Source organism: Agathobaculum massiliense (assembly GCF_900291975.1).
Lineage (GTDB): Bacteria > Bacillota > Clostridia > Oscillospirales > Butyricicoccaceae > Agathobaculum > Agathobaculum ammoniilyticum.
Window position 1 is genome coordinate 2,798,821 of the sequence record NZ_OMPN01000001.1, and the last position, 57,671, is coordinate 2,856,491.

The following is a 57,671-nucleotide window of genomic DNA, read 5'->3' on the forward strand; positions in this document are numbered from 1 at the left end:
TTCAGGCAGGCCCCCGTCCAGAAGGGCCTGCCATTTTTGCTGCATATCGTCGGATAGGCTCGCACACAAGGTGTGTATGGCCTGATCTGAGGCTTGAAGTCGCAGAATCGACTCTTGACGCATGGTGAGCAGAAGTCCGAAAGAGGTGCGGTCTCCGCGGTCCAGCGATTCGCCGAGCTGTACGGTGAGATCAAGCGTTTCGCTTAAAGCGGTATACCTGCGGCGGAGCTGGGTCAGGAGCTGTTGGGCCTGTGCGTTCATACGCCGCCTTCTTTCTGAGCGGCGCGGAACGTATCGCGCAGGTCGGTCAGCCGCGGCTTTACCTCTGCCAGGATTCTGGTGTTGCGCCCGATCTTTACGCGGGTCAACTCATATGTGAAAAAATCATACAGGCGATGCAGGTCGTGGCTGATGGGATACTGTGGGTCAAGCGTATCGTCCAGATATTCGAGGATTTCGATACAGCGCGTGATGGATGCCTCGAAAAGCGTATAATCCTGCTTGCCTATGGCAAGCTCGGCGCGCGTAAGGCGCTTGACCAATTCGTCATAGAGCAGCAACAGCAGCTCGCCGCGTGTCATCGTATTGACAGACTGCGCCTTATACTGTTCGTAGCCATGCATATCCATAGGCTTTTCATCCTTCCGGTCAATAGCCGCTCCCACCTAAGCTGGCAAGGTAGGAGCTCTGGGAATTCATCTGGCTGATCAGAACCTCCAGCCTGCTGAACTTCGCGGTGTAGGTATCGATCTGATCATTCAATTTATCGGTAAGTGTGTCAATCATATCGGTGATATCCTCGAGCTGGTTCTGGATCGTATTGTTCAGCAGGGAGAGGGGGGAATACTGAGAGCCTGCCTTTTCGATCAGGATGCCCTTGGTCGCGCCGGTGGTACCGGCATATTTGTCAAGCTGAACTTTCAGGCGGGAAATAGCGCCGCCCGAGGAGGTGTCATCCACCCAAGTGGTTGTACCGTCTGCGTTGGTAACCTGCTTTTGCTCCATCGGGTCGGAAAACGCGCTTGCCACGGCATCCGGATCGGTTTCAAGGATGGAACGCAGTTTGGTTTCGTCGAGTGTGATTTTGCCCTTATCTGAATAGTTTGTGGAAACATTGATACCGATTTTGGACAAATCAGAGCCGGAAAAGAGAAAGCGCAGACTGCTGGAGAGCGAACCAAGGTCGCTGTCATTGAACAGCAGGCCCTGCTTGGCCTTTGTCTCAAAGGCTTCAATCTCCTTATCGCTCATATCCGCCTTCTGATCTTCTGTAAGCGGCTCGTAGCTCTTATTGTAATCGGGCTGGGTGGAATACTGCTCATTGATCTCCGAGAGGACCTTGTTGTAATCCTCGACAAAGCTCTTGATTGCGTCGACAATCTTATCGCTGTCCACCTTTGCGCTGAACGAAACACCGGAATCATTTTCCGCAGCCGCGTCAAAGGTGCCGCTGGCGGTAACGGTAAAGCCGTCTATGTTGAAAGCATTAGTGCCGCTGGTCAGCTCCCGTTCCACACCGTTAATAAGCGCGGTCATTTTTGCATCCTGTCCCTGAATACGGGTGGAGGAAGCGCTGTCGACATACTGCCCCTGTTTGTCCAAACGCTGGATTTTTGCGGTGCTGCCATCATCACTGTATTCGACGGTGCCAAATAAACGGGCGGCAAGATTATCCGCCCCATCCGAGGTGGTTTTGCTAATGGAAACGCGGCCGCCGGTACCACCGTGCGTGGAGGAAAATACAAACTGGTTAGAGGTTTTGGAATAACTGAGCTTGACGCCGGCCTCGGGCTTGCTGTTGATTGCGCTGGTCAACGTACTGATGCTGTCGTTTGCGCTGAATTCCCCGATCTTTACACCGTTGATTTCAAAGGAATACAGGGCGTTTCCACTTTCATCGGTCTTGATTTTCCCATCAGGGCCGGTAATAGCAGTCATACCCTTAATGATGGTGATTTTCTTTCCGTCCTGCTCTATCGAATCGGTACCATACAGGTCGCCCAGAGTTTTGCTCGTATTGACACGGTTGGATGCGCCTCGGTCGATACCGAAAATGCCGCCCTTGCCAACCACATGGAGCGTGCCGGAGTCGATAGAAAGCGTATCGCTGTCACCCTTAACAGAGAAAGAGGGCTGGAACGTGCCATCTGAGGCGGTGTTGGAAACCGTAACCCTACCGTAGCCGAACGCCTGATCCAGCTGCGTTTGCAGATAGTTTTGCATAGCGGAATTGGGGTCAGAGGACTCGAAGATTGCCTTGTATTCTGCAGAATCCTTTTCCGGCATCGTGATTGTTGCCGTGGTGCCATTGAAAGTAAATTTCATGGAAGAACCGGCTAAAACCTCACCGGCGGGTTTGCTGGTGGCCAGATCCGTCGCTTCCACTGCAGAGGAGGATTCGATTTTATCGGTTGCCGTCAGCTTGCTTCCGCTGGACAGATGCAACGCTGTCAGCACTTCCTGAGAGGAACTGCCCAGCAGCTCGAGGGTGTTGGTTTCGCTGGAGTTGGTAAACTGGAACGAAATTTTTCCATCGACGACCTCGGCCTTGACCTTGCTGTCCATTTTTATACTGGTGCCATCGCTAAGCGAGACAGAGGCGTTTGAAAGCTGCCGGTTAATTTCATCAGCGACATCTTCAACGCTTTTGTATTCACGATCGCTGTCAAATGTAATGGAAAAGGATTTGTTGCCATATTTAAAGGATAACTGCTTTCCGGCCAGATTACTTACGTTCACATCACCTTTCAAGTCCACGCCCTTGGAGGCGTCAATGCTTTGGGTGTTGTCAATACCACTCAAGCCGGAAAAGGTGATGGTTTCTGATTTTGCAAGCTGGCTGACACGCTGGATCACAATATCGCTTGTTGTATTGCCGGAAGCTGAAATTAAGTCCTTATATTTACCGGCTGTAGTGATAATACTCGGCTTGAAGAAATTCGCACTCATCAGATTGGTTGAGGAGGTGTACGAGGTATATTTGGTGGAAAGCTGCACCAATTGATCGCTGATACTGCGGTACGCTTCCTGCTTCCACAGCAGCTTTTGCTGTTTCTGTTGCTGCGCTGTGATTTTGTTTTTTGTGCCCATGACCATGTTTTCGATCATGGCTTCAGTATCCATGCCGCTGGCAAGTCCGCTCAGCACATTGCGGCTGCCATAAAGGCTGGAGGCGCTGCTGCCGCCTACACTGCTTACTGCCATAAAAACACTCCTTTCCCCATGATACGGGGTGATAATACAGTGAACAGGATCATGCAGAAAAAAATAAAAATCCCTATATTTTTATCTCGACGTATAGTATACTAAAATTAAGGGCGGAAAGCTTTTTTTTAAAGACAAAGGAGTGATTTTATTGGCGGAGATAATTGCGGTCACCAATCAGAAGGGCGGCGTTGGCAAAACAACGACCGCCGCAGCGCTGATTGCTACACTGGCGGAAAAGGGGAAGAAAGTTCTTGGCGTCGATCTGGACCCGCAGGGCAATCTCGGCTTCAGCCTCGGTATAGATATTGATAATGTACATACCCTGTATGAGGTGTTTAAAAAACAGATACCGGTCGAGCAGGCGTTATGTGCTACGGAGTATGGGGACATGCTCGCGGCAAATATCCTGTTGTCCGGTGTGGAATTGGAGTGCAACAAGCCAGGGCGGGAGTACCTGCTCAAGACCGAGCTGTCCGCGCTGTCGGCGGATTACGACTATATCATTATTGATACGCCGCCTGCACTGAACCTGTTGACAGTGAATGCTTATGTGACAGCGGACAAGCTGATCATCCCGATGGCACCTGAGATTCTCAGCCTGCTTGGCGTAACCCAGATCAAGGAAACAATCGAAACGGTGAGGCAATACTATAACCCGCGTCTGAAGGTCATCGGTATTCTGCTCAATAAATTCAATGCACGGCTCAACCTGAACAGGGATGTGCTGGATCTGTCACGGCAGATCGCAGAGCAGCTTGATACCAAGGTGTTTGAAACAAAAATAAGGCAGGGTGTGCTTGTAGCGGAATCACCCGCACATGGGAAAAGTGTTGTGACCTATGCGCCGCACTCCAAGCCTGCAATGGATTTTGTTGCGCTTGTTGAAGAAATACTGCAGGAAGGCTCGGTGGAGCAGTAACGTGGGAAAGGGGAAAAAACATGGCGGAAAAGCGCAGCAGTAAAACGGCGCGCGTGCTGAACCTGATCACGCAGCAGGGGGGTGAAACGCCGGAGCAAAACACAGAGGAGGTACGGCAGCCGGCTGACGTAACGCAGGAAGAGAAAAAAGCGGTGAAGCGCAAGGCCGCAAGGAAAGCTACGGTCCCTCGCAAGCCGGCTGTACAGAAGAAAATAGAGGACCAGGATGAGCCGGATCAGCAAGCGTCAGCTGTGCCGGAGCGCATGGCACAATCCGCACCGCTGCCGGTTGTCCCTATCGTGCAGACCACAAAGGATCGGGAAAAGGCATTGTCGGACGAGATACGCACAGGTCTGTTACAGGCGCTGGAAGCAGAGGTGAACGCAATACCGGCGCAAACAGCGGAGGAGGAGGCGCCTCCGGATGAAAAAGCAGTCGACAATATGCCGTCAACGGAACCGGAACCAGCGGAGCAGAAAAAGATATGCTTTCCATCACAAGGCGCAAAGGAAGAACAGGCCTTTGTAACACCGCATGGGGAAAAGGATGTCCAATACATTAACGTTCTGCAGGAGCTGGTGGAGGAGGAAGCAGCATACTATGTAGAACATATGCTGCAATGCCGCTGTGCTCGCTGTGTTGCAGATATGAAAGCGCTGGCATTGACAAACCTGCCCTCCAAATATGTTGTGTTGGACAGCAAAAGGCGGAATGCGATGATGAGTCTGTATGCGGCGCGGTATGATAAGCTCCTGTCCGTCCAGATGATGCGCGCATGTGTGCTTGTGAATGAGAACCCCCATCATTAGAAAGCAGGGAAAGGTGCTACAAAAAGGGGCCGCAGCATAGCTGCGGCCCCTTTTTACTGTCGGCGGATAGCGGTTAATGGCTGATTGTGCCCTCTGGCGTCTCGAGCAGACGACCGAGCGCGTCCAAATCCAGCGGCCGGTAGAAATAAAAACCCTGGATGAAATCACAACCGGTCTGTCGGATCAAGTTGAATTCGTCCTCGGTCTCCACACCTTCGACACAGACTTGTTTGCCAAAACGGTGGCAGGAATAGATAATGCTTGCGATAAAGTCCAGCTTCTGCTTGGAGGAGGTGATCCCGTGGATCAGCGTTTGATCCAATTTGATCAGGTCGGCCGGATGCTGTAGAAGCAGGGAAAGGTTGGAATAAGCTGTGCCAAAGTCGTCCAGAACAAAGGAAATGCCTATTTCCTTGCACTGCCGGATAAAGGCTTCCAGTCGCTCCGGCGCACTGTCATGATGGGTTTCCGTAAGCTCTATCAGTAGGTTGTGGGCTGGGATATGGAACTGTTGAAGCGTCTGCCGGATATGAGGGAACAAGCCGTCATCCAGAAGCTGAAGGTAGCTGATGTTGATGGAAAAGCGAAAGTCCGGCCGAAGGGAAAGAATATGCTGTGCCGCACGCGCGGTCTGGGTGATGACCCATTTGCCGACAGGAACAATCACACCCTGCTGTTCCAGTGTGGCGATGCACTGGGAAAGCGAAACATTTTGCCCATGCATGCTCCAGCGGAGCAGGACCTCGCCGCCGAATATCTGTTGCGTAGCGGCTTCAACCTGCGGCTGGACAACGATATGGAAGCCTTCAAAGCCGTGGTTGACACTGTAATTGAGGGTAAAACCGAGACTGCTTTGTTCTCTCCGATTTTGTATCATATGGGGAGAAAATTTCAGATAATCCAGCGAGGGGAAGCCAGCCGAAACATTTGCGACCACGATGGCGTTGTCAATCAGCTCCTGCGCGGTGGCCCCGTCCTCAGGGTAATGCAGCACGCCTGCCGCGCAGGGATACATCATATGGATTCCGTATTTGGCACAGGCATCCAGCATGATATTGCGTATCCGCTGGACCGGAAGCGCAGGCTTCAGGTTTTTATGGGAGAAAGCGAGGAAATGGTTGTCACTCAGGCGAAAAAAACGGAAGAACGTACCCATCTGTATTTCCAACTGGCAGCCAATCTCACGCAGGACAGCGTCTCCCGTTTCGCGGCCGAAAGCAAGGTTGATATCGGCAAGCGGCTGGAACGCAAAGCTGAGCAGGAGCAGGGGGGAGCGGGAAACGCTGCAGATAGCAGACAGCTCCTCTTCTGCCGAGGACAAATTGAGAAGCCCAGTGGTCGAATCAACGGCGTCTTCGTTTTTCAGGCAGACCATGCTACCGGAAAAGAAGAGCGGGCGGGCCATTTCCGCGTCCCACTTCATAATGCCGCGGCAATGGATCCACAGCAACTGCCCCGCCTTGTTGTAAATACGGTAGCGGATCGTATGGATCTTGCGTTTCTTTTCAATCATATCCTGCAAATCGGCTATATGAAGCGCCTGATCCGGCTTATAAATCCGCTGCTCCAACAGGTCGACAAAATTATACACAAGATTGTCTGTAAAATTGAATTCGTCTTTCAGGTTATCGGAAATAAAATAGACATTTTTCTGCATATCACCACAATAGAGGTAAAAGGTGGTATCTGCCATGGCGACGGACTGGAAAAAGACCTCGGGATCAAAAAAATAGTTGCTCAGGAAGTTTTGGAACGCGGTTTCCCTGGAGGAGAAGCAGGCAGGCGGCATAGCACTGCCGCGCAGCGTGGAATGGCGCGTCTGGCCGGTTGCGAGGTCGATGCGGCTGTAGTATTTCCGCTTATCCTGATACATCAGATCGTCCGCTTTCTGTATCAGGGTGCGGATATCCTGGCTGGTATCCGCTGTCCACAGGCTGCCGATAGACAGCTCGCAATTGCTTTCAGCCAAGAACACCCGCAACTGGGCGACGCTTTGTTCAAAGTCCGGCTGCGGCGTATTATCGCATAAGACCAGGAATTCATCACCGCCCATACGGTAGACCGGCTGGGTGGGGAACGCTTTCTGCAGAATATGAAAAATACGTACAATCAGTTCGTCGCCGCTGTTATGACCGAGCAGATCGTTAATGCTTTTCAGTCCGATCAGGTCGCAGTAGACGAGGCCGATTGAATGCAGTGGACATTCCCTGCGGATATGGTCTTTTAGTGCGCGGCGATTCAGGGCACCGGTCATCTGGTCGTACATGCTGGAGTTCTTGAAATAATGCAGCAGATCTCGCCGCTGCATGGTCGTGGTGATGAAAGGGGACAGCACCTTGCAGATATCGGAAAGATAGCGGAGTTGTTGCGGCGGTGCGTTGTCCAGACGCAGGTAGCCGCTGATGCGGCCCTCCAGCAACAGTGGAACAAGGAGAAGGGACTGATCACCCCCAGCGGAAGCTTGGTCACAGAAAACGGGAAGATGCCTTTGCAGCTCTTGACCACTGGAAAGAACCAGAGGCTCGGTGCTGTCACGACCGGGATACTGTTGTGAGAGGTACTGCTCCAAATCAAAAGGGAGTATCTTAGTACCCGCAGAGGAGGGAGGCCAGCAGTAAGTGCTCTGAAATCGGTGTTCGGCCGGTACGCGTTCGTAAATGGAAAGCTGCAGACCGGCCTGCTGCTGTCCAATATACTGCAGCATCAGGTTCAGGGATTCATCCGGCTCATCCGAGGCCGCGAAAGCAAAAATCAGGCACTCATTTACGAACGCTTCGTAATGAACGAACGAATTGAAGCGATAGGTCTCCAGCTCGCTTCTGTCCATATTGATGGCCAGCGTGACATGATAACGGCAGCCGCTGTATTCGATCAGGCTGTCCTTGATGCGGAACGTATGTGCGGTGACGGGATTACGGTATACCCATTCGGCGGCCCCGCTTTCCAAAAGCGCCCTGCATGTACAGAACGTACAGGGCTCGTGTGCATGCTGCATGACCTCGTAGCAGGGATGCCCCTTATAGTCCGCTTCTGAAGGAAAGCCATACAGCTCCCGTGCATGACGGTTGAGGTAGACCAGCTCGTGCGTATCGATATCGCTGACATAGACAAGGTCGCTGAAATGCTCGAAGTATTCCCAGGGAGCCTGCATAGCTACCCCCTCCTTTATACACGGAAAAACTAATATATATAACATATCGGCAGAGCTTGGCATTGTGTTAAGAGACCGCGAGCGGGGTAAAACAAAAAGGAAGCCGAAAGGCTTCCTTTTTGCTGTGTATTATGGGTCTGTTTCCGAGGTGGTTCCATCAGAAAGAACGAATTCCACCTTGTTGGCGCCGTCTTCTTCAATGGGGTTCCCGTCAGAATCCCTTTTATATTGCAGGGTAAAGGTGATGGAACCGTCGGTTCGCATGTAGCCGGACTTATTGGAGAAGTAGCCGCCATTCCCTTTTCCGTCTGTCGGCGTGATCGTGAAGGAGTCGCCTACAACAAAGTTATTGAACTTGACGCCCAATGAACGGGTGGGGTTCAGGTTCGACAGCTTCACATATTCTACGGAATCAGGGAAAAGGTCACTGTTTTTACCGACTGTGGGAATGTAGGCCTCCGGTGTACTCATACTGTCATCGAATACATAAAGCTCGGTGTCGAAGTTGATGGTAACTGTTCCGTTATACCAATGCTTATTGTTGCTGTAGGTGGAGGTCGTGTTCATTGATTTTACCAGTGGGCCGCTGCGGTTCACCTTCTGTATATTTTTTACCACGCGGAACACGGGCAGGCCGCCCAGCTCATTCTTTGCAGCGACGATGAACAGATATTTTGTCGGTTCGTTTTGCAGCTGATCTTTGTCGATCACGGTTTCGGTGCCGCTGAAATTCCGCTCCGCGCCGTTTTGGTCAGGTGCGGGGGAGGCGTCGCTGCCGCCCTGCATGATTTCCCACAAGGCTTCCTTGAAAGCGGTGGAGTCTTTATAGCCGCCAATTGACGTATCAGAGGACCACTTGTCGAACGCATCGCTCTCCATCATTTCCAGAGCAGTTTTGCCATTGATTTGGGTTGAAAACAGGGGCGGATAGCCGCTCTGTGTTGCCTGCGGATAGAGAAGCCAATGCACTTCCGCTTCGACGCTGGTTTGTCCGGCAGCGGGCTTGATGGAAAAGGTTGCCTGACCATCACCGGTGGAATTGGCGGTCAGCACAGGCGGAACCACATCGCTGGTGTTGAATTTGTAGCACCAAACAGGGGAGGGATCCTTATACGAGCCTTTCAGAACAAAATAGATATAGTACTCCTGATTGGGCTGGAGGTCCTCAACGGTAAAGCTGCCCTGGCCTGTACCGCCGTAACGAACCTTGCCGGTTTGATACCCATTGGCCGGGGTGTAATTGGATGGGCTCATGATATTCTGGGTGGTGGGGGTTCTGATACCCTGCTCCTTCCGCTTACCAGGCTCCGGTAATGCAGCCTCGGCGTCGCCGTCGTCCTTAAATTGGCCGATATCTATAATAAGACCAGGATCATCCAGATCAGGCTCCAGACGGTTGACAGGGGCGACAACGTAATATACGTCCGCCTCGCGGTCGAGCATGTAATCGACGCGTGTCAGGGAATCACCGGGAGCCACACGGGGATACCCCTGCATGAACTGGGGCGCGTTCTGGTTGACGCGGCGCACATCAATTGTGAAATCGGATGGGTTGCCGATCGAGGCCAGCTTCTTCTGTTGGATCACATAGCTGTCCCAGAAGGACTGCTCGACGATTCCACCGGAAGTCAGGTTTTGTAGTTCGTTGGGACTGCCTGCAACGCAGTACATATACAGGTTAACGGTCGCATCCCACTTGTTACGATCCCTGTCCAGATTGATGGACGTAAATTCGACTGCGTATTCATATCCCTGGACCAATTGATTGAGCTGCGGATAGTCAGTAGGCTCAAGACCCTCGGCGCGGTTCAGGCTGGCCGCTGTCCACTTTTCATCGGGTGTTTTATTGATGGTGAATTCTACCGGCGTGCCGACCGTATCCGTTACGATTTCCCAAGCGGGCTTTTCAGCTGAAAGGTCACGGCGGTACAGCTTGAACGAAATCGTGGTATCCGAGGCGATCAGCAGGTCGTATTTTGTTCCATCGGGTACATTTTCTGTGGAATTGGCATAGGGGACCATGGAGAACGAAGCTTCAATGCCGGCGGGATTAAAACCGTCGACATCCGCGGCGGTATACTGCAATTTATTAAAGTCCACCTGCGCATCCAGGACACGGAATTCCTGGGACTTGGTGTTGGCCGGCAGGACATTGTTAGAGGAATCCGTGATGTTGTTCAGTACAAACTGGTAGGTCGCGCCGCTCTGCAGCTTCAGTGCAGCGTTGGCAAAGGTGACCTCGGTCTGCCCTTCCTCGTTCAGCTTGACCGTTATATTCTGACGTCCGTCTGGACCGAGCTCAAGCTCCTGCTTGCGCTGGTCGGTGGGATTATCCATGTTGTTGAATGTAAACATTCCCCGGATAATATCTACCCACTTGATCGGGGTCTGGTCTTTATCGCCGGCAAGCGTAAAGTCGTTTTTGCCGGAGGCAAACATTTCGGACAGGGACATTTGTGTCTCGCGGCTGTAAATGTCCTCGCTGAATACAAGGGTGACGTCGGTATTGGCCAGCGGGATGCCCTCGTCATTGGCCTGAGAGAAGCGCAGCTCAACCAGCTCCGGCGCGCTGCTGTCCAGCGTTTTCGCGTTCAGGATAGTCGCGATTTCAGACAGATTGCCCGCCGTATCCTCAGCGACAAAGTAGATATCGTAGGCGGTTTCCGCGTCAAGGCCGCTCATGTTGAAGGAAGCGACCGCGTCCTGCTTCGCGTTGAACGAGCCGCTTTTGAGCGCATACATGCCACCCTTAATCTGTAGCTTTTTGTCGAGCGCCTGCGCCTCCTCGTCCAGATCGGGGTTAGACTGCGGATAATTTTCCGTACCGTGCTTTACGATTGCCCAGTACACCTTACCGTCTTCATTGATCATGGATTCGCCGGTCAGCGCCTTGGCGTCGATTTTACTGATTCGGGGATAGTTGGTGCGGAATACAGGGGGCGTGCGGTCGGCGGTTTTTACCGATATTTTTTTGACCGCCGAATCGTTAACGGTATCGGTCAGGAAGAAGTATGCGTCATACTCGGTTACCTCGGCAAGCGCGTCCCTGGCGTACTTATCCTTGTTGCCCATCAGGATGTTGTCTTCCTCGCTGCGGATCAGCTTGCCCTTTCCAGAGGAGATGGCGCCGCTGAGCGAGCCATCCTTAAAATCATTTGCGGTGGGGGCGGGCATCCCCTTTTTGTAGATGGCCCAGTAAAGAGTGCAGGTTTTTGTTGCCGCTACGTCAAAGGTAACATAGGTGTCCTCAATCGTACTGGTTCTGGGATAGCCGGAGGCAAAATTGGGCTTGCTGTTGTCTGGCGTGGTAAAATACACACTCTTGACCGTGCTGCGGTCGTCGCGTGCGTCCACCAGTACAGCAGAAAGGACATAGGAGGCCCCAGGCTGCAGGCCGGTGATTTTCTGTGAAAGCGCATCGTTTGCATCCTTGACGGACAGGTTACCGCTTTTTACAATTTTCCCCCCATAGGAAGGCGGCTTGATCAGGTCGTTGGCATCAAAAGCACCGTCGCCGCTCAGGCGGACAGCCCAGTACAGCGTGCCGGGCTTGTTCGTCATAAAGGAGGCCTCGGCCTGGTTGGGGGCAACATCTGACAGACGGGGATAGCCGCTCAGGATGCGCGGCTTGTCTGACATTTGATCCGCCAGTGTGCTGTCCATGGTGATGCCGTCGATATTGGCGGTGATGCCGGGACGGATGATGATGACATCGGGCAGCATTTCCACCGTACAGCCCGGTGCATTGACGTACAGGGTGCCGATGTCGCCCTTGCCGGTTACAGTAGTTCCGGTATCCAGGTTCAGCTGCTCCACAACAGCGCCCTGTGCGATCGTTACTTTGGAGTCGACCGCGTTTTCATCCACGGTCAGCTTTTCCACAGTGCCGCTGCCAACATTGATGGTCGATTTGGGCGACATGGTCACGACCTCATGCATATTTCCGGCCAGATCGAGCTGCGTACCCTCCTCGCCGTCCACCTCGACATAATCAAAGCCGTGGCGGCCGGTCGATTTTCCCTCCAGATAAGTATTGGTTCGGATGTAGACCCTGTCGATATCTGTGTTGCCAACCGTTCGGATTGTGACATACTGGTTAGTCGGGCTGTCGACGATCATTTCAGGGGCGGTGCAGTTTTTCAGGATGATGCTCGCGTCGCCCTTATTGCTTTCACCTGCGCCGCTGGCGATGATCTGCCCGTAAACTGTGACATTGTTGAGCGTGACATAGCCAAGGCCTACGCCAGGGGTGATATAAAGATCGCCGGTGACGGTCATGTTTTCCAGTGTTACACCGGAGGTGGAAACCATCAGATTGCCGGAAACGCTGTTGGAATAAGTACCGGCGGACTGGATCGGCGTGCCGATGACGCGGACCAGCATGGTGGCAACCTCGCCGCGTGTGATGCGGTCGAGCGGCCGGAACGTTCCTTCAGGGTCGCCGGTCAGAATACCCTTTTCAGCTGCGGCCTTAATATAGCCGCGGCTCCAGCTGCTGGCCTTGCGGCTGTCGGTAAACGACAGATCCTCGCCGGACTGCGGCTGCAGCATCAGGTTGCGGCAGAGCATGGTCGCGGCCTCCTCGCGGGTCAGCGTGTCGTCCGGCGAGGCTGTGGAATTGGAAGTGCCTTTAAAATAACCGGCGGTATAGGCAATGCTGATATCGTCATAAAACCAGTCGCCTGTTCGTACGTCGCGGAACGGCTGCGCGCCGGTTTTATGATAGCCGAACGTGCGGTTCAGCATGCTGGCAAATTCAGCGCGCGTAATAGCGCGGCCAGGTTCCAGATTGCCGTTCTGGTCGCCGCGCATAATATTCCAGGATACCAGCCTGCTCAGGTAGGCATCCTCCCACGCGGCCTGTGCGGACGGTACGGTTAACGGCAGCATGCCGAACAGGAGGGCTGTGCATAAGGACAGCGCGCACACCCGTTTGGCGCTGTGGATCACATGTGATAGGAAATGACTCATTTGCGTTAACACCTCTGCGTTTGATAGGAAAGTCTAATGGACGGTTTTGATTTTGTGGTGCAGGTCGTATTCAAAAATACCCTCCTGCAATAGAGCCTCTTCTTGGGGGAGAAGGTCGGAAAAAGCGCAGGCATATAATTGCTGCTCCTCGGAAATGACACGGATCACCTGTGCGCTCAGCAACAGGGGCGGGGAAGAAAACGGAATTGCGATTTCAAAACGGAAGCCGGGCGCGAGCGGTCGGCTGGCGTACAGGGATATCCCGCCGCAGCTTACGTCGTGCGTGATGACGGGCAGACGGGCTGAATCACCCGAAAGCGGGTACAAGTAGGTGCGGAGCATGATCGGGATGCGAAGGTGCCTGCGCAAATGCGGACCAATGTGCTCCTCAGCCACAAAATAAAGACAGGTGTTTTGTATCCCAGCGACTCTGCCGCGCCATGCCATGAAGTTTTCGGAATTGATGCTGAGAATGTTGATGGCGGGAAGTGCGGACAAATCACAGATTGGCTTGGAGGTCAGCTCGAAAACCTTTTGCTGTCCTTTCTGTTCCATAAGGATAGCACTGGCCAGTGTTTTCTGATCATCGCTGAGGATGACGAAGCGTTTTTCCGGCTGTGGATGATGCATTATACGTCTCCCCCTTTGGACGGTCCGGTATTTGTTGCGGGTACACGGGGCTTTTCCGGCGCCTCCGGATCAAAATGCAGGAAGTAAACATAAATATCAACGATAAACTGGTAAAGCGATTCAGGGATGGCCTGACCGAGGGCAAGTTGGGAAAGCATGGTGGCAAGGGAGGAGTCCTCATAAACAGGCACGCCGTTTTCAGAGGCTATCTCGACCATGCGTTCCGCAAGGTAGCCCATGCCGGAAGCAACCACGACCGGAGCGGGCGCCCCATTTTCATACTGCAGGGCGACAGCCTTGCGGCTTTGATCATATTGTGACATTAACGCTGTTCATCCTTTCGAGTATCTTGGGGAACGCCTGGGTCAGTGTAACACGCTGCGCAGAGGGGGAGGCGCGGATCGCCCCCGGATTTAGCCCAGCGCTTTCTGCCATTTTAGCCAGTTTGGCCTCAAAAACACCGGTAAAAGGCGTCAGGTGCGGTGGACAGAAGAGCTCTGCACCGACCGAATCGTCCTGATAAGTAAGAAGGAGATCGAAGCCGCCGAGATCCTGTATGTCAAACTTGAGCAGCAGACGCATGGGGGCGGTCGGGGAACCTGCCGCACCTGACTGCTTTTCGGCATCTGCGTCAACCCATAGCTCGGAGAACATCGCACGTCCGTCCATGGCGGCAGGAAGAATGGCATGGGCGAGCGGCATAAAAACACTTTGGTTGACAAGCACCGAACGCATCAGTTCCTGCATGGCCTGTTGCTGCGTCGTGCTGCCCTCTCCCCGCATGGCGCGGGAAGCAAGGGAGGTAAGCTGATCCAAAAGCGTGGCGGTTGCTTCATCCGGCGGAACGGTATGCGCGCGCAGCATTTGCAGGATATCCTCCTGGCTCATTTCGCCGAACGCCTTTTTGACCGGTGTGTAGCTGAAAAGCTGGTAGAAAGACTGCAGTACATTTTGCGGGGAACCGTTTTCATACTGCGCGATGGTGGGGAGCAGCATGCTCAAAAGGCTGCGGGCGATGCCACGATCGTGCATTTGGGAAACATAGTCCGACATATAGGGGAGAACCGTGTTCTGGAGCAGGGAGAGTGCACCGGCGCGGTCGCCATGAGCCAGCAAGGCGTCAAGCTGCGCCAGTTGTCCGTCCAGTGTGCTGCTGAAGCGTTTCGGCATGAACCAGGACATTTGGCGTATGGTGCGCGTCAGGCTGCGCTCGATATGCTCCGTGGAAGCGAAAGCGCTGAACTTCCGCAGAAACTGGGCAATATCCTCCTTCATAGCAGAGGAGGGATTGGACTGGAGCGCCTTGCGTAAAACATCGAAAAGCGGTCCGCGGAAGCGCTGCCCAGAGGAAAACTGACCTTTCAGCAGGGCGAGAAGCTGCTCCGGATTGAGCTGTAAGGCCTGTATAATGCGTACCAGCGCTGCACTGACCTCGGCCGTTTCGGCTCCAGACGCACTCAGACCGCTGGCCAGAAGCTGGTAGATACTATCGGAAACCGAGCCGAAAGCGCGAAGATCCTGCAAAAACGCCTGGAAATAGGAATCATAGCGCCGCGTCAGCCCAGAACCGGCCGTATCCTGCCGATCGGTACGCTGGTCGGCGCGGCTGATGCGCGATGGATCAGGTATGTTTTTGACCTGTGTATCGTTCGGTGTGATAGGAGAACGATAGCTGGTATTGTTCTCCTGCCCAGGGACAGGGTTGGTCACACTGGTGATGTTTGGCATAGAGCTACACTCCGTTCATCCGTAGAAAAATTTATCCAATCTATTAATTGCGTGCCATATCCGGTCGATTTATGAATATAACTACTGTTATTGTAATTCGGAAAGGATGGCATGGGATTTATGGCGAACAGTGGCGACAGCGTTCTGGAAATGTATTTGTATGAAACAAATACATTGCTTGAGCAGCTCGATAATATTATGCTTGCCGCAGAGCAGGCGGATACGCTATCACAGGATGATGTAAACGAGATCTTCCGCATTATGCATACGCTGAAAGGCTCGGCGGCAATGATGGAGTATGAGCCTTTGATGACCATTGCACACCGGATTGAGGATCTGTTTTACCTGATTCGGGAAAATACGATGGATATTGTTCCGGAACAGGATCGGCCGAAGCTGTTCGACCTGCTGTTCCGATCGATCGACTATTTTCGTGATGAGATCGGTAAAATCGAAAAGGGGGAACCCCTTTCTACAAATATCGACCGCTTTGTTGAAACAATTAACATGTTTATCGACAAAATTAAAAATGATGGACAGGTTGCTGGGAGCAGTGGGGAAGCACCCTCGGCGGACCAAGCTGCGGCGCAGGGATGCCGCACGGCTACAGTGGAAAACGCGCCGGCCGGCTATCCGTTTGCGCTGCGGGTCTTTCTGGATGAGGGCTGTGGGATGGAGAACCTGCGTGCGTTCATGATCGTAAGTGATGTTCGGGACAGCGGAACGCAGTTCCTTTACCAACCGGAGGATCTGGAAAGCAATACGGCTCGTTCGCCGGAGATTGCGGAAAACGGCTTTACAATGTATTTCGCAGCGGAGAATGAGCGTAAGGCGGCCATCCCGCTTATCTCTGACTTGGGCTTTGTGAAAACCTATCAGGAAATCGACGCAGCTCCCGCGCCCGAGGCGCAGAGGGACGAGAAGCAGGAACCTGCGCCGGAAGCCACCGGACAGACAGAGCCACAAAAAGCCGCGCCTGCGGCGGGGGCCGAAGCAACGTCCGGCAAGGGCAGTGGACACCAGATCAAGCAAAGCCTGATCAGTGTCAATCTGTCCAAGCTGGATCAGCTGATGGCCGTGGTGGGAGAAATCGTAATTACGGAGACAATGGTGACCGCGTCGCCGGACCTGCGCGGGATCGAGGATGCCAAACTGGATAACTTCTATAAATCCGCCCGCCAGCTGCGCAAGCTGACAGATGAGCTGCAGGATATCTCGATGTCGCTGCGCATGGTTCCAGTATCGGGGACGTTCCAGAAAATGCGCCGGATTGTCAGAGACATGGGGCAGAAGCTGGGCCGTAAGGCGCAGCTCAGCATCATCGGGGAGGATACGGAGATCGACAAGACGATCGTAGATGCGATCAGCGACCCTATTATGCATATCGTGCGCAATTCCATGGATCACGGCATCGAGCCGGACGAGCAGATGCGGATTGACGCAGGCAAGAATCCTGTGGGGGAAATTACACTGTCCGCTCAAAATACGGGAAGCGAAGTCATCATTAAAATCGAGGATGACGGGATGGGTGTAGATTGTGATGCTGTGCTGCGTAAAGCGCTCCGGCAGGGGCTTGCCAGCCCTGATGTGGAATACAGCCAGCGCGAGATCATGAACTTCCTGATGATGCCGGGCTTTTCGACCAATCAGGAGGTAACGGAATTCTCCGGCCGCGGCGTTGGTATGGATGTCGTCAAAAAGAATGTAGAAACGGTCGGCGGTGTGGTAACGATGACCAGTGAAAAGGGGAAAGGGAGCTGTACGACTCTCAAAATCCCGCTCACTACCGCGATTATGGACGGTATGGAGGTGCGGGTTGGCGAATCCATCTTTACCATCCCGATCCAGAATATAAGGCAGTCCTTTAAGGTGACGGAGAAGGATATTATTCATGATGCGATGCAAGGTGAGATCATCAACAAAATGGAGGAGTTCTATCCCGTGGTACGCTTGTACAATGTTTACGGAATAGAGCCGCAGTCGACCTCCATCAATGACGGAATCCTTGTATGGGTGGAGAGCAGTGAGAGTTCGTGCTGCCTGTTCGTGGATGAGCTGCTGGGCAAGCAGCAGGTCGTCATCAAGCCGCTTCCGTCGTACCTGAACAATTTTAAAATAAAGGATGCGGGGATCGCTGGCTGCACCATTTTAGGCGACGGCAATATCAGCCTGATTTTGGATGTAACCAATCTAATGGATTTTATCAGCGGCAGCGCAGGATATTGACAGGGATAGCATAAAAGGAGAGAATGCAATGTCTGATGAAAATATGATGTTTGCAACCGAGGAGATGCAGCGGGAGGCATCTGGGTCTGCAGAGGACAGCACGGCAGAAATCGCGACCCGTAAATTCCTGACGTTCCGAACGGATAACCTGCTGTTTGGTGTGGAGGCAGAAAATGTGGTGGAGATTATCACAAACCATGTGATCACACAGGTACCTATGGTGCCAGCCTATGTGCGCGGCATTATCAACCTGCGTGGACAGACAATTCCGCTGATGGATATGCGGCTCCGCCTGTCTGTTGAACCGAGAGACAATGACTGCATCATCGTACTGAACCTGAATGAAATGCCGATCGGCATACTGGTTGATACGGTCTGCCAAATCATTGATATCCCAGTGGATACCATTCTGCCGGTACCGGCGCATAATGCACAGAAATATGTTTCGGGTATGACGACCATGCCGGATGGGACGGGTACCATGCTGGTGCTGGACTGCGAGCTTCTGCTGGCCGAATAAGCAGAGCACTTCTATGACCGTGGATTATGTTAAAACTATTGCTAAGAGGTAGTCGATATTATGCTGCAGCTGTCAGATGCAGATTTTCAGCGGCTGGTAACGTTTATGCGCGACCGCTATGGGATCAATCTTTCACAGAAGCGGCTGCTGATTAACAGCCGCCTGTCCGCGGCCCTGCAGGCAAAAGGGTACACGGATTTTACAAAGTTTGTCGATGAGCTGCTGTCAGGAAAGGATGCGGCGCAGGTTGAGTTTATCCTGAACAAGCTCACGACCAATTATACTTATTTTATGCGCGAAAAGGAACACTTTGCGTTTTTTAACGAGGTGATATTGCCGGATCTCATCAAAAGGAATGAACGGAAAAAGGTGCTGTCCATATGGAGTGCGGGATGTTCGACGGGAGAGGAGCCGTATACCATTTCCATGTGCATCAAGGATTTTCTGGGACCGCAGGCGGGGCTGTGGGATACACGTGTGCTGGCGACGGATATTTCACCGCGTGTTTTGAGCGAGGCGGCGGACCCGTCTTATGAGATGCCGACCGACATCCCGCCGGAATGGAGCCGGCGCTATTTTCGGAAACGGACGGACGGGAGCGGTTTGTACACAGTTACGCCGGAGATCCGGCATAATGTTATCTTCCGTGTGTTCAATCTGATGGAGCCAATTCACTTCCGAATCAAGTTTGACGTTATTTTCTGTCGGAATGTCATGATTTATTTCGATCAGGAAACAAAGGACGCGCTTGTGCAACGCTTCTATCATGCGACCAATCAGGGGGGCTACCTGTTGATTGGCCATTCAGAGAATATCAGCAAAAACAGCCCGTACCGAATGCTCCGCCCAGCGACATTCCGCAGGGAGTGACGGCGGTGAAAGGAGGAACGCTGCAATGCAGAGCATAAAAAAGATACGGGTAATGGTTGTCGACGACTCTATTCTGGCCCGGCGCGTTATACGGGATGGCCTGTCTGCTTATAGCAACATGGAGATAGTCGGGGAGGCGGGGAATGCGGTGGAGGCGCGGGCGAAGCTGCCGCTGCTCCGGCCGGATGTGATGACGCTGGATGTGGAGATGCCGGGTATGAATGGGATTGACTTTGTAAAAAGCCTGCTGCCACAGTATCCGGTCCCAATCATTCTGGTGTCCTCCCTGAACCTGCGCGTATTTGATGCGATGGCGGTCGGAGCGGTTGATTTCGTTCGGAAGCCGGAAACGGTCGGGGCGAACCAGCGTTTTATAGAGGCGCTTGCCAATAAAATTGTTGTGGCTTCCTGTGCGCGGATACGCCGCAGCCGACCGGCTGCGGTGCCGACTGCGGGCCGGTTGCCGCTTACGGCACAGGGCGTAAAAGAGACGGTTATTGCAATTGGAGCATCCACGGGTGGGACCGAAGCAACGCTTGAGGTGCTCAAGCGTCTGCCGGCCGATACGCCGGGGATTGTAGTGGTGCAGCATATGCCGCCGGGCTTTACAAAAATGTATGCCGAACGCTTGGACAAAATATGTGCGATGAAGGTAAAGGAGGCGGAAAACGGGGACGGTATCGAACGCGGCCGAGTATTGATTGCGCCCGGGGATAAACAGATGCGTGTCGTCAGGACAGGGAGCCGCTACACGGTGGCCTGCCAGCTTGGGGAAAAGGTAAGCGGACACTGTCCATCCGTGGATGTGTTGTTCCACTCGGTGGCACAGAGCGTGCGTTGCCGCATGGTAGGTATCATCCTGACCGGCATGGGGCGAGACGGTGCGGATGGACTGCTGGACATGAGGCGGCATGGCGCTTATACGATTGGACAGGACAGGGAATCCAGCGTTGTTTATGGGATGCCTATGGTAGCACATGATATTGGCGCAGTGGTCCAGCAAGCCGCCTGTGAAAATATTGCGAGTATACTGCTTCGCCATCTGAACAATACATAGGAATATACAGGGAAAGAAAAATAAGCGACAGGTTTTTGCAGCCTGCCGCTTATTTTTTTGTGGTAATGACCGATATTTGACTTAGTAAGTAATTCATCGGCTTGCGTGTGCTGAAAAGGAGCTGATCATAATGATGATTCCCAAAACGGGAGGCTTGTCCCCGTTGGCAATACACCGACCGCAACCAGAAGAGACTGAAAGCCAGCCCGTGGGTACTGCGCAATTCGACAGGGTAGAGCTGACCACGTCGCAATATACAGAGGAGCAGCGCTTTGCGCATGAACTCGCGGGACGCATTGCGCAGGAAGTGCGGACGTACCGATGTGAAACTCTTCCGGAGCTGCAGGAGCAGGTTCAGACGGGCGCCTATCAATATGATATTAATGAGCTGGCAGCGCGTATCATGCTGTTTGGAGGATGACAGGGATGGAAGAATTGCTGGGACTGCTGGACCGTCTGACGGTGATTTTAGGCGAGCTGACTGCTGTGCAGAAGGACGTTGCGGCCTCTGTCCATGAGGACGATCTGATACGTCTGGGCGAGTGCATGAAAAAAGAACAGGCGTTGTCGCTCAGCCTGCGCAATATTGACCAGAAGCGGCTCAGGCTACAGCAGCAAATGGGGCTGGAAAAAATAACGCTGTCTGCTTTGCCGGAACAGATAGATTCCATGGAGCTGCGTGAAAAGGTAAAAGATGCGGCAGAGCGGTTGTCCGCACAGTACCGGATCATGCAGAGTGCGGCCGAGGTGGCCCGCTCGGCGCTGGAATGCAGCCTGCATCAGGTGGAAAATATGATTGCAGGGCTTGGGCTTGACCCCGAGCATGTGAAGGATCATACGATAACAACGGGCGGACCGCATACAGATTTTCGAGCATAAAGGAAGAAACGGAGGAAACAGAGAGCAATGGCCACTTTTGGTGAGTTTACTGTGGCGCGTTTGGGTATGATTGCAAGTCAAATGGCGCTGAATGTAACAGGTCAAAACATTTCCAATATCAATACGCCGGGCTATACCCGTCAAAGGCTCGATCAATACAGCTTTATCACAAGCGGATCAGGGCTGTATCATTCTGCAAATTCGGCTTCGGTTGGCTCTGGCGTTATGCTGTCCGGCATCTCCCAGCTGCGCGATCCGTTTTTGGATATTCGGTTCCGGAAGGAGATGTCGAGCGTCGGTTCGGCCAGTGCGATACTCGATGGGCTGGATCAACTGGAGAGCGTTATCAATGATGTAAACAAGAGCGGTATCACAACACAGATTCAGGATCTTCTGGGGAAGCTGAATGACCTGAATGACCATGTGGGTGAGAAAGAATTTGATTCGCTGGTACGCAGTTCGGCAGAAGCGCTTTGTCAGCTGCTTAACACGAGCGCCAAGGATCTGGAAACCGTATTTGAAAATGTATATAACCAATACACGCAAAATGTACAGGAAGCTGACAATATTCTTAAGAAAATACAGGAGCTGAACGAGGAGATACGCCGTTCGGATATTAACGGGGATTCGGCGCTTGAACTGCGCGACCAGCGTAATATGCTGATCGATCAGCTTTCCGAGTACATGAAAATTGATGTAACCTACAGCGAGGAAAACCTTGGAGCAGGCTTTTCTGTCGAAAAACTCACCATCAAAATGGTGGATAATAAGACGAATAAGCCTGGGGCGACGCTGATTGACGGCATCTATCGTGCGGATTTGTCGATTGCTCAAAAAGTGGATGCAGCGGGCAAGCCGGTTGTGGATGCGGATGGCAAACCGGTGCCGGACGATCTGTTGCGGCTTGCGATCAGCGAACTGCATGACTCCGCCTATCAGACGCAGTTGTCCAACACGAATTCCCAGTTCCAGCTTCAAGGGCTGGATTTTGGGAAGAACGCACAGGGTGGACAGCAAACGATCGATATTACCTATAAGGACAAGGATGGGAACAAACATACCGTTTCTGTCGATTTCACGGTGGAAAAGCCGGCGGATGACACGCCGGAAGCAATTGCGAAAGCGCGTGAAAAGACCTTGGCTAATCTGGCGGATGCTTTGAATAAGGATGCCACGCTACAAGGACTGTTCACAGCCAAGGCGACCTCGAACGGGCTTGTCATGACATCGACGGACAAAGGGGCTGATGCTGCCACCGTGACGCAGATGGAGCTGGCAGCCAATAATACCGGCATCACCCTGGGAGATACAAAGTCGATCGCCGCTGTACCAGCTAATACGACGATTGTGGACGAGGGGCACGGATATGGCGCGCTGGAATCCACCCGCCAGATGCTGACTGGCGCGGGTGAGTTCCGCACGGACGGGGGAGACAAGTCCATCCGCGGGATACCGTATTATCAGAAATCCCTGGATGCCTTGGCAAACAAGTTTGCTACCGAAATGAACCGGATCAACACGACCCGTCCAGACGGTACATCTTTCTCAGAGGTTGGCTCAAATGGAGAGGCTGTACAAAAGCAGGCGGGGAATCTGTTCACGGCAGAGGGGGATGATCCGAAAAATCCTGATACCGTGATCACGGCAGGGAATATCTCCATTTCATCGGCGTGGAAAAGCGGGGAGGTGCAGATTATCTCCTCCGTTTCGGGTAATCCGGTGCAGGGTACGATGAACGATAATATCAATCGACTGATCAACGTATTTGAGACAAGCTATACGTTTCGGCCGAGCGATATCATCCGCACGAATGATGCGACTTTCACAACAGGGGAACCAAAGCAGGATAACGCACTTACGCCGGGAACGGAACTGACTGCACATATTACTTATATTGACGGTATGAATCAGGAACACACGGTAAAGGTCAAGTTCCAGTCCGGCGCAACGGCGGAGGATACGCAAAACAACCTGTACGCTGCGCTGCAAAAGGATCAAACGATAAATGGCATATTTGATATGAAGGACAACGGGACGACGATCACATTCGATGATAAGGCCGTTGTACCGGAGGGTTCCCTGTGTAACCTGGTGACCGGTATTGCCTTTACAGATGCGCAGGGGAGCAAAACCGACGCATTTTCCATGGGGGATGGCGCAGTTGCCGGGGCGGCATCAGGGGACTCAATTTACAAGGGCAATCTGGAAGGCTGTTACGCCAATATGGAAGGCGTGCTGGGTGCGCATAAAAGTACGACATATACTATTTATGAAACGTATGCCGCAGCTGCGGATGGAATCAATACCAGCAGGGATAGCGTTTCCGGTGTCGATCTGAATGAGGAGGGCATGAATCTGCTGCAATATCAGAAGTCGTTTGCGGCTGCCTGCCGTCTGATGACAGCGTTGGATGAAGCGATGGACAAAGTGATCAACGGCATGGGCATTGTCGGCCGCTGACAGAGAGGAGTTATAGTGATGTTTCGGGTTACAACAAACGGTACGCTTCGTACCTATCGGGGAAACTTGGCAAAAGCAAGCTGGAATCAGTACTATGCGATGAACACTGTTTTGACGGGACGGCGGTTCAACTCCTTTTCGGAAGATCCGGCGCTGGCGGCGCAGTCGTTTCGTGTGCATGCGGCCTCTGCGCGTAATGAATTTCAGAGAAAGACCAGCGAATCTGCGATTCACAAATTTGAGTCGGCGCAGGCGAGCCTGCAGGAGATCGCAGATCAGTACAATACAGCGCTTGACCAGGCCGAACAAGGCGTGGACGGCTCCAAATCAAGCGCCCGTGAGGAGATTGGAAAAACCCTGCTGAATACTGCGGAAGGCATGGTCAAAACGCTGAACGCCAAATATGGGGATAAGTTTGTGTTTGCCGGCGCAAACGGCGAGGAGGCTCCGTTTGAACTCAAGGATGGGAAGCTGTATTTCCGCGGGATAGACATGGCGACACAGGATCCGGATGAGCTGGCGAAGCTGGAGGAGTGGAGCAAGGAGTCGACCTATGTGGATATAGGCTTGGGCCTGCAACTGGATGAGAATGAACAGGTCATTCCCTCCACCGCATTCAACACGGCGATTTCCGGCGCAGGGCTGCTGGGCTTCGGTACCTATGAGGATGGTTCACCTAAGGATATTATTTCGCTGACAGCGCAGTTGGGGCAGCTTCTGGTGGACTCGGCTGCGGATGGAAGCGATAAGATGAATGAAGCAGATCAGGAAAAGGCAAACGCGCTGTTTGATAAGATGCAGGAGTCTTACTCCGCGTTTAACTCCAACCGGGCTGAGCTGGACACGAAGGCTCAGTTTTTAAAGTCTAATGACACCCGCCTGACCTCTACCGGGGATACGCTCACAGAGCAATATGAGTCGCTTGACAGGGTGGATTTGGCGGATGCGTTGAGTACGTTTGTGTATGCCCAGTACAGCTACAATGCTGCGCTGCGGGTTGGCAACAATGTGCTGTCGCAATCGTTTATTGACTATATGTCTTAAGCATAAGGGTAAGAGTAAGAGCAAAAGAGGTGTACAGCGCTATGGAACGGTTGATAGAGATTAAAAATGTTCCGATTGAGTTGGAAATGAAAGTAAACCATGCGCGGCTGGAATACAAAAGGTCGCAGGTGGATCTGGAGGTTTCCCGCAGCAAGGGAGGTCTGCAGATACGCAGCAAGCCCATCCGGCTGAACTTGGATACGTTTGAAGCGCGTAATTCCATTACACCAACCGCAATGCGCAGTATTGAACAGGCTGCACAAAAAGGGCGTGAGCAGGTTTATGAAACGACCGGCACCTATGCCAAGCACGGAAAGCTTCTGCTTCAGGCAAAAATTGGCCAGCAATTGATCACACAGTTCGCGATGGAATCCCAGCAGGTCAATACGGATGTTGCCATGACATTTCTGCCCAGCACAGGTCCGGATATTTCCTGGGATGCAGGGGAGCTGAACATCCGCTATGAGATGGATAAGCTGAATTTTGACTGGCGCATTGGAAATGGGGATGTGGAGTTTATACCGGGTGATATTGAGTTTACCGTAACGCAGCGTCCGGATGTCATTATCAAATATATTGGCGGGCCGGTCTATGTGCCTCCCTCTGCAGAGCCGGGATACGAGCCGTTGGATGAAACGGTTTAACTAAGGAGACTGGAATGAAAATTGAAACCAAATATTTTGGAACAATACAGGTAGACGAGCAAACACTGCTGTTTTTCCCCAATGGTATCTTTGGTTTTGAACAGGAAAAAAAGTTTGTCCTCCTCCCTTTTGCCAAGGAGGAGGATTTCCTGTTGTGCCTGCAAAGCGTGGAAACGCCGTCGCTTGCCTTTACCGCACTGAACCCTTTTATGCTGCTGCCAACCTATCAGCCCAAACTGGCAAAGTCTGAGCTGCTTCAAATGCAGGTAGAGAAGAGCGAGGATTTGTGCTATTATACGCTTTGCAGGGTTAACAAGCCGGTGTGGAAGAGCACGGTAAACTTGAGATGCCCCATTGTCCTGAACGACCGGACGAGACAGGCCTGTCAGGTGATACTGGATGAATATGATATGCGGTGTCCTCTGGACTCTATAGGACGACAGGGGGGAGCGCAATGCTGATACTGCAGCGGAAACAAGGACAGTCCTTTATGATCGGCCAGGATATTACAATTACTGTTCAGGAGATCGGGGCAGGACGTGTCCGCCTGTCGATCGATGCGCCGCGCAATGTATCGGTTCTGCGGGAGGAATTGGTAGCAGCGCGCAGGGAGAACGCAGCCGCCGCAAGGGAGGAAGTTTCTCCCTTGCAACTATTGCAACTGCTGAAACAGGATAATTCATCTAAGCAGGAGAGGTGAATAAGGGCGGATGGAAAATGGTTACAGGGTGACGGAAAACGAAATAAAATCCTTTCTGGTGGACCTGCAGAAAAGGGGAAGGACACGCTCCACGATTGCGCAATACAGATCCCAGCTTTTGCAGCTGAAAAAATTTTTGGGGGAAGAAGGCCTGCTGAACAATGCCAGGCTGGCAAAGTGGAAAGGGTTTATGCAGGAAAACGGTCTGGCCAATGAAAGCATTAATGCACGGATATCCGCTGCCAACAGCCTGTTGGCATTTGCGGGCCATAGGGAATGGCAGCTGGTACAGTCCCGTCTGCCAAAGGAGAAAGAGGAGGCTGCCCCTGAACTGACAAGACAGGAATATCTGCGCCTGCTTCAGGCGGCAAAGCTGCTGAAACGGAAGCGTAGTTATTATCTGATAAAAGTATTTGGGTGTACAGGTATTAAGACGGGGGATATCCCCTATATTACGGTCGAAAGGCTGCGGCAGGCTGGAAATGAAACAATTGTGCTGGAGAATGGTTCTTCCTTTACGATGCCCGTTGCACTGGTTGGAGAGCTTCTGCAATATGCTGAAGAAACAGGGGTTTGCAATGGCCCTGTTTTCTGTACCCGAAATGGGAAGGCGATAGACCGGCGGATCGTTTGGAGCAGCATGAAAAGTCTGTGCAGTGTTGCGCAGGTGGATGAACGCAAAGTCACGGTTTCCAGTCTGGAGAAAATGTATAGGACGACCTGCATAGGGATAGACGCGATGGTTGCCGTATTACGGGAACAGGCGTATGCAAAGCTTTTGGCTGATGAAGAAAAAATTGTGGGATTGGAGTAGCTTGGCCAGCCGGATAAAATTGGATATGTTGAACAGGCGGGGGCCTCGGATGCAATGGCTTGAAAAACATTGCACCCGAGGCCCCCTGTGATGGCTGGCTGACAGGCAGTAAGAAACTCAGCTTAATATGTATACTTTGGCTGGACGGACGCCAAACTGGTCCGCTTCCTCATCAGTCATGAAGAAGAGATCGATACGATTTTCCTTGATCAGCCCGCCGGTATCCTCGGCGATGCCGGGGCCATACGACCAGGACTGGTCGCCTCCGTCTGAAACGACATATACACGGCTGCCTAATGGGATTACCCGTGGGTCGACTGCAATGGTTCCATACCGCGTGGTCGTGCCGCTGGCAGTGATCAGGCCGCCGTCCTCGATTCGATGATAGGCGGTTGCAGTTACGTCAATGACTGAAGAATACTGAAACGTTGAACCATCTGCGGCTGTTATGGTTTTTGAAGCAGTATCATCTTGGATACCGGCGGGGACGGACCAGACCTGCGACCGTCCCGCAGTAGACAACTGGCTGCCGGAAGCGCTGTCTGCTGCGGTGCTGCCGGCGTCTGCTGTGTCATACCCGTCTTGCTGTACCGGCTCAGCCGGTTCTACGGTAGATCGCTTTTTTGTCCCCTGTTCAATGATGCAGTTAACAGGCGCAAGGACTTCTTCTTCAAAAACCATTTCCTTTTCGAACGGGACGCCGTCATGAAGCGTGATACGGTAAGTGATTTCGGTTTCGCCATTCCTGCCGTATTGCAGTATGTGCTGTGTTCCGTCTACCATATCGGAATTTTGGCGGGTTTCTACTTGGAAAGGGGTTGTTATTGTTTCGACCTCCGAGCGATAGCTTACTTCAGTAATGGAGATTTCCGTATTTTCCACCAACCATCGGTCAAGTCCTGGCACTACAATATCATTCTCGCCCACAGCAATGCCGACCTGCTCCAACAGCTCGCCTACGGTGCAGGCCGTAAAGGGGACGGTCATAGTTTGATCTTTGGTTTTGATCTGGGCACTCAATTCCTGATCCAGCGTGAGGTAAGTGGTATTACCCTCTCTGCGCTGGGCGATCACCTTCAGGTTTTGAAAGTTTGAAATTTTTTGTGCCTCGGCGATCGTGCCGGGATGCAGCCGGACGGTTTCATAACGGTTGCCGTCAGTCAAAATATATGTATGGGAGGAAAGCTTGACCGCCAGGACAATCAAGCTGAGAATGACACAAAGCAGGAGCAACACCAGAGCAGTGAGGATATTGGAATAATGCTTCCCAATATCCTGCAAGGTTTCGCGTGTTTGAGGGGGATGCGCTGACAAAAAAGTTTTCTTTTTTTTCATATATCGTATTCCGCTTTCCAGTTTGATCAAAGTGAGGTAATGTACCTGTAATATTTATCGGACGGTTTAAGGCAAAATAAATATTTTAATGCAATATATATTTGGGGTAGAGAGCCAAGGCAGTAAGGGCGTCCGGTGGCAGAAAGCTTGAGGTCGATAGGGGGATTGTGTGAAAAAGTAAAATCTGCTACAATAAGCTTGCTTTACCAGTGGAAAGTGTGGAGTGCGCGGCGGATGGTCCGGTTGAGGACTGCGGTGGGAAGCAAAAAAGAAGGGGAGGCGGGAGCATGCGGGACATTGAGGTTGTATGGACCTTTATGCTGGATTATATGCGTGGATGGGGGATACGAGAGCATAGCCATGACTTTTACCAGATGTACTATGTAGTTTCAGGGGAAGCGGATATGCTGTTGGACAGGCAGAAAGTCCATTTATATCCCCATCTCTGCGTTGTAATTGAACCGGAGCAGCTGCATGAACTGCCTGTGATCTCAAGCGGGAGGCTGCGGATCATAGATACAAAATTTTATCTCCATAATTCCAATACCATGGATGAGGTGCATTGCCTGCCACGCTGTTTTGAAATTGAGGACAATGAATTTGAAACCGCACTTTTAGGAGCGCGAAACGAGTGGCAGTCCAATGCACGGTACAGTAGAGAAATGGCAAATGCTCTTTTTGAGCAGGCATTCTATATCTATATCCGTAAAAACGGCTCTTTTGTTGAAAGGAATTCCTTTTCACGTGCGATTGACCACATCATAGCCAACCTGACTGGCGTGGAAAAACAAATTGCCGACTATGTTTCCGTGCATTTTGCAGAGGATTTCACACTGGATCAGTTGGCAGAATCCCTGAAATACAATAAAAACTACCTCTGCAAGCTGTTTAAGCAGGCAACGAATTTTACGATTATCCATTATGTGAATTATTTAAGGGTTTGTAGGGCTTATGAGCTGATCTGCTATTCCAGTTATAGCTTGAATGATATTAGCGTATTGTCAGGCTTTTCCAGTGTGCATTATTTCACATCTGTATTTAAAAAAGTAACGGGTAAAACGCCGGGGGAAATGCGCGATTTGGAAAAAGATGCCATGTACACAGCGATACAGCAGCATGGAAAGTTCAGCTATCGTTATTATAAAGAGCCGGAATAGGGAAAGAGAGTACACATGGTTTGCATGGTGTACTCTTTTTGTTTGCAAGAAAAGCGGATAGGTTTGATAAAAATATACAAAATGGGCGTTTGAATATTTGGCAACAAAAGTTAAGATAGTGAAAAGGAAGTTCAATATTATGCAAAGACAAATTGCCTGTAAACTGTTATATTATTGGCATAAGAGATAACTGTTTCTCAAAAATAAAGAAAAATATAGCAAAAAAGCATAATGAAAGCAATTTGACAGTATCGTGCGATTATCTTTAAAAATGAATATTTTATAAAGGCTAAAGGGAGGGTCTGAAAAGTGGATGATCATATTCGTTTGTGCGATGATAAAAAAATTGTAGCTTTTATTGCAGACTTATATGAAAAAGCCGGCGTAGACAGGGAAACAGCGGAATTGCATGGCGTTGGACTGGTAGAGGCCAGCTTGCGCGGCGTGGATTCACACGGAATTATGCGCACAGCGGCTTATTTTGAACGCTATCGCAAAAAAGCAATTAATGTGAAGCCGGATATTAAGGTGGTAGCCGGAGAAAAGGCATTTGTGGTTATGGATGCCGATAATGCTTCGGGCTTTGTTGCTTCCCGATATGCTATGGAGCATGCAATTATGCTGGCTCGAGAGTACCATATAGCGGCAGTATGCGTGAAAAATAGCAATCATTTTGGCGCCGCAGCTCTGTATGCACAAATGGCGGTGGATGCCGGTATGGTCGGTATGGCGTCAACTAATGTTCGGCCTAATATCACGGCGCCGGGAGCAAAAGGGCGCGTTGTTGGTAATAACCCTTTCGCCATTGGGATCCCCACTTATGACGATTACCCGTTTATGCTGGATATGGCACTTTCTGTTGTTGCGGGTGGGAAACTGAAAATGGCGATACGCAAAGGAGAAAAAATTCCGTTGGGCTGGGCGACGGATGTGGAAGGAAACCCGACAGATGATCCGAAGAAAGGTTTTGATGGTTACTTCCTTCCGGTAGGAGGGTTCAAAGGATTGGGAATCGCTTATGTGATTGATATGCTCTGTGGTGTAATGACTGGCGGTGCATTTTCGGATCATATCAAGAGCATGTACGCAGAGCCAGATGATCCAAGCGGGACCTGTCACATGTTTATTGCGGTAGATTGTGATGCAATTATTGGAAAGGAGGAGTTAAGAGCGCGTATTGCAGAATACCGGCAGTATATACGGTCTATCCCTGTGGTGGGGGATGCGCCGCCGTTGAGTTTTCCGGGAGAGATTGAAGAAAACTGCAAACGAGAACGGCAAAAAAACGGTATCCCGCTGCCGTACAGTATTTACAGAGAGCTGGAGGCATATGCGGAGCGCTATCAAATACCGTTTTCTATTGAAAAATGAAGAAAGGATTTTAGGTCTATGCTGCGTTTAGATGAAACATTTCATAATCCTGTTAAAAAGCTGCTGAAAGAGAAGAAAAAGATCCTTGGCGCATGGTTGCAAATGGCAAGCCCTTATGCGGCAGAAATATTTGCTAAGGCTGGGGTAGATGTTTTAATGATTGATATGGAGCATGCGCCGAATGACCCATTGAGTATGCTGGAACAACTCAGGGCAATGGGGCGCTTCAGCTCAATTCCATTTGCCCGCGCGCCTTGGAACGACTTGGTAACGATTAAGCGCATGCTGGATGTCGGGTTGTATGGCCTGCTCATCCCCTATGTCAACACAAGAGATGAGGCGGAACGAGCGGTTCAGGCATGTAAATATCCTCCGGAAGGGATGCGTGGCATAGCGCCTTCGCCGCGTGCCGGTGGCTTTGGGATGAATTCACAGAACTATCTGGCGCATGCCAACGATGAAATAGTGGTTATGACCGCTGTAGAAACAGGAACGGCAGTCAAGAATCTGGATGAAATCCTGCAGGTGGAAGGACTGGATGGAATATTTATTGGCCCGATGGATTTAGCCACTTCAATGGGGTATTTTTGCAATCCGTCTGCGCCAGAAGTACAGGAAGCAATACATACGATTGAAGAAAAGGTGTTTGCGAGTGGAAAGTTTTTAGCCACTGTTGCAGGAAATTTTGAGGCGGCAAAAAAACTATATGACCGTGGCTACAGTATGGTGGTTGCCTTTGCGGACGGCGGCACTTTGGGACGAGTAGCGCGCGAGCAAGTCGAGCTATTCCGGACTGCTTATCCGGAACGATAATATGGAAAGAGACAAACTAAAAAAGGAGGCAAAAAAATGAAACGGTTATTATCAGCTTTGTTGGTCGGTGCGCTTTGTACGGGTGTATTAAGTGGCTGCGGCTCAAATGAGAAGCCGAGTGCGGGGGATAGCAGCGACTGGCCTTCACGGCCAATCACGGTTATAGTACCATATGGAGCAGGAGGGGATACGGATTTTAATGCGCGTGCCTACCTCGAAGGGCTGGGCAGTGAGTTAGGGACATCGGTTGTAGTCAGTAACGTTACTGGGTCCGGCGGCTCAATTGCAAGTCGTCAGGTAAAGGATTCCGATCCGGATGGATATACGGCGCTTTTTTTCCATACAGCAATGAATGTTAACCAGGCGATTGGCACAGCGGACTTCGGACTGGATGATTTCAAGTTGTCGGCAGTGGTCGGCAAGGGGCCTGGCGAGATTATTGTAGCGCGGAAAGATGCGGGCTACAATAACCTGGAAGAGCTGAAAGAGTACACGCAACAGCATCCGGGTGAGGTAAAGATGGGTATAGAAACCGGTACAATGGTGCATATCAACGGAAAGCAGATGCAGGATGCCGGTATTGATGTATCCTTTGTGGATGCGGGCGGCGCTTCCGATCGTGTTGCAGCGTTGGCGGGTGGACATATCGATTTAATTATCAACGCATATGGCACGGTTAAAGATTATCTGGAAACCGGTGAGTTTGTTGCCTTGGGACAGGTGAACGCAGAGCGCAGCGAGGGCTTTCCGGAAATTCCGACCGCTATAGAGCAAGGATTTGACATTCAACTTGAAAAATATTATTTCTTCGCTTTCCCTAAGGATACTCCGGATGAGATTGTACAGAAATTTGCGGATGCCTGCAAGGTTGTGAGTGAGCAGGAGGACTACGCGACCAGCATTATGGAGGCTTACCGCCAGACGCCGTTTTACGCAGATGCCGAGGAGGGGCGGGCATTGCTCGATTCCACCAAGGAGATTATTGATAAATACGCAGCAGAGTTGCTTTCTTAAAGTGGATGCGGGATAGGGAACGGCAAGTCCGTTTCCTATCCTTGCAGAAATAAGATAAAAATAAGCTGGACGTCTAACTGGTAAGGAGGCGGATTTGTTGAGGAAATATAAGGATGCAATTGTTGGTGGACTTGTCATTCTTGCGGCGGTTGGCTTGTTTGCGGCGAGCCTTACGATACAATCACTTTCGCTTAACCTAATAAAAGCGGATTTCTTCCCGAAGATGGATGCGATTCTGCTCGGCATACTGGGAATAGCGCTGCTTTGGGATGGATTGAGGAAAGCGGGACAGGCGTCGGAGGAATCAAAAGGCGAGGAGAAAAGCGGGATGTCGCAGGGTACTCGCTGCATGATTATAACGCTGGCGTTGATTGCAGTATATATTTTCTGTCTGGAGCCGATCGGATTCCTGCTATCGACCTTTGTTTACCTGGTCATACAGATGCTGGTGTTAGCGGATGAGTCACACCGGAAAAAGAAAGATATTCTGCTGTTCGTGATATTGTCGCTTGTTGTATCAGCCGGTATTTACCTTCTGTTCACACGTGTATTTTACCTGATGCTGCCAAGCGGATTGTTGGGTTAAAGGAGGCGTCGCATGTTATCTTTGATCGCTACAGGGTTTGCAGAGGTCTGTAACCCGCTGTGCATTGCTTTGATTGCAGGCGGTGTCCTGCTTGGTATTATTTTTGGATCGATCCCAGGGCTTTCGGCAACCATGGCGGTGGCGCTCTGCCTGCCAATGACCTATGGTTTGGAGCCTATCGCAGGCATGGCATTGCTACTCGGCCTGTATATCGGCGGTATTTCGGGCGGCCTGGTCGCGGCAATATTGCTGCGTATCCCCGGTACACCGGCTTCGGTGGCAACCTGCTTTGACGGTTACCCGCTGGCCGCGAAAGGGCAGGCCGGTAAGGCGCTGGGAGTGGGTATCTTTTTCTCTTTCATTGGTACGTTGCTTGGCTTGGCTGTGTTGATGTTTATTGCACCATCGCTGGCAAGCGTTGCGTTGAAGTTCAGCTATTATGAATATTTTGCTGTAGGTGTTTTTTCTATTTCCATGATGGCCAGCCTGATCAGCGGGTCGGTTGTCAAGGGACTGGTCAGTGGTGCAATTGGCTTGGCGTTTGCCATGGTTGGCGCGGCACCGATTGATGGCATCCCGCGTTTGACGTTTGGTTTTCATGCGCTGGATGCCGGGTTTGATATTCTGCCCGTCCTGATTGGTTTGTTTGCAATTTCTGAGATTATCAAGGCTGCAAAGGAAAAGGGTAAGCCGCAGGGAAAGGTATTGCAGGACTTCAAAATTAAGGGCTTCGGCTTCTCCTTTGCGGAATTTAAGAGCCAGATCGTGAACCTGTTCCGTTCTGCGGCAATCGGAATAGGTATTGGCATTTTACCGGGCATCGGAGGAGGAACATCCAATATTCTGGCCTATACAGCGGCAAAGAATCAATCCAAAACACCTGAAAAATTTGGTACAGGCATTATTGATGGCATTGTTGCCTCCGAAACTGCCAATAACGCTTCAATCGGAGGTGCGCTGGTGCCATTGATGACACTGGGCATACCTGGGGACACTGTGACCGCTATGCTTTTGGGTGGCCTGATGATTCATGGCCTGAACCCAGGACCGCTTCTGTTTCAGAATAACGGCCCGCTGGTATATGGTATTTTTGCGGCCTGTCTGATTGCAAATGTGTTTATGCTGTTGATGGAGTACTTAGGCATTAAGGTATTCGCACGCGTATTGACCGTGCCAAAGCACATACTTCTGCCGATTATTATGGTTCTATGCGTTGTCGGTGCGTTTGGTGTGAATAACCGCCTGTTTGATGTTTGGGCAGTCCTGTTCTTTGGTATTGTTGCGTATTTGCTGGAAAAAGGGGGCTTCCCGCTGCCGCCAATCATTCTCGGATTCATACTGGGTCCAACGATAGAAACCAATCTCCGCCGCGGGCTGATGCAGTCAGAGGGAAGCATCGCTCCGTTTTTCACTCATCCGATCAGCTTGGCATTTCTGATTATTACGATGATTGTTATTGTCCTTGCAGTTCGTAAAGAATTAAGAGCGCGGCGTAGCAATCGGGTGGAAAAAGAAGGGAAATCGTAAAAGGAGTGCCGCATGAGAAAAGTATATATCAGTGAACCGATCCATGAAGATGCGATTCGCCTGCTGGAGCGATCATTTGAGGTTGTGCAGGGCGGCGGCGCTGCGGATATTGCCGGACGCGCATACGGTTGCGAAGCGATACTGGTCCGCGTCGCCAGAATAACAGAGGAAATAATGGATGCTCTACCCGGACTGCGCGTGATTGCAAAGCACGGCATAGGCGTGGATAATATTGATGTACAGGCAGCTACAGCGCGTGGCATACTGGTGGTCAATGCGCCGACAGCAAATATACATGCCGTTGCAGAGCATACAGCGACGCTTATAATGGCGCTGCTGAAAAATTTGGTCTTTCTGGATGCAATGACCCGCAACGGTGGTTTTGAAAAACGAAATCAGCATATTGTGACTGAATTGCGGGGGAAGAAGGTCGGGTTTATTGGCTTTGGTCGAATCGCCCGTTTGGTACGGCAAAAGCTGTCCGGCTTTGAGGCTTCCTTTCTTGCTGCCGATCCTTTTATGGAACCAGAACAGGCAGAAGCGTTTGGTGTGACACCGGTAGATATGGAAAAACTTTTGGAACAGGCTGATGTAATTAGCCTGCATACACCGTTGACACCGGAAACACACCATTTGATAGATCGGAATGCGCTGGAAAGGATGAAAAGAAGCGCGTTTCTGATTAATGCCGCCCGTGGGGCGGTTGTAGATGAACAGGCGTTGGTGGAAGCGCTACAGGCGCGTCGGATTGCCGGCGCTGCGCTTGATGTATTTGAAGAAGAGCCACCGGCGGAGAACTGCCCGCTTTGGGGGTTAGACAATCTCATTGTGTCTCCGCATAACGCGGCGCTGAGCGATGCAGCGATGCGAGCAATGGGGATGGACAGTGCACAGGGGATTTTGGACTGTTTGGAGGATCGGCGTCCCGCGTATATGGTGAACGCCGAGGTATGGCACTGTGGAAAAACCAAAAGAGAGGTATGACAAATGAAGGCGAATTATTTCCAACGTGTACAGGCACAGACACCAACCCGGTTCTGGATTAATAACGTTACGAGAGAGCAGGCGCGTCTGGCAATCGAAGCAGGGGCGGTCGGCTGTACTCAGAACCCTGCATATACATGGAAGATGATGGATGCTCCGGAGGAAAGGGAATACGTTTGTTCTTTGCTGGATCCCATTTTACAGCAGGAGGCAGATGATACGCAGGCATTGGTTCAGCTCCAGCGTGCGTTGGTAGAACGTGTGGCTCGACAGTTCATGCCATTATATGAAAAAAGTGGCGGCGATTTAGGATTGGTCAGCATACAGGGCGATCCTTTCCATGAGGATTGTGATACGATTGTGTGCTACGCACGCTATAACTGCTCTGCCTCCCCCAATATTATTGCGAAGATACCTGTGACAGAGGAGGGGCTGAAAGCGATCGAGGTGGTGCTGCAGGAAGGAATATCAGTTAACGCTACCGAAGTACTAAGCGTACGTCAGGCGCTGGATGTCTGCCGGGTCTATAACCGTATTACAGAAGGGGTGGCCAAAAAACCACATATTTATTTCTCCCACATTACAGGTATTTTTGACCAATATCTGTCTGAACAAGTTGCGCGTGAGGAAATTGAAGTCTGTCCGGACGCATTGTGGCAGGCAGGTATAGCGGCGGCGAAAAAAACCTATTGGATGACGAGGGAGGTATGCCCTAAGATGGGATTTATCGGCGGCGGCGCCCGTGGGCTTCAGCATTTTACCGAAATGGTGGGCGCGGATGCCTGTATAACAATTAACTGGAAGGGAACAGCGGATCGCTTAATTGAACAGGATATGCCTGTCGTACAGCGGTTCTTCATGCCTACCCCCGCATCCGTCATTGAGGAGTTGCGGGCCAAGCTGCCCGATTTTCGCAAGGGATACGATGTGGATGCTCTGGAGCCGTCCGAATATGAGGATTTTGGGCCGGTCGTATTGTTCCGGTCGGGGTTTGAAACGGCCTGGAAAAACGCGCTGGAATTTATAGCTGAGCGACGTAGGGGATAGACACAAAAAACACCGCGCGTAAGCACGGTGTTTTTTGTGTCTATTGGGATTTCTGCTCTGTATCAACGGCGCCGCCTACGCTGGTAATTGGAATTTTCGTAACGGGCACGCATGTTTTTGCGCTGCTTCCGCCGGCGCATGCCGCCGAACGTCAGGTTGAACAGAATGTAGAGTACGACAAAGATTGCCAGCACGACCAAGATCACCTTGAACGCAGTGCTTTTGAAGAAGTTTTCGAGCTTGTCCGCATAATACAGGACGTTGCTGCGTTCCACGTCGTTGAGCGAAACCAGCTCGACCGTGCCGTATTCGACGCCGCCGTAGGAGTAGGTGATGCTGCCGATGACATCCCCCGCCTTGATAGGGGCGTCCTTGCTGTCCGGTATGGTGGGGAACTGCTCCAGTTGGTCGACCTCCAAGTTTTTGGGGAGTGTGGCGACAAGGTCGTTTTTGGCGGTCAGCACGACCTCGTCCGCGTCTGTGGACAGGCGGACGTTGACGTGCGTGATCTCCTGCCCCTGCTTGGCCAGCGTTTTGGAGACAAAGTTCTCAAAGCCCCAGTCGAACAGACGGTTGGTTTCGGTAAAGCTCTTGGCGACAGTCGAACTGTCCGGCGCGTCCGCGCAGCCGAGCAGGACCGAATACAGCTTGGCCCCGCCCTTTTCCGCATAGGAAACCAGGCAGTTACCAGCCTGCGAGGTGTGACCGGTTTTAATCCCTTTGGCGTAGACGTTCGACCAGGGATCGGTGCGGCGGAAAATGAGCTGGTTGGTGGTGAAAATGATGCGCGAATCGTGCATGTTGGTCGCAGGCATCCGATACTGTGCGGTTTCGGCGATCGTAACGAACGTCTCATCCTGCATGGCAGCCTGCGAGATCAGCAGCAGGTCGCGCGCGGTGGAATAATGGTCGTCCGCATGCAGGCCGCAGGGGTTGGAGAAATGCGTGCCGGTGCAGCCAAGCTCCTGCGCGCGCGCGTTCATCATGTTGACAAATTCCTCGTACGATCCACCGACATGCCGCGCCAGCATATAGGCCGCCTCGTTTGCCGAGGGAAGCATGAGCGCGTACAGCAGGTCGATGACACGCACCTGCTCGCCGACCTTGATATCGGCGTTTGAACTGTCGGCCGTGACGTTTTCAAAGTCCGACTCCTGTGCGGTGACGATCTCCTCCAGATCCTCGACATGCTCGAGCGTGAGCAGCGCGGTCATGACCTTGGTGGTTGAGGCGGGGTAACGCCGCTCGTCCGCGTTTTTTTCATACAGCACCATGCCTGTATCGGCGTTGACCAGCAGCGCGGCGGTGGCGTCGATCAAGGGATCGGCCAGGCCGCCGGCTGTGGTGCCGCTTTCAATTTTTGCGTCTCCGCCCTCCGCGGCGTCGGTGTCGTTCTGGGAGGAGAGCGTGTCGTCCTCTCCTACGGTCGCAGAGGCCCGCGGGAGCGGCGCGGCGGAAAATAAAAACAGGAAACAAAGCGCAAGCGCGGTCAGGCGGCGGAAAAAAACATTACTTTTCATGCGGATCCCCCAGAGAAAAGTCTGCGTCGGTGAAATGGCCGCGTATGGCCGCGGGCTTGGGCGGGATGCGGCGCAGCGGGTCGTACCGGAACGCACGGCAGTGGTCGGTGCCGTCGACAACGCCGCGGCGGCGGCAGGCGATGCGCTGCCCGTCCGCCAAGGGGGAGCCGTGCGCGCAATAAATGCAGCGTGGCTCGATATCCTTTCGCAGCAGCTTTTTCAGCTTCATGCGGATGGTCACTCCATTCTTATGTACTGTGACCCATTATATCTTATTTTTCGTGCTTTTTCCACCCCAAATTAATAACAATACCAAAACGCCGAGCAGGACGGCGCCGGTCAGGTTAAAGGCACGGGGGGGCGCGGCGGCGCCTGCGAACACGGCCAGCGCCCTGGGGGAAAGCTGGAACAGCAAAGCGGTACACACGGCGGCAATCGTGCCGTGGAGCAGCTTGCCGAGCGTGAAAGCGCCGGATGGGAGCGCGAACGGAGCGGTCAGCGCGCGCGCCTGGAACTGTACGGCCAGCCCGCCGAAGCCGAGCAGGAAGGACGCCAGCGTGAGCTGGGCGCAGATGGTCAGGGGAAGCAGCGTCAGCTCGTCAAGACCGTTGGTCAGCTCGATCAGGCCGGCCAGCATATCGCCGTACGGCAGAGCGCGCAGGGCGGGACGGAGCAGCCGCAGCAGGACGGAAAAAACCGTCAGGAAGGCGGTGACGGTCAGCGCGGTGCGCGCGGCCTGCTGCGTGGCACCGCAGAAAGCGGAGGCAAAGCCTTCCCTGGGCGCAGCGGCCGCTCGCCCGCCCGCTGACTGCGCCATGGGGCCGCGCGCCACGACCAGACCGGTCAGCAGCGCGGACAGCGCGTGTATGCCGTAGAGGACCGCGCCGGTCCGCGCGCTGCCGAACACGCCCAGCCCGACCAACCCAATACAGAAGCCCGGGCTGGCGCAGTTGCAGAACGCGTTGACCCGCGCGGCGGCTTCGCGCGACAGCGCGCCCTGCTGGAGCAGCTCGGCCACGGTGGCCGCGCCGACCGGATAACCGCCGGTCAGCCCCAGTATGACCGCGGGCGCGGCCTCGGGCGGCAGACCGTACAGCCGTGCGAGCGGCCGGGCGGCAGCCCGGCCGAGCCGCTCCGCCAGTCCGGAACGGACAAGCAGGCCGCTGGCCACGAAAAATGGGAACAGCGCAGGCAGCGCCTCGCGGCCGGCAAGCGCTAGACCTTCACGCACCCCGTCCGCGCAGGCGGCCGGGCAGAGCAGGAACGCCGCGAACAGCGCAAGGGAGAAAAACAGCTTCATTGACCTCACCCCGGTTGACAGAGATTCCCTATTCTATGTCCGGCAGGCAAGTTTCATGCCGGCGCCGCATACAATAGCCCGAACGGAGGAGGGGACGCATGGCGCACGATGGGTTTGGGGCGGCGATTCTGGAGGATCTGCACGGAAGCCGCCCGCGCGTAGAGATCATCGGCAACAGCCGCGTCGTGGTGGAGAACCACCGCGGGATACAGGAGTATGACGACGGGCTGCTCCGCATCAAATGTTGCGGCTGCGAGGTGCGCATCACGGGCGCGGGCCTGACGCTCGCGGCGCTTTCGCTGGATGAGCTGGCGGTGACCGGAACGATCGTTTCGGTGGAATACACCACGGCGGGCTGATGCCGAAAGGGAGGGAAACGGATGGTTGGGCGGCTTTTGCTGCTGGCGCGCGGACAGGTGCGCGTCCGTGTGACGGGCGCGAGCCTGCCGCGCTTTCTCAATGCCTGTGCGCGGCACGGTATTACGCTGCGCCGCATGAAACGCACCGCATGGAACGAGATGTACGCGACGCTGTCGGTCGCGGATTTCCGCGCGCTGCGGCGGTATATGGGGCGCACGGGCTGTCGGGTGCATATCGTGCGGCGGCGGGGCGCGCCCTTTGTTGCCGCACGGCTGCGGCCGCGGTACGCGCTGTGGGGCGGCTTTTTTGCGCTTGTGCTGCTATGCTGGATTTTGCACGCCCATATCTGGTCGATCGAAACGAATATTTCCGCCGCGCTGCCGGAAGGGGAAATCATGCGGCAGCTTGATGCGCTGGGCGTACATATCGGCGCGCGGCGGAGCGCGATCGATACTGGAAGGATCCGGTGGAAGATGCTGCAGCTGCAGCCGGATATGACGTTTTTTTCGCTAAATATACAGGGGAACCGCCTGACGGTGGAGGCATATGGCGAATCCCCGCCTTCTGAACTGTTGGACCAGAGCGCGGTCACCAAGGTCGTTGCAGCGCGCGACGGGGTTGTGCGCCGCATTTTGGCGCAGGAAGGGCAGCCGGTGGTAAAGGCGGGCGACGCGGTCTCGGCCGGAGATACGTTGATCAGCGGGCTGGTTCCACCTACACGGGAGGAAGGGAACTACCACCTGACGCACGGCCGCGGCGAGGTGGAGGCGTATACGGCCTATCATACCGCGCGCGTCCGCGCGCTGACAACGGAGAAAAAGGCTTATACGGGAAAGGTGAAGCGCCAGTACGCGCTTGTTTTAGGAAATAAACGGTTAAATTTATATTTTGGGAGTGGAATTTCCAGCAGCACCTGTGATAAAATAATAGAAACCAAAACGCTGTGGCTGTCCGACAGCGTGGTGTTCCCAGTCTCGCTGGTCAAACAGACCTATGTGTTTTATGAAACCGAGACGGTGACCCAAACCGCGGACGAGGTGCGCGTGGATATGATCTCCCGCGCGCTCGGGGATATCGCCGCGGGCATGGACGGCATGATCACCGGCCATGAGGAAACGATGGCCGAGCAGGCGGGGGCGGCGGTTTTGCGGCTGTCGGCGGACGCGGTCGAGCAGATCGGCGTGGAGGCGGTCGATGACAGCACGATTCCGGAAAAGGAGTCGGAGGAGGATGCCGGGGCGCAGCAGCGTCCCGCGCAGGGATAAAACACCAGGAAAGTAAGGTGCAGACCATAGAAAAGACAATCCAGATAGAGCGGATCGAGCTCCTGATCGCGGTATTCGGGGCGTTCGATGAAAATATCAAGCTGCTGGAGCGCGAACTGGGGGTTTCGGTCGTCAGCCGCGGGACCGAGCTGAAGATATCCGGCGGCGAAGCGGAGGTGGAAATCGCTGCGCGTACGATCGGCACGCTGGCCGGAATGGCGGCGCGCGGCGAGACGGTCGGCACGCAGACTGTGCAGTATGTGATCGGTCTGGCGCGCGACGGGCGTGAGGCCGAGGTGCATACCATGGGCCGCGATGTTCTGTGCATCACGGCAAAGGGCAAGCCGGTCAAGGCTAAAACGCTCGGCCAGAAGCGGTATATGGAGGCCATCCAGAAAAACACGATCGTCATGGGTGTCGGTCCGGCCGGCACGGGCAAGACCTACCTTGCCGTGGCCGCAGCGGTCGCGGCGTTCCGCGACAAGCGGGTGTCCCGCATCATCCTGACGCGCCCGGCGGTCGAGGCGGGGGAAAAGCTGGGCTTTCTGCCCGGCGATCTGCAGAGCAAGGTAGACCCCTATCTGCGCCCGCTGTACGACGGGCTGTTCGACATGCTCGGCGCGGAGAATTTTGCCAAATACCAGGAGCGCGGCTCGATCGAGGTAGCGCCCCTAGCCTATATGCGCGGCCGCACGCTGGACGACAGCTTCATCATCCTGGACGAAGCGCAGAACACCACGCCCGAGCAGATGAAAATGTTCCTGACCCGTCTGGGATTCGGCTCGCAGGCGGTCATCACGGGCGATATCACCCAGATCGATCTGCCGGACGGCAAGGCCTCGGGGCTGAAAGAGGCCCTGCGCGTGCTGGACGGGGTGGAGGGCATCGCCCAGTGCTACCTGACCGAAAAAGACGTGGTGCGGCATGAGCTGGTGCAGCGCATCGTCAAGGCTTATGCGGACTACGAAAACAAAAAGGGCAGGGGGAAGCCGGCGGAAAGCCGTCATCCCGCTCTCCGGCGCAAAGGGGACAAGCGATGAACCATCAGATCAACATCGGCTTTGAAACCGCGGTGGAGGACGAAGCCGAGGTCGCCGCGCTCATCCGCACCTGCGCGCTGCGCGTACTCGAGAGCGAGGGCGTGCCGTTTTGCGCGGAGATCGACGTGACCGTGGTGAACGCGGATACGGTCCGTGAGATGAACGCCGCGTATCGGGATAAGGACGCGGTGACCGACGTGCTTTCTTTCCCGATGTACGAATTTGTAAACGGCGCGCCGCAGGAGCGGCTGGAGCGCGAGCCGGATTCCGGCCGCGTCATGCTGGGCGATATGGTGCTGTGCTATACGCGCGCCTGCGAGCAGGCGGCGGCGTTCGGCCATTCGCCCGCGCGGGAGTGCGGTTACCTGACGACGCATTCCGTGCTGCACCTTTTGGGCTACGACCATGAGCGGGGTGACGGGGACGCACGCCTGATGCGCGGCAAGGAAGAAGAAAATCTGGCCTTTCTGGGCCTGACGAGAGAGGCGTAATGAAAAAAAACATCCGAAAACTGCATGAAAGTTTTCTCAATGCGTTTCGTGGACTGGGGCTGTGCATCCATGGGGAACGCAACTTCCGCGTGCATATGGTGACCGCGTTTTATGTGACCATATTCGCGCTGCTGGGCGAAGCGACGGCGGCAGAAGCGTCTATTTTGTGCGTCTGCTTTGGGCTGACCATGGGTGCCGAGCTGATGAATACGGCGATTGAGCGACTGTGCGACCGGCAGGCCAGCGGGTACGACGGGTTTGTGCGCGATGCCAAGGATATCGCAGCGGCGGGCGTGTTCGTCTGCGCGGCGGCGTGTGTGGCGGTCGGCGTATGCATTTTTATCGGGGAGGGCGTGCTGGCCGCTGCCCTGCAGTACATTTTCGCGCACTTATGGGTCGCTATGGCGTTGCTCGCGTCCGCGCCCGCTGCGCTGTGGTTTATTTTTCAGTATGGGAGAATGCAATGAATCAGATTACCAAAACGGCGGTCATTTCCGTGGTCGGCCGCCCGAATGTAGGGAAATCCACCCTGACCAATAAGCTGGTGGGGCAGAAAGTGGCCATTGTGTCCAGCAAGCCGCAGACCACGCGCACCCGCATCACCGGCATACTCAACCGAGACGGCACGCAGTATGTTTTTCTGGACACGCCCGGCCTGCACAGGCCGCGCAGCCGTTTGGGCGACTACATGTGTAAGGTTGTGACCGACACCGTATCCGAGGTGGACGCGGCGGTGCTGGTGGTCGAGCCGATCGCCAACATTGGTCCGGCCGAGGAGAGCCTGATCGCACAGCTCAAGCAGCACCGTATGCCGGCTATTCTGGCGATTAACAAGATCGATACGCTGAAAAAGGAAGAGCTTCTCGCGGTAATCGCCGTTTACGCGCAGGCGCATGACTTTGAGGCGGTCGTCCCGATCTCTGCGCGCACGGGGGAGGGGCTGGACGAGCTGCTGACCGAGATCGGCAGATACGCGATCGAGGGGCCGCAGCTGTTTCCGGAGGATATGGTGTCCGACCAGCCGGAGCGCCAGCTTGCGGCCGAAATCGTGCGCGAAAAAATGTTGCGTCTGCTCGACCGCGAGGTTCCGCATGGCGTGGCGGTCGGCGTCGAGCGATGGAACGAGCGGGAGGACGGCCTGATCGAAATCAACGCGGTCATTTATTGTGAAAAGGCGAGCCACAAGGGCATCATCATCGGCAAGCAGGGTGCGATGCTGAAGGAGATCGGCCGGCAGGCCCGCGTGGACATTGAACGCATGCTGGATGCCAAAGTGTTTCTTGAGCTTTGGGTCAAGGTCAAGGAGGGCTGGCGCAACAACCAGTACCAGATGCGCAATTTCGGTTACGAGGAGCTGTAAATGGCCGAGGTCAAGCTGCGTGCGCTCGGCCTGCGCGAGGTGGATTTCGGCGACTACGACCGTTATCTGACAGCGCTGACCGCGGATGGCCGCAGGATAGAGATTTTGTGCAAAAACGCGCGGCGGGGAAAAAAGCAGAATCCCGCCGCGCGGCAGTTTTGCTACTCCGAATTCATCCTGTATGAACGGGGCGGGAAATATACGCTGCGCGAGGCGGGGCTTGTCCACTCGTTTTTTCCGCTGACACAGGATATCGAGCGGTACGCGCTTGCCTGCTATCTGGCGGAACTGGCAAGCGCGCTGGCCACGCCGGACGAGGACAGTCCGGCACTGTGCGTCCTGCTGCTGCACGCGTTGCGCGCGCTGGAAAGCGGCGGGCGCGAGCCGACGCTTGTCAAGGCTGCGTTCGAGTGGCGCGTGATGGCCGAAAGCGGCTATGCGCCTGACCTTTCGGGCTGCGGCGTGTGCGGCAGGGGGATCGAACGGCCGCCCGTGTATTTTTCCGTCCGCGCGGGTACTGCGGCGGACGGCGTGTGCGCGGAGCGGGTGGGGGGCTATGAGCGCCTTGCGGATTCCGCGCTGCGCGCGCTGACGCATGTATTGACGTGCGACACCCGCAGGGTGTATGCGTTTTCTCTGACCGGACTGGCGCGCGCGCAGTTCTGCCGCATGGGCGAGGCGTATGTGTTGTACCACCTCGGCCGCGGGTTCGACAGCCTGGCATTTTACCGGTCGGTCGCGCCGCTGGAATAGCTGTTTTATGCTGCAAGAGGGGGAGGCAGGTAAGACATGAAACTCACACGCAAACAGACCGCGCTGCGGTACAACTGGTATGTGCAGCTCGCTGTGGATGCGGCGGCGTTGCTGGTGTTCGCGTTGAGCTGGCACAGGGGCGTGGTGCTGTTCCCGTGGGTGGCTGCGCTGCTTCTGGTCTCGCTCGGTAATGTGTTTGCGTGCGGGCGCAGCCTGCTTGGCACGCTCAAGCGCATGCTGCCGAATGAGGAATACCAGCGGCTTGCCGCACGCTATTTCCCTTATGGGAACCGCTGGCTGTGGACGATGCTGCAATACAAACAGATGAAAGGTATGGCCGGCGAAAACGGCCGCGCAGTCCTGCGCCTGTGGCTGGGTGTGATCGGTGTGTGCGCGGGGTCGATGCTGGCCATCTATCTGGCGTCATATCTGCTGACAATTGTTTTATAATACGCTTCAGGAGTAAACCATGAACAGATTAGGCGAAAAATCCTTAAAAACACTGGAATATTACGAGATCCTCGACCGGCTCGCGTCACAGGCCGCGTCCGAGGCGGCAAAGGAGAAGTGCCGCGCGCTCCGGCCGCTGGATGATCATGAGCAGGCGCAGGTCTGGCTGGATCAGACGACCGATGCGAAAAACCGGATGATCCGGCAGGGCAGCCCAGGGTTCGGCGGCATCCGCGAGGTGGGTGCGATTTTGCTGCGTGCGGACCGTGGCGGCACGCTGAACCCGCGCGAGCTGCTTGACGTGGCGAGCCTGCTGCAGACCGCGCGCCGCGCGCTGGTCTACGACGCGGAACACGAGGAAAAGACCACGCTTACGCCGATCTTCGGCCTGCTGACCGGTAACCGTGCGCTGGAGGAGGCCATCACAACCGCGATTGTCTCCGAAGAGGAGATTGCGGACGGGGCATCCTCAGAACTGCTCTCCATCCGCCGCGAGCTGCGCCGCATCTCGGGCAAGGTGCGCGAGACGCTCAACCGCCTGATCTCGGGCGAGCGCTCCAAATACTTGCAGGAAACCATCGTCACCCAGCGCAACGGGCGCTTCGTCGTGCCGGTTAAGGCCGAGCACCGCGGCGACATCCCGGGCTTGGTGCATGATACCTCGTCCACGGGCGCGACCGTGTTCGTCGAGCCGCGGCAGGTGGTTGAGATCAACAATCAGATCAAGGTACTCGAGGGCCGTGAGGAGGCTGAGATCGAGCGCATCCTGGCCGAGCTGTCAGCCGAGGTTTCCATGCACAGGAGTGCGATCGAGCAGGATTATGATGTGCTGACAACGCTTGACTTTATTTTCGCGCGCGCAAAGCTGTCGTTTGAAATGAATGCCGCGCCGCCCGTGTTGGCCGCCGGCGCGAGTCGCTGCCGCCTGCTGCGGGCGCGGCACCCGCTGCTTGATAAGGACAAGGCCGTCCCCATCGATATCGCGATCGGCGGGGAATACGATACGCTGGTTATCACCGGCCCGAACACGGGCGGCAAGACCGTGTCGCTCAAAACGCTCGGCCTGCTGTCGCTGATGGCGGCGAGCGGCCTGCACATTCCGGCAAACGAGCAGTCCGAGATCGGCCTGTTCGAGCATGTCTACGCGGATATCGGCGACGAGCAGAGCATCGAGCAGTCGCTTTCGACCTTCTCCGCGCACATGAAGACCATTGTGTCTATCATGGACTGCTGCGGGCAGGGCGACCTGGTGCTGTTTGATGAGTTGGGCGCGGGTACCGATCCGGTCGAGGGTGCGGCGCTCGCGGTCGCGGTGATCGGCTATGCGCGCCAGATGGGCGCGTGTGTGGCTGCGACCACGCACTACGCGGAGCTGAAAACCTTCGCGCTCACCACCGATGGGGTGGAGAACGCCTCGTGCGAGTTCAATGTGCAGTCGCTGCAGCCGACCTACCGCCTGCTGACCGGCATCCCCGGCAAGTCCAACGCGTTCGCCATCGCGGCGCGGCTGGGGCTGCAGCCCACCATCATCGAGCGGGCGAAGGAGCAGGTCTCGACCGAGGACGCGCGCTTTGAGGACGTGCTGGCCGAGCTGGAGCGCGAGCGCCGCCGCATCGAACAGATGAAGGAGGAGGCGCAGAAAATGCGCGCCGCCGCGCAGTCCGAGCGGGACAGGATGCGCGCCGAGCGCGACGCGGCCGAGGCGCGCGCGGATAAGCTGCTCGAGGGCGCGCGCAGCCAGGCGGACCGCCTCCTCAAAGACGCGCGCATGACTGCCGAGACCGTGTTCGACGAGCTGGAGGACATGAAAAAGAAAGCGCAGAAGGATACGGCCGGACAGAACTTGGCCGCGGCCAAGGCCGCGCTGCGCGGCGTTATCACGCAGACCGAGAACGAGCAGCGGCGCGGCATCCAGAAGCGCGTGGTCGAGGCAGACGAGCAGCGGCCGGTCAAAAAGGGCGACCGCGTGCGGCTGATCAACGTGGGCGGCGTGCTGGCCGACGTGCTCGCGCCCGCGGACAAAAGCGGCAACGTGCAGGTGCAGGCCGGACCGATGAAGATGACGGTCAAGGAGAACGAGCTGCGCATCGTGGAGGAGCAGGCGCCCGTGAAAAAGTCGGTCCAGCCCCGCCGCGACGCGCCGAAGCGCGAGCTGAACATCCGCTCGGCGGAGAGCGAGGTGGATGTGCGCGGCATGAGCGCGCAGGAGGCGCTGTTCGAGGTGGATAACTTCCTTTCCCGCGCGCTTATGGCCGGCCTGCCCTCGGTCACGGTCATCCACGGCAAGGGGACGGGCGTGCTGCGCAACGCGGTACAGCAGCATCTGCGGTCAAACAAGCGTGTCAAGAGCGTGCGCAGCGGTGTGTACGGTGAGGGCGAGCAGGGCGTGACCATCGTCGAATTGCGGTAAAAACGCATCGTTTTGGGAATAGAAAACCGATGTGCAGGGCAAAATGCCATATATTCCGAAAGAATGCAGGAAATTTTCATTAAAAATACAAAGGGTGCGCGGGCATTTTATCCTTGACGAAACTGACAAAAGGCGCTATGCTATATATATCGGATTTGAAGAAATAGGAGCGATGCAGATTATGTATTCGAAAGAGGTACAGGTTACCAATCAGGTAGGTTTATATGCCCGACCGGCAACTTTTTTTATTCAGAAAGCCAATGAATTCAAGAGCACGATTCTGGTAGAGAAGGAAGAGCGCCGCGTGAATGCGAAGAGCCTGCTCGGTATCCTTTCCCTTGGCATTACCAAGGGTACTACCATCAACCTGATTGCGGACGGACCGGACGAGGAAGAGGCGGTATCCGCATTGGTTGAGTTGATTACGTCCAATTTCACCGACTGATTTTATCGCATCCTGCAAAAAAGCGCCGATATCGCATCGGCGCTTTTGTTTTACCCTGCGGCTTTTGTTAAAGGGTAAAGCGGGAGGCTGGCGCTTCTTTAACGCGCCACAAGGAAGAAAGGGGCGGCCCGCCATAAACAGGGAGCAATTAAAAGAGCGTGTGCGCAAGCTGCCCATGCAGCCAGGCGTATACCTGCACAAGGACAAGACTGGTAAGGTAATCTACGTCGGAAAAGCGAAGCTGCTGAAAAATCGGGTGTCCAACTACTTCCAGGCGCCGGAGCGCCTGAACCCGAAAACGCGGCAGCTTGTCAGCCATATCGCGGATTTCGACATCATTGTGACCGAGACCGAGTTCGAGGCGCTGGTGCTGGAAAATTCGATGATCAAAAAGTACAAGCCCAAGTACAACATCCTTCTCAAGGACGACAAGGGCTATCCGTATATCCGGCTGAATATGGACGCGCCGTATCCGGCGTTTTCCGTGGTGTCCAAGCCGGGGCATGACGGGGCGCGGTATTTCGGCCCCTACCCGGGGCGCGTGGCCGCGCGCCGCGCGATCGATACGATCAGCGAGGCGCTGCATCTCAAAACCTGCTCGCGCGTGTTCCCACGCGACATCGGCAAGGACCGGCCGTGCCTGAACCAGCATTTGGGACGTTGCTGCGCGCCCTGCACGGGTAAGGTCAGTCCGGAGGAGTACCATGCGCTGATCGGCCAGGCGGTCGCTTTGTTTGAGGGCGACGCAAAGCGGCTGGAAAAGGAACTGACGGAGAAAATGAATGAAGCGGCCGAGGAGCTGCAGTTCGAACGCGCGGCGCTGCTGCGCGACCGCCTGCGCGCGGTGCAGCGGCTGGGAACGCGGCAGCATGTGGTCGCGGGCGCGTTCGCGGAGCTGGATGTCGCGGCGTTTGTGCAGGGGCAGACGCGCGCCTGCGTGTGCGTGCTGCACTATGGCGGCGGCGCGCTGCAGGACAAGGAGTACACCCTGTTCCATCTGACCGAAAGCGATCCGGCCGAGGTGTTGTCGTCGTTCATCAAGCAGTATTATGCGCAGCGCGGCGCTGTGCCGAAAACCATACTCCTTTCGCACGAGCTTGAGGAGCAGGAGGCGGTGGCGGAATACCTGTCTTCGATCGCGGAGCGACGGGTCGAACTGGCGGTCCCGCAGCGCGGCGAGCGCCGCGTGCTCACCAGGCTCGCGGAAAAAAACGCGCGCGAGGAGATCGAGCGCAGGGAAAAGCAGTCCGAGCGGCGGCACAAATCGCTCGAGCTTTTACAGAACGTCACCGGCATGGCCGCGCTGCCGCTGCGGCTCGAGGCATACGATATCTCCAACTTCGCGGGGCAGGATACGGTCGGCTCGATGGTTGTGTTCACGGAAGGGCAGCCAAAAAAAAGCGACTACCGCAAATTCCGGATCGCCTGCGCGGCCAACGGGCAGGACGACTACGCCTCCATGCGTGAAATGCTCACCCGCCGCGTACAGCGCTATGTGGACGGGGACGAGAAATTCACGCCGCTGCCGGGGGCCTTTTTGATCGACGGCGGCCTGGGGCATGTTCGCGTTTGCAAGGAGGTGCTGGATTCGTTCGGGCTGACGACGCCCTGCTTCGGCATGGTCAAGGACGATCATCACCGCACGCGCGCGCTCGTTGCGCCGGACGGGCGCGAGTTCGGCATCTCGGCCACGCCCGCGCTGTTCGCGCTGATCGGCCGCATCCAGGAGGAGGTACACCGGTTTGCCATTGAGTATAACCGCAAGCTGGGCGGCAAAAAGGTGCGCGGTTCAACGCTTGACAAGATCGAGGGCATTGGGGACAAGCGGCGCGCCGAGCTGCTCCGGCACTTTGGCAGCATCGAGAACATCCGGCAGGCGAGCGAGCAGGAGCTTACGCGGGTGTTGCCGCGCAATGCGGCGCAGGCGGTATACGATTTTTTCCATAAGGAGGACTGAAGTATGCGTGTGGTATCCGGCTCCGCGCGCGGCTGTAAATTGCAGCCCGTACCCGGCATGAGTACCCGCCCGACGACCGACCGCGTTAAGGAAAATGTGTTCAACCTGATCCAGGAGCATGTCCGCGGCGCGGAGGTACTCGACCTGTTTGCGGGAACGGGGCAGCTTGGGATCGAGGCGCTTTCGCGAGGCGCGCGGCACTGTGATTTTGTGGAGTGCGATAAGGCGGCATACAATATCGTGTGTAAAAATACAGAAACCGCCCGCGTGGCCGACCGCGCCTCGCTACACCGGAAAGAGGCGGCCGACTTTGTTTCCTGTGCTGGAAAGCGGCGCTACAGCTTGATTTTTCTCGATCCCCCTTACGGCGGCGAAATTCTGGAAAATGCATTATTACAAATAGAAACGTTTGACATTCTCTCTACAAATGGTATAATAATATGCGAAAGTGCAGTAGAGGACCGGTTTGCGCACGGGTTTGAGGTCGTCCGCGAACGTCGCTACGGCGCGACTTTGATTACCGTTCTGCGGAACGGCGAAACGGATGAAAAGCATGAGAGTAGCGATCTATCCGGGCAGCTTTGACCCGGTCACCTTGGGACATCTGGATATTATCCGCCGCGCGTCGGTCGTGTTCGACCGGCTGATCGTTGCGGTGATGCATAACCAGAATAAAAAGCCGATGTTTTCGGTGGACGAGCGTATGGATTTCCTGAAGCGGACGACAGGCGACCTGCCTAACGTGGAGGTCGCGTCGTTTGGCGGCCTACTCGCGGATTATGCGAAGCAGGAGGGCGCCTGTGCGGTGGTTAAGGGACTGCGCGCGGTTTCGGATTTTGAATATGAGTTCCAGATGGCGCTGGCGAACCGGAAGCTTAATCCTGAATTGGACACGGTGTTCCTGATGACGAGTGCGGAGTATATGTATTTATCCTCGTCCGTAGTAAAGGATATTGCGGTGCATGGCGGCAGCGTTGCCGGATTTGTCCCTGCAGAAATCATAGACGATATTGTGCGCCGCACAAGAAAGGAAGGCTAACGATGGCAACTTTGGACGAACTGATCAACAGCATGTACGATATGGTACAGGACGCGAAAGGCATCCCGCTGGCGGGCGAGAAGTGCATCTTGGAGCGCGACCGTCTGCTTGATCTGCTCGATGAGCTGCGCGCCACGCTGCCGAACGACTTGAAAACAGCGCAGGACATCGTTGAGAAACGCAGTGAAATGCTTGCCTCCGGAAAGCGCGAGGCGGAATCGATCCGCCGTCAGGCGGAGGAGGATGCCCGGCAGATGGTTTCCGAAACCGAGATTGTCGTGGCCGCGCGACGCAAGGCAAAGGAAGTGCAGGGCAACGCGGAGATCCAGGCCCGAGAGTTGCGCCGAGTGACGAACGAATATTGTGAGGATACGCTCAAGCGCACCGAGGAGGCGGTGGCGCTTTCGCTGGAGGAGATCCGCAAGGTGCGCCAGCGCTTTAAGAGCATCGCCAAATAAATAATATTTTGCAGCATCCGAAAAGCCAGGTTTTTTACCTGGCTTTTTTTGCTGCGTTTTGCCGGCGAAATAAGGTGGAATAAACTGTAAAATAAGAGGAGGGTGGGAAAACGGCGCGGTACGGGCGGAAAGAATGCGCGTTTTTGTGGGATTTCTCCCCACCGTTCGCGCAGCCAAAATAGGCGTTTGTGGAAAGGAAAAATAATCGAACAAGTGTTTGAAAAATTGCAAAAACCACTGTTTTTTCATTTTACCGCCATAATCTTCCGCAAAAAAATACGAAAAAAATCCTTGCAATCTGGAGGGCTTCTCGTTATAATGGATTCAAGGTGGTGAGAAGTGGGGTAAAGTGTCACAGATTCCACCAAAGGGAAAGCGTGGTGTGAATCGGTGAAAGGCGAATACAAGCATTCCATAGACGCCAAGGGGCGTCTGGCGATGCCGGCCAAGCTTCGTGATGAGCTCGGCGAACGCTTCACCGTCACCAAAGGGCTGGATGGATGTCTGGCCGTTTATCCGGAAAAAGAGTGGGAGGGGCTGGAAGAGCGCATCCGCTCCCTGCCCATGTCCAAATCCCGCGATCTGCAGCGCTTTTTCTTCTCGGCCGCGTTCGACGCCGAGCTGGACGCGCAGGGCCGCATCCTGCTGCCCGCCAACCTGCGCGCGTACGCAGGGCTGAGCAAGGAGACGGTCGTTATCGGCGCCTCTAACCATGCGGAAATTTGGGACGCCGTGAAATGGGCGGCTTACAATGACAGCATCACCGATGATCGCATCATGGAGGCCATGGAGGATCTCGGGTTCTAAAAAGCGCCGTACAAGGAGGGTCAGCGTATGGAATTTCATCACGTTTCCATTTTGCTCGAACCCTGTCTGGAGGCGCTGCATATCAAGCCGGACGGCGTTTACGTCGATGCGACGACAGGCGGCGCCGGACATTCGCTCCGCATTGCGGAGCGTTTGCATGATACTGGACGCCTGGTCTGCATCGATCGGGACGACGAGGCGCTGGAAAACGCGAAAGTGCGCCTGAAGAAGGTCTGGCAGCGCGTATACACGGTGAAAAGCGATTTCCGCGAGATTGATCGGGTGCTTGCCAGCCTGGGGCTGGCGGGCGCGGATGGGATACTGTTCGACTTGGGCGTTTCGTCGCCGCAGTTGGACCATGCGGAGCGAGGTTTTTCCTACATGAAGGATGCGCCGCTCGACATGCGGATGGACCGGACGCAGACGCTGACCGCGTACGACGTGGTAAACGGCTGGAGCAGGGAGGAACTTCGTCGTATCCTGTTCGAATACGGCGAAGAACGCTATGCGCCGCTGATAGCAGCGGCCATCGAGCGGGAGAGAGAAAAAAAGCCGATAGAAACGACGGGAGAGCTTGTAGAAATCATAAAGGGCGCGATGCCGGCCAAGGCGTTGCGGGAAAAACAGCATCCGGCCAAGCGCAGCTTTCAGGCGATCCGCATAGCCGTTAATGACGAGCTTGGCGCGGTGCGGGAAGCGATGGATAAGGCGATCGACTGCCTGAACCCGGGCGGGCGCCTGGCGGTGATCACATTCCACAGCCTAGAGGACCGCATTGTCAAAGCCGCGTTCCACCAGGCGGCACAGGGCTGCACCTGCCCGAAGGATTTTCCGGTCTGCGTCTGCGGCGGGAAGCCTAAAGTCAGGCTGACGCCCCGCAAGCCGATTCTGCCGGATGAGAAAGAACTTGCAGACAACCCGCGGGCGCGGAGCGCAAAGCTTCGCGTGTGCGAAAAAATAGGAACAGACGGATAGGACAGAAAGGAAATGCAATGATGACTGCCAGCAGGGAGAGCGTAGCGTACAAACAGTATGAAGAGCGCATGGCGCCCGTACAACAGGAAAGAACACGCGACCTCCGTGCAGTCCCGACGCCGCGCCGCCGCAAAAAAGCCGCCGTACGGCTGAACGTGTTCGTGTGCGTCAGCGTCATTGCGATCGCAGCGGTGTATATCCTGTTCTGCCAGATGCAGCTGACCCAGCTGACCGCGCAGGTCAGCACCCAGACCGAGGCGCTCGACGAGCTTGCGGCGGAAAATGTTTCCCTGTCAAGCAAGCAGATGAACAGCATGGACATGACGCAGGTGGAGGAATATGCGGTGAACCACCTGGGCATGGTAAAAATGGACAATTCACAGATCGAATATGTGGAACTGACCAATCCGGATACGGTCACGGTGGCGCAAAGCGGGGTGTCACTGGACGCGCTGTTTTCCGGCTTGGCGCGCAGCTTTTCTGCAGCCCTGGAATATATCCGGTAAGTAAATGAATAGGATGCGTAATAGGGGAGTGAGAGGTGGAAACTTCTGACTCCTTACGCTTTTTTTCGACCAAACGGCAGTGGAGGGATGCAACGCAAATGGCAGCAAAGGGACCGAACAATTTAATGCGCTCGCGCATCGTGATGCTCACGCTGGCGTTTGTGGCGATCGGCTTCGGCCTGGTCGCCGTGCGCCTGCTGTATATGCAGGTATTCCGCAACGACTTTTATGTGCAGCAGGCGACAACACTGCAGACGCGGGACACGCTGGTCACGCCCAACCGCGGCACGATCTATGACGCGAATATGCAGGTGCTGGCTGAATCGGCCTCGGTCGCCCGTATTACGGTCAACCCCAAGGCTGTGATCGACGAGTCCAAGGTGAACAAGGGGATACCGGCGGAACAGCAGCAGCAGGAGCTGGCGCAGATTCTTGCCGACACGCTGGAGTTGGACTACGACACCGTGCTGGGGAAAATCAAAAGAACCGATACCCAATATCAGATCATCGCCCAAAAGGTAGATAAGGACACGGAAAACGCCCTGTATGAAAAGCTCGAGGCTGCGGGCTGCGGCAACGCGGTCTATTCCGAGCCGGACACCAAGCGGTATTACAAATACGGCGCCTTCCTTTCCACCGTGCTGGGCTATGTCAACGACGATAACGTGGGCGTTTACGGCTTGGAATCCGAATACGAGAGCGAGCTTGCCGGTACTGCGGGGCGCATCGTCCGCGCGCAGAATGCCAAAAACCAGGATATGCCGTATGATTATCAGCAGTACATTCCGGCAACGGACGGAAACTCGCTTGTGCTGACGATCGACAGCGACATCCAGAATATCCTAGAAAAGCATCTGGAAACCGCGCTGGCGGATAATCCCAATGCACGCGACGGCGTATCGGGTATTGTGATGGATGTCAAAACCGGCGCGGTGCTAGCGATGGCCAACCTGCCGGACTTCGACCCCAACCAGCCGCGCGTAATCTCGGACGAACGGTACCTGAACGAGCTGAAGGAGACCGTGCAGAAGCTTTTGGAGGAGGCCGGTGTATCGGCGGAGATCCCCGACAAATACTATCAGGAGGGCGGACTGGATAACCTGCCGGAGAGCGTGCAGAACAATGAGGCCTTGGTTGACGCGCTGACGGACGCGCGGACCGAGGAGCTTTACAAGATGTGGTATAATCCGGTTGTGACCGATACCTATGAGCCGGGCTCCACTTTCAAGCTGATGAACGTGGCGACCGCCTATGAGCTGGGCGTGGTGCATGCGGAGGATACCTTTTACTGCGGCGGCTCGATGATGGTCGGCGACTGGAAGGAGCCGATCAAATGCCACAACACCAACGGGCATGGCTCGCAGACGCTGACGCAGGCGGTGATGAACTCCTGTAACGTGGCGATGATGCAGATCGTAGCAAAGACCGGCAGGGAACGCTTTTACGACTTTTTCAAGGCGTTCGGCATGAATAGCAGGACCGGCATCGACCTGCCAAATGAAAGCCCAGGCATCTTCTTTGACGTAGAGGACAGCACCTCGTGGAACGAGGTGTCGCTCGCGGTATCCTCGTTCGGCCAGCGCTTCCAGGTAACGCCGATTCAGATGGCGAGCATGATTTCGGCCATCGTGGACGACGGGAGGCTGAAAAAGCCTTATCTGGTCCGCGAGGTGCTGAATGCGGACGGTTCGATCAAATCCACGGCCGAGACCGAGGTTGTCCGCCAGGTCATTTCGGAGGACACCTCCGCGTATATGCGCGATACGATGCTGCAGGTTGTGGAAAGCGGCACGGGCAAGAACGCCTATGTACCCGGCTACCGTGTGGGCGGTAAGACCGCAACCTCAGAGATTCTGAAAGAGGCGGAGGACGTCGAGGACCGCTATACGGCTTCGTTTATCGGCGTGGCGCCGATGGACGATCCGCAGATCGTGGTGCTGGTCGCGATCAGCGACCTGCCGGAATCCTCTCCGCACGGCGGCGGTGCGCTCGCCGCGCCGGTCGTCGGCCGCATCATGGAGGATGTGCTGCCGTATATCGGCGTGACGCCGGTGTATACCGATGAGGAAAACGACCGCCGCGAGCTGACCGTACCCGGCGTGGTCGGCTCCACGCAGGAGCAGGCGGCGAGCACGCTGCAGCAGGCGGGCTTTGCGTACCGCGTCGTCGGCAGCGGCGACACGGTCACCGACCAGGTGCCGGCCAGTGGTGTGCGCATTCCGGCCAGTGGCAAGGTCATCCTGTATATGGGCGAGGATAAGCCTGCGGAGCAGATCGAGGTACCCGACCTGACCGGATTGACGCCGGACGAGTGCCGAGACACGCTGGAGCAGTACGGACTGTACCTCAAGCAGAAGGGGGTCGCGTCCTCGCAGATTACAGGCAATACCACCGCGAGCCGGCAGAGTCCGGCAAAAGGGACCAAGGTGAATATCGGCGCGGTGGTCACGGTTGAATTTTCCGACACAACGGGTGTCGACGACCGATAGGAGGAACGGAATGAAATTACAGGAATTGCTGGCTGGCGTTGCGGTGCAGAGCCGTACGGCGGCGCCGGAGCTGGAAATCGGCGAGGTGCGGTATGATTCGCGCGCGGTGGAAAAGGGCGACCTGTTCGTGGCTATCCGCGGCTATGCGACGGATGGCCACCGGTATATCGAAAAGGCGCTCGCGCAGGGCGCGGCGGCGATCGTATGTGAAGAAGCACCGGCGGGGGCGCCGGCGGTCGTGGTGGAGAACTCCCGCCGCGCGCTGGCGGAGATCGCGGCCAACCGCTTCGGCCATCCGGCGGACAGCATGGTCATGCTCGGCGTGACCGGAACGAACGGCAAAACCACCACGACCTACCTTATTAAGCATATTCTGGAGCAGGCAGGGCATACGGTCGGGCTGATCGGCACCAACCAGAACCTGATAGGAAGCGAGGCCATCGAAACTGAACGCACCACGCCGGAGAGCTATGAGCTGCAGGCGCTGTTCGCCCGTATGCGGGACGCCGGCTGCACGCATGTGATTATGGAGGTATCCTCGCACTCGCTCGTACTCGACCGCGTACACGGCATCCGCTTTGCAGTCGGCACGTTCACCAATCTGACACAGGACCACTTGGATTTCCACAAAACCATGGAGGAGTACCGCAGGGCAAAGGCGCGTCTGTTCGCGGTCAGCGACAGGGGCGTGATCAATCTGGACGATCCGGCGGCCGACGCCATGCTGGCGGACGCTCTGTGCCCATGCCTGACGTTTTCCTGTGAAAAGGACGCCGCCGACCTGACCGCCAGGAATATCGGCCTGCATGCGGATGGCGTTTCCTTCCTGGCCAACACCAGGGGCGAGCTGGCGCGCGTCCGTCTGGCGATACCCGGCCATTTTTCCGTGGAGAATGCGCTGGCCGCGCTGGGGATCGCACTGCAGCTGGATATGCCGCTCGCGGATGCCGCGAAGGCGCTGGCCACGGCAACGGGCGTGAAAGGCCGCGTCGAGGTGGTGCCGACCGATACGGATTATACAGTGCTGATCGACTACGCGCACTCGCCCGACGGGGTGGAAAACGTCCTGCGCGCCGTGCGCGGCTTTGCCAAGGGGCGGGTCGTGGCGCTGTTTGGCTGCGGCGGGGACCGCGACCGGACCAAGCGGCCTAAAATGGGCGCGATCGCGGCGGCGCTGTCGGATTTCTGCATCGTGACGAGCGACAATCCGCGCACCGAGGAGCCGCAGGCCATTATCGACGATATTCTGGAGGGCATGAAAGACACCAAAACGCCGACGCGGGTCATCGTCGACCGGCCGGAAGCGATCCGGTGGGCGCTTGCGCACGCCAGGAAAGAGGACATCATCGTTCTGATGGGCAAGGGACATGAAACCTATCAGGAGGTCAACCATGTGAAGCATCATATGGATGAACGGGAGATTGTCGCGGATTATTTCGCGGATAGGAAGTAAGAAAAACAGCTTGGGGGAATCGATTGATGGAACGCTTTACACTGGCGCAGGCAGCGGAATGGACCGGGGGGAAGGCGCACGGGGCGGCATCTCTGTCGTCGGTCTCCACGGATTCCAGGCAGATACCGCC

55 protein-coding genes (2 of these 55 only partly in view) are annotated in these 57,671 nt (G+C 54.9%); 43 read left to right on the top strand and 12 right to left on the bottom strand.

All coding sequences use genetic code 11. The features are described 5' to 3' along the window. The 3 genes in view from DBQ51_RS14235 to fliD are tightly spaced (at most 19 nt apart) and all read right to left on the bottom strand, a layout consistent with a single transcriptional unit that may run on beyond the window. Nucleotides 1-261: the 5' portion of a hypothetical protein gene (locus DBQ51_RS14235; RefSeq protein WP_107631887.1), read on the bottom strand. Its footprint begins 111 nt before the window's first position; the window shows 261 of its 372 coding nt (coding positions 1-261); its start codon is at nt 259-261; the stop codon falls past the left edge of the window. Next, a complete protein-coding gene (locus tag DBQ51_RS14240; RefSeq protein ID WP_054327111.1) occupies nt 258-629 on the bottom strand; it encodes a flagellar export chaperone FliS in 372 nt (123 codons plus the stop codon). Before DBQ51_RS14240 ends, DBQ51_RS14235 begins: the two co-directional genes overlap by 4 nt. 19 nt (nt 630-648) lie before the next feature. Continuing rightward, nucleotides 649-3,204, bottom strand: a complete 2,556-nt coding sequence (gene fliD, locus DBQ51_RS14245; RefSeq protein WP_107631888.1) for a flagellar filament capping protein FliD — start codon at nt 3,202-3,204, stop codon at nt 649-651. Nucleotides 3,205-3,355: 151 nt separating this feature from the next. Between fliD and DBQ51_RS14250 the strand changes: the two genes are divergently transcribed. Next, nucleotides 3,356-4,126: a ParA family protein gene (locus DBQ51_RS14250; protein ID WP_054327113.1), complete on the top strand. Its 771-nt coding sequence runs from the start codon at nt 3,356-3,358 to the stop codon at nt 4,124-4,126. Nucleotides 4,127-4,146: 20 nt separating this feature from the next. Then, entirely contained in the window at nt 4,147-4,935 is a 789-nt protein-coding gene (locus DBQ51_RS14255; RefSeq protein WP_107631889.1) for a late competence development ComFB family protein, read from the top strand. Nucleotides 4,936-5,008: 73 nt separating this feature from the next. On the opposite strand, the gene DBQ51_RS14260 is transcribed toward DBQ51_RS14255, so the two are convergent. From DBQ51_RS14260 to DBQ51_RS14280, 5 genes are all read right to left on the bottom strand, one after another. After that, nucleotides 5,009-8,086, bottom strand: a complete 3,078-nt coding sequence (locus tag DBQ51_RS14260; protein ID WP_159068197.1) for an EAL domain-containing protein — start codon at nt 8,084-8,086, stop codon at nt 5,009-5,011. 129 nt (nt 8,087-8,215) lie between these two features. Continuing rightward, nucleotides 8,216-13,057: an S-layer homology domain-containing protein gene (locus DBQ51_RS14265; RefSeq protein WP_107631891.1), complete on the bottom strand. Its 4,842-nt coding sequence runs from the start codon at nt 13,055-13,057 to the stop codon at nt 8,216-8,218. Between the two features lie 33 nt (nt 13,058-13,090). Then, entirely contained in the window at nt 13,091-13,687 is a 597-nt protein-coding gene (locus DBQ51_RS14270) for a PilZ domain-containing protein (RefSeq protein ID WP_054327120.1), read from the bottom strand. Continuing rightward, entirely contained in the window at nt 13,687-14,010 is a 324-nt protein-coding gene (locus DBQ51_RS14275; RefSeq protein ID WP_054327121.1) for an EscU/YscU/HrcU family type III secretion system export apparatus switch protein, read from the bottom strand. Before DBQ51_RS14275 ends, DBQ51_RS14270 begins: the two co-directional genes overlap by 1 nt. Beyond that, nucleotides 13,997-15,415, bottom strand: a complete 1,419-nt coding sequence (locus DBQ51_RS14280) for a hypothetical protein (RefSeq protein ID WP_107631892.1) — start codon at nt 15,413-15,415, stop codon at nt 13,997-13,999. Before DBQ51_RS14280 ends, DBQ51_RS14275 begins: the two co-directional genes overlap by 14 nt. Before the next feature lie 120 nt (nt 15,416-15,535). Here DBQ51_RS14280 and DBQ51_RS14285 point away from each other — a divergent pair, with 120 nt between their 5' ends. From DBQ51_RS14285 to DBQ51_RS14340, 12 genes are all read left to right on the top strand, one after another. After that, on the top strand, nt 15,536-17,641 hold the full coding sequence (locus tag DBQ51_RS14285; protein WP_107631893.1) for a chemotaxis protein CheA: 2,106 nt from the start codon (nt 15,536-15,538) through the stop codon (nt 17,639-17,641). Nucleotides 17,642-17,669: 28 nt separating this feature from the next. Then, nucleotides 17,670-18,161, top strand: a complete 492-nt coding sequence (locus DBQ51_RS14290) for a chemotaxis protein CheW (RefSeq protein WP_054327124.1) — start codon at nt 17,670-17,672, stop codon at nt 18,159-18,161. A 60-nt stretch (nt 18,162-18,221) separates the two neighbouring features. Continuing rightward, nucleotides 18,222-19,031: a CheR family methyltransferase gene (locus DBQ51_RS14295; protein WP_054327125.1), complete on the top strand. Its 810-nt coding sequence runs from the start codon at nt 18,222-18,224 to the stop codon at nt 19,029-19,031. A gap of 25 nt (nt 19,032-19,056) precedes the next feature. Further along, nucleotides 19,057-20,088: a protein-glutamate methylesterase/protein-glutamine glutaminase gene (locus DBQ51_RS14300; protein WP_054327126.1), complete on the top strand. Its 1,032-nt coding sequence runs from the start codon at nt 19,057-19,059 to the stop codon at nt 20,086-20,088. Nucleotides 20,089-20,218: 130 nt separating this feature from the next. Next, nucleotides 20,219-20,509, top strand: coding sequence for a flagellar biosynthesis anti-sigma factor FlgM (locus tag DBQ51_RS14305; protein ID WP_107631894.1), 291 nt, complete (start codon nt 20,219-20,221; stop codon nt 20,507-20,509). Between the two features lie 5 nt (nt 20,510-20,514). Continuing rightward, a complete protein-coding gene (gene flgN / locus DBQ51_RS14310) occupies nt 20,515-20,967 on the top strand; it encodes a flagellar export chaperone FlgN (RefSeq protein ID WP_054327128.1) in 453 nt (150 codons plus the stop codon). Between the two features lie 27 nt (nt 20,968-20,994). Next, the gene (locus tag DBQ51_RS14315; RefSeq protein ID WP_107631895.1) at nt 20,995-23,427 is read left to right on the top strand and encodes a flagellar hook-associated protein FlgK; all 2,433 of its coding nucleotides are present in this window, start codon (nt 20,995-20,997) and stop codon (nt 23,425-23,427) included. 18 nt (nt 23,428-23,445) lie between these two features. After that, on the top strand, nt 23,446-24,471 hold the full coding sequence (locus tag DBQ51_RS14320; RefSeq protein ID WP_054327130.1) for a hypothetical protein: 1,026 nt from the start codon (nt 23,446-23,448) through the stop codon (nt 24,469-24,471). Nucleotides 24,472-24,512: 41 nt separating this feature from the next. Continuing rightward, on the top strand, nt 24,513-25,115 hold the full coding sequence (locus DBQ51_RS14325) for a DUF6470 family protein (protein WP_054327131.1): 603 nt from the start codon (nt 24,513-24,515) through the stop codon (nt 25,113-25,115). 14 nt (nt 25,116-25,129) lie between these two features. Then, nucleotides 25,130-25,576 (top strand): flagellar assembly protein FliW, encoded by a 447-nt coding sequence (gene fliW / locus DBQ51_RS14330; protein WP_107631896.1) that lies wholly within the window; start codon nt 25,130-25,132, stop codon nt 25,574-25,576. Continuing rightward, nucleotides 25,570-25,815 carry a carbon storage regulator gene (locus DBQ51_RS14335; protein WP_054327132.1) on the top strand — a complete coding sequence of 82 codons (246 nt, stop codon included), beginning with the start codon at nt 25,570-25,572 and terminating at the stop codon, nt 25,813-25,815. Before fliW ends, DBQ51_RS14335 begins: the two co-directional genes overlap by 7 nt. Nucleotides 25,816-25,825: 10 nt before the next feature. Further along, nucleotides 25,826-26,629: a tyrosine-type recombinase/integrase gene (locus tag DBQ51_RS14340; protein WP_107631897.1), complete on the top strand. Its 804-nt coding sequence runs from the start codon at nt 25,826-25,828 to the stop codon at nt 26,627-26,629. Nucleotides 26,630-26,746: 117 nt separating this feature from the next. Here DBQ51_RS14340 and DBQ51_RS14345 read toward each other — a convergent pair whose 3' ends face one another. Further along, nucleotides 26,747-27,964, bottom strand: a complete 1,218-nt coding sequence (locus DBQ51_RS14345) for a 3D domain-containing protein (protein WP_107631898.1) — start codon at nt 27,962-27,964, stop codon at nt 26,747-26,749. A 287-nt stretch (nt 27,965-28,251) separates the two neighbouring features. Here DBQ51_RS14345 and DBQ51_RS14350 point away from each other — a divergent pair, with 287 nt between their 5' ends. From DBQ51_RS14350 to DBQ51_RS14385, 8 genes are all read left to right on the top strand, one after another. Then, complete coding sequence (locus DBQ51_RS14350; RefSeq protein WP_054327135.1) at nt 28,252-29,121, top strand: helix-turn-helix transcriptional regulator; 870 nt, start codon at nt 28,252-28,254, stop codon at nt 29,119-29,121. A gap of 309 nt (nt 29,122-29,430) precedes the next feature. Next, nucleotides 29,431-30,492 (top strand): Ldh family oxidoreductase, encoded by a 1,062-nt coding sequence (locus DBQ51_RS14355; RefSeq protein WP_242977946.1) that lies wholly within the window; start codon nt 29,431-29,433, stop codon nt 30,490-30,492. 18 nt (nt 30,493-30,510) lie between these two features. Further along, complete coding sequence (locus DBQ51_RS14360; RefSeq protein ID WP_054327136.1) at nt 30,511-31,305, top strand: HpcH/HpaI aldolase family protein; 795 nt, start codon at nt 30,511-30,513, stop codon at nt 31,303-31,305. A gap of 36 nt (nt 31,306-31,341) precedes the next feature. Then, entirely contained in the window at nt 31,342-32,319 is a 978-nt protein-coding gene (locus DBQ51_RS14365) for a tripartite tricarboxylate transporter substrate binding protein (RefSeq protein WP_107631899.1), read from the top strand. A 97-nt stretch (nt 32,320-32,416) separates the two neighbouring features. Then, complete coding sequence (locus DBQ51_RS14370; protein ID WP_054327138.1) at nt 32,417-32,905, top strand: tripartite tricarboxylate transporter TctB family protein; 489 nt, start codon at nt 32,417-32,419, stop codon at nt 32,903-32,905. A gap of 12 nt (nt 32,906-32,917) precedes the next feature. Continuing rightward, a complete protein-coding gene (locus DBQ51_RS14375) occupies nt 32,918-34,432 on the top strand; it encodes a tripartite tricarboxylate transporter permease (protein WP_054327139.1) in 1,515 nt (504 codons plus the stop codon). Nucleotides 34,433-34,444: 12 nt separating this feature from the next. Then, the gene (locus DBQ51_RS14380; protein ID WP_054327140.1) at nt 34,445-35,416 is read left to right on the top strand and encodes a hydroxyacid dehydrogenase; all 972 of its coding nucleotides are present in this window, start codon (nt 34,445-34,447) and stop codon (nt 35,414-35,416) included. A 3-nt stretch (nt 35,417-35,419) separates the two neighbouring features. Beyond that, nucleotides 35,420-36,463, top strand: coding sequence for a transaldolase family protein (locus DBQ51_RS14385; RefSeq protein ID WP_107631900.1), 1,044 nt, complete (start codon nt 35,420-35,422; stop codon nt 36,461-36,463). Between the two features lie 62 nt (nt 36,464-36,525). On the opposite strand, the gene DBQ51_RS14390 is transcribed toward DBQ51_RS14385, so the two are convergent. The 3 genes from DBQ51_RS14390 to DBQ51_RS14400 are packed head-to-tail and all read right to left on the bottom strand — an operon-like array spanning nt 36,526 to nt 39,283. Next, the gene (locus DBQ51_RS14390) at nt 36,526-37,983 is read right to left on the bottom strand and encodes a D-alanyl-D-alanine carboxypeptidase family protein (protein ID WP_107631901.1); all 1,458 of its coding nucleotides are present in this window, start codon (nt 37,981-37,983) and stop codon (nt 36,526-36,528) included. Beyond that, complete coding sequence (locus DBQ51_RS14395) at nt 37,973-38,212, bottom strand: hypothetical protein (RefSeq protein WP_054327144.1); 240 nt, start codon at nt 38,210-38,212, stop codon at nt 37,973-37,975. Before DBQ51_RS14395 ends, DBQ51_RS14390 begins: the two co-directional genes overlap by 11 nt. Nucleotides 38,213-38,248: 36 nt before the next feature. Beyond that, the gene (locus tag DBQ51_RS14400) at nt 38,249-39,283 is read right to left on the bottom strand and encodes a nucleoside recognition domain-containing protein (protein ID WP_107631902.1); all 1,035 of its coding nucleotides are present in this window, start codon (nt 39,281-39,283) and stop codon (nt 38,249-38,251) included. A gap of 98 nt (nt 39,284-39,381) precedes the next feature. On the opposite strand from DBQ51_RS14400, the gene DBQ51_RS14405 reads away from it, so the two are divergent. The 21 genes from DBQ51_RS14405 to DBQ51_RS14500 form a co-directional block, all read left to right on the top strand. Further along, a complete protein-coding gene (locus DBQ51_RS14405; RefSeq protein WP_054327147.1) occupies nt 39,382-39,642 on the top strand; it encodes a YabP/YqfC family sporulation protein in 261 nt (86 codons plus the stop codon). A gap of 21 nt (nt 39,643-39,663) precedes the next feature. After that, nucleotides 39,664-40,908, top strand: a complete 1,245-nt coding sequence (locus DBQ51_RS14410) for a sporulation protein YqfD (protein WP_107631903.1) — start codon at nt 39,664-39,666, stop codon at nt 40,906-40,908. Between the two features lie 26 nt (nt 40,909-40,934). After that, on the top strand, nt 40,935-41,948 hold the full coding sequence (locus DBQ51_RS14415; protein WP_107632188.1) for a PhoH family protein: 1,014 nt from the start codon (nt 40,935-40,937) through the stop codon (nt 41,946-41,948). After that, the gene (gene ybeY, locus DBQ51_RS14420; protein WP_054327150.1) at nt 41,945-42,439 is read left to right on the top strand and encodes an rRNA maturation RNase YbeY; all 495 of its coding nucleotides are present in this window, start codon (nt 41,945-41,947) and stop codon (nt 42,437-42,439) included. Before DBQ51_RS14415 ends, ybeY begins: the two co-directional genes overlap by 4 nt. Further along, nucleotides 42,439-42,906, top strand: coding sequence for a diacylglycerol kinase (locus DBQ51_RS14425; RefSeq protein WP_107631904.1), 468 nt, complete (start codon nt 42,439-42,441; stop codon nt 42,904-42,906). Before ybeY ends, DBQ51_RS14425 begins: the two co-directional genes overlap by 1 nt. Continuing rightward, nucleotides 42,903-43,799 (top strand): GTPase Era, encoded by an 897-nt coding sequence (gene era / locus DBQ51_RS14430; protein ID WP_107631905.1) that lies wholly within the window; start codon nt 42,903-42,905, stop codon nt 43,797-43,799. Before DBQ51_RS14425 ends, era begins: the two co-directional genes overlap by 4 nt. Further along, nucleotides 43,800-44,552, top strand: a complete 753-nt coding sequence (gene recO / locus DBQ51_RS14435; protein WP_107631906.1) for a DNA repair protein RecO — start codon at nt 43,800-43,802, stop codon at nt 44,550-44,552. Between the two features lie 36 nt (nt 44,553-44,588). Next, nucleotides 44,589-45,002, top strand: a complete 414-nt coding sequence (locus tag DBQ51_RS14440) for a hypothetical protein (RefSeq protein WP_107631907.1) — start codon at nt 44,589-44,591, stop codon at nt 45,000-45,002. 19 nt (nt 45,003-45,021) lie between these two features. Then, nucleotides 45,022-47,412: an endonuclease MutS2 gene (locus tag DBQ51_RS14445; protein ID WP_107631908.1), complete on the top strand. Its 2,391-nt coding sequence runs from the start codon at nt 45,022-45,024 to the stop codon at nt 47,410-47,412. Between the two features lie 181 nt (nt 47,413-47,593). Next, complete coding sequence (locus DBQ51_RS14450; RefSeq protein ID WP_107632189.1) at nt 47,594-47,857, top strand: HPr family phosphocarrier protein; 264 nt, start codon at nt 47,594-47,596, stop codon at nt 47,855-47,857. Between the two features lie 133 nt (nt 47,858-47,990). Continuing rightward, the gene (gene uvrC / locus DBQ51_RS14455; protein ID WP_107632190.1) at nt 47,991-49,814 is read left to right on the top strand and encodes an excinuclease ABC subunit UvrC; all 1,824 of its coding nucleotides are present in this window, start codon (nt 47,991-47,993) and stop codon (nt 49,812-49,814) included. Between the two features lie 3 nt (nt 49,815-49,817). Continuing rightward, a complete protein-coding gene (rsmD, locus tag DBQ51_RS14460) occupies nt 49,818-50,399 on the top strand; it encodes a 16S rRNA (guanine(966)-N(2))-methyltransferase RsmD (protein ID WP_054327154.1) in 582 nt (193 codons plus the stop codon). Beyond that, entirely contained in the window at nt 50,368-50,853 is a 486-nt protein-coding gene (coaD, locus tag DBQ51_RS14465) for a pantetheine-phosphate adenylyltransferase (RefSeq protein WP_054327155.1), read from the top strand. The genes rsmD and coaD overlap by 32 nt, the downstream gene beginning before the upstream one ends. A 2-nt stretch (nt 50,854-50,855) precedes the next feature. Then, nucleotides 50,856-51,311, top strand: coding sequence for a hypothetical protein (locus DBQ51_RS14470; RefSeq protein WP_054327156.1), 456 nt, complete (start codon nt 50,856-50,858; stop codon nt 51,309-51,311). 102 nt (nt 51,312-51,413) lie between these two features. Next, nucleotides 51,414-51,647 carry a hypothetical protein gene (locus DBQ51_RS16690; protein ID WP_159068199.1) on the top strand — a complete coding sequence of 78 codons (234 nt, stop codon included), beginning with the start codon at nt 51,414-51,416 and terminating at the stop codon, nt 51,645-51,647. Between the two features lie 54 nt (nt 51,648-51,701). Next, nucleotides 51,702-52,118, top strand: a complete 417-nt coding sequence (gene mraZ / locus DBQ51_RS14475; RefSeq protein ID WP_262564482.1) for a division/cell wall cluster transcriptional repressor MraZ — start codon at nt 51,702-51,704, stop codon at nt 52,116-52,118. A 27-nt stretch (nt 52,119-52,145) separates the two neighbouring features. Further along, entirely contained in the window at nt 52,146-53,093 is a 948-nt protein-coding gene (gene rsmH, locus DBQ51_RS14480) for a 16S rRNA (cytosine(1402)-N(4))-methyltransferase RsmH (protein ID WP_054327157.1), read from the top strand. A gap of 17 nt (nt 53,094-53,110) precedes the next feature. Next, the gene (locus DBQ51_RS14485) at nt 53,111-53,599 is read left to right on the top strand and encodes a cell division protein FtsL (protein WP_107631909.1); all 489 of its coding nucleotides are present in this window, start codon (nt 53,111-53,113) and stop codon (nt 53,597-53,599) included. A gap of 98 nt (nt 53,600-53,697) precedes the next feature. Beyond that, entirely contained in the window at nt 53,698-56,088 is a 2,391-nt protein-coding gene (locus DBQ51_RS14490) for a penicillin-binding transpeptidase domain-containing protein (protein ID WP_054327159.1), read from the top strand. 10 nt (nt 56,089-56,098) lie between these two features. Then, nucleotides 56,099-57,541: a UDP-N-acetylmuramoyl-L-alanyl-D-glutamate--2,6-diaminopimelate ligase gene (locus DBQ51_RS14495; protein ID WP_107631910.1), complete on the top strand. Its 1,443-nt coding sequence runs from the start codon at nt 56,099-56,101 to the stop codon at nt 57,539-57,541. Between the two features lie 26 nt (nt 57,542-57,567). Beyond that, a protein-coding gene (locus DBQ51_RS14500) for a UDP-N-acetylmuramoyl-tripeptide--D-alanyl-D-alanine ligase (protein WP_107631911.1) crosses the window boundary here: on the top strand, nt 57,568-57,671 show its 5' portion. The gene runs 1,279 nt beyond the window's last position; only the first 104 of its 1,383 coding nucleotides appear in the window; it begins with the start codon at nt 57,568-57,570; its stop codon lies off the right edge, out of view.

Coding starts and splice junctions, on each gene's coding strand:
- DBQ51_RS14280 (WP_107631892.1), bottom strand. CDS start 15,415: ATGCCAAACATCACCAGTGTGACCAACCCTGTCCCTGGGCAGGAGAAC.
- DBQ51_RS14350 (WP_054327135.1), top strand. CDS start 28,252: ATGCGGGACATTGAGGTTGTATGGACCTTTATGCTGGATTATATGCGT.
- DBQ51_RS14325 (WP_054327131.1), top strand. CDS start 24,513: ATGGAACGGTTGATAGAGATTAAAAATGTTCCGATTGAGTTGGAAATG.
- DBQ51_RS14275 (WP_054327121.1), bottom strand. CDS start 14,010: ATGTCACAATATGATCAAAGCCGCAAGGCTGTCGCCCTGCAGTATGAA.
- DBQ51_RS14395 (WP_054327144.1), bottom strand. CDS start 38,212: ATGAAGCTGAAAAAGCTGCTGCGAAAGGATATCGAGCCACGCTGCATT.
- DBQ51_RS14405 (WP_054327147.1), top strand. CDS start 39,382: ATGGCGCACGATGGGTTTGGGGCGGCGATTCTGGAGGATCTGCACGGA.
- rsmH (WP_054327157.1), top strand. CDS start 52,146: ATGGAATTTCATCACGTTTCCATTTTGCTCGAACCCTGTCTGGAGGCG.
- DBQ51_RS14485 (WP_107631909.1), top strand. CDS start 53,111: ATGATGACTGCCAGCAGGGAGAGCGTAGCGTACAAACAGTATGAAGAG.
- DBQ51_RS14440 (WP_107631907.1), top strand. CDS start 44,589: ATGAAACTCACACGCAAACAGACCGCGCTGCGGTACAACTGGTATGTG.
- coaD (WP_054327155.1), top strand. CDS start 50,368: ATGAGAGTAGCGATCTATCCGGGCAGCTTTGACCCGGTCACCTTGGGA.
- DBQ51_RS14305 (WP_107631894.1), top strand. CDS start 20,219: ATGATGATTCCCAAAACGGGAGGCTTGTCCCCGTTGGCAATACACCGA.
- DBQ51_RS14255 (WP_107631889.1), top strand. CDS start 4,147: ATGGCGGAAAAGCGCAGCAGTAAAACGGCGCGCGTGCTGAACCTGATC.
- era (WP_107631905.1), top strand. CDS start 42,903: ATGAATCAGATTACCAAAACGGCGGTCATTTCCGTGGTCGGCCGCCCG.
- DBQ51_RS14360 (WP_054327136.1), top strand. CDS start 30,511: ATGCTGCGTTTAGATGAAACATTTCATAATCCTGTTAAAAAGCTGCTG.
- DBQ51_RS14270 (WP_054327120.1), bottom strand. CDS start 13,687: ATGCATCATCCACAGCCGGAAAAACGCTTCGTCATCCTCAGCGATGAT.
- DBQ51_RS14340 (WP_107631897.1), top strand. CDS start 25,826: ATGGAAAATGGTTACAGGGTGACGGAAAACGAAATAAAATCCTTTCTG.
- DBQ51_RS14490 (WP_054327159.1), top strand. CDS start 53,698: ATGGCAGCAAAGGGACCGAACAATTTAATGCGCTCGCGCATCGTGATG.
- DBQ51_RS14315 (WP_107631895.1), top strand. CDS start 20,995: ATGGCCACTTTTGGTGAGTTTACTGTGGCGCGTTTGGGTATGATTGCA.
- recO (WP_107631906.1), top strand. CDS start 43,800: ATGGCCGAGGTCAAGCTGCGTGCGCTCGGCCTGCGCGAGGTGGATTTC.
- DBQ51_RS14290 (WP_054327124.1), top strand. CDS start 17,670: ATGTCTGATGAAAATATGATGTTTGCAACCGAGGAGATGCAGCGGGAG.
- DBQ51_RS14495 (WP_107631910.1), top strand. CDS start 56,099: ATGAAATTACAGGAATTGCTGGCTGGCGTTGCGGTGCAGAGCCGTACG.
- DBQ51_RS14320 (WP_054327130.1), top strand. CDS start 23,446: ATGTTTCGGGTTACAACAAACGGTACGCTTCGTACCTATCGGGGAAAC.
- DBQ51_RS14375 (WP_054327139.1), top strand. CDS start 32,918: ATGTTATCTTTGATCGCTACAGGGTTTGCAGAGGTCTGTAACCCGCTG.
- rsmD (WP_054327154.1), top strand. CDS start 49,818: ATGCGTGTGGTATCCGGCTCCGCGCGCGGCTGTAAATTGCAGCCCGTA.
- DBQ51_RS14365 (WP_107631899.1), top strand. CDS start 31,342: ATGAAACGGTTATTATCAGCTTTGTTGGTCGGTGCGCTTTGTACGGGT.
- DBQ51_RS14400 (WP_107631902.1), bottom strand. CDS start 39,283: ATGAAGCTGTTTTTCTCCCTTGCGCTGTTCGCGGCGTTCCTGCTCTGC.
- DBQ51_RS14450 (WP_107632189.1), top strand. CDS start 47,594: ATGTATTCGAAAGAGGTACAGGTTACCAATCAGGTAGGTTTATATGCC.
- DBQ51_RS14445 (WP_107631908.1), top strand. CDS start 45,022: ATGAACAGATTAGGCGAAAAATCCTTAAAAACACTGGAATATTACGAG.
- DBQ51_RS14295 (WP_054327125.1), top strand. CDS start 18,222: ATGCTGCAGCTGTCAGATGCAGATTTTCAGCGGCTGGTAACGTTTATG.
- DBQ51_RS14410 (WP_107631903.1), top strand. CDS start 39,664: ATGGTTGGGCGGCTTTTGCTGCTGGCGCGCGGACAGGTGCGCGTCCGT.
- fliW (WP_107631896.1), top strand. CDS start 25,130: ATGAAAATTGAAACCAAATATTTTGGAACAATACAGGTAGACGAGCAA.
- fliD (WP_107631888.1), bottom strand. CDS start 3,204: ATGGCAGTAAGCAGTGTAGGCGGCAGCAGCGCCTCCAGCCTTTATGGC.
- DBQ51_RS14385 (WP_107631900.1), top strand. CDS start 35,420: ATGAAGGCGAATTATTTCCAACGTGTACAGGCACAGACACCAACCCGG.
- DBQ51_RS14265 (WP_107631891.1), bottom strand. CDS start 13,057: ATGAGTCATTTCCTATCACATGTGATCCACAGCGCCAAACGGGTGTGC.
- DBQ51_RS14390 (WP_107631901.1), bottom strand. CDS start 37,983: ATGAAAAGTAATGTTTTTTTCCGCCGCCTGACCGCGCTTGCGCTTTGT.
- DBQ51_RS14425 (WP_107631904.1), top strand. CDS start 42,439: ATGAAAAAAAACATCCGAAAACTGCATGAAAGTTTTCTCAATGCGTTT.
- DBQ51_RS14300 (WP_054327126.1), top strand. CDS start 19,057: ATGCAGAGCATAAAAAAGATACGGGTAATGGTTGTCGACGACTCTATT.
- DBQ51_RS14345 (WP_107631898.1), bottom strand. CDS start 27,964: ATGAAAAAAAAGAAAACTTTTTTGTCAGCGCATCCCCCTCAAACACGC.
- flgN (WP_054327128.1), top strand. CDS start 20,515: ATGGAAGAATTGCTGGGACTGCTGGACCGTCTGACGGTGATTTTAGGC.
- DBQ51_RS14285 (WP_107631893.1), top strand. CDS start 15,536: ATGGCGAACAGTGGCGACAGCGTTCTGGAAATGTATTTGTATGAAACA.
- DBQ51_RS14260 (WP_159068197.1), bottom strand. CDS start 8,086: ATGCAGGCTCCCTGGGAATACTTCGAGCATTTCAGCGACCTTGTCTAT.
- DBQ51_RS14335 (WP_054327132.1), top strand. CDS start 25,570: ATGCTGATACTGCAGCGGAAACAAGGACAGTCCTTTATGATCGGCCAG.
- DBQ51_RS14380 (WP_054327140.1), top strand. CDS start 34,445: ATGAGAAAAGTATATATCAGTGAACCGATCCATGAAGATGCGATTCGC.
- ybeY (WP_054327150.1), top strand. CDS start 41,945: ATGAACCATCAGATCAACATCGGCTTTGAAACCGCGGTGGAGGACGAA.
- DBQ51_RS14470 (WP_054327156.1), top strand. CDS start 50,856: ATGGCAACTTTGGACGAACTGATCAACAGCATGTACGATATGGTACAG.
- DBQ51_RS14240 (WP_054327111.1), bottom strand. CDS start 629: ATGGATATGCATGGCTACGAACAGTATAAGGCGCAGTCTGTCAATACG.